The sequence below is a fragment of the Sphingobium olei genome, assembly GCF_042678845.1.
Taxonomy (GTDB): domain Bacteria; phylum Pseudomonadota; class Alphaproteobacteria; order Sphingomonadales; family Sphingomonadaceae; genus Sphingobium; species Sphingobium olei.
Genome location: NZ_JBHTLS010000005.1, coordinates 112,523 through 168,653 on the forward strand (window position 1 = coordinate 112,523; position 56,131 = coordinate 168,653).

General features: G+C 65.7%; 54 protein-coding genes (2 of these 54 cut by a window edge). 10 read left to right on the forward strand and 44 right to left on the reverse strand.

Annotated elements, in window-relative coordinates; all coding sequences use genetic code 11:
* On the reverse strand, positions 1-855 hold the 5' portion of the coding sequence (locus ACFQ24_RS00600; protein ID WP_380908319.1) for a polyhydroxyalkanoate depolymerase. It extends 369 nt beyond the left edge of the window; only the first 855 of its 1,224 coding nucleotides appear in the window; it begins with the start codon at positions 853-855; its stop codon lies beyond the left edge, outside the window.
* Between the two features lie 127 nt (positions 856-982).
* Between ACFQ24_RS00600 and ACFQ24_RS00605 the strand changes: the two genes are divergently transcribed.
* Complete coding sequence (locus ACFQ24_RS00605) at positions 983-1,639, forward strand: glutathione S-transferase (RefSeq protein WP_380908321.1); 657 nt, start codon at positions 983-985, stop codon at positions 1,637-1,639.
* A gap of 43 nt (positions 1,640-1,682) precedes the next feature.
* Positions 1,683-3,347, forward strand: coding sequence for a M28 family metallopeptidase (locus ACFQ24_RS00610; RefSeq protein ID WP_380908323.1), 1,665 nt, complete (start codon positions 1,683-1,685; stop codon positions 3,345-3,347).
* 7 nt (positions 3,348-3,354) lie between these two features.
* Here the strand turns inward: ACFQ24_RS00610 and ACFQ24_RS00615 are convergent, their stop codons facing one another.
* The 3 genes from ACFQ24_RS00615 to acnA form a co-directional block, all read right to left on the reverse strand.
* Positions 3,355-4,707 (reverse strand): glycoside hydrolase family 27 protein, encoded by a 1,353-nt coding sequence (locus tag ACFQ24_RS00615; RefSeq protein WP_380908325.1) that lies wholly within the window; start codon positions 4,705-4,707, stop codon positions 3,355-3,357.
* Positions 4,708-4,745: 38 nt separating this feature from the next.
* Entirely contained in the window at positions 4,746-5,453 is a 708-nt protein-coding gene (locus tag ACFQ24_RS00620; protein ID WP_380908327.1) for a glutamine amidotransferase, read from the reverse strand.
* Positions 5,454-5,624: 171 nt separating this feature from the next.
* Complete coding sequence (gene acnA, locus ACFQ24_RS00625) at positions 5,625-8,294, reverse strand: aconitate hydratase AcnA (RefSeq protein WP_380908329.1); 2,670 nt, start codon at positions 8,292-8,294, stop codon at positions 5,625-5,627.
* 268 nt (positions 8,295-8,562) lie between these two features.
* On the opposite strand from acnA, the gene ACFQ24_RS00630 reads away from it, so the two are divergent.
* Entirely contained in the window at positions 8,563-8,802 is a 240-nt protein-coding gene (locus ACFQ24_RS00630) for a hypothetical protein (RefSeq protein WP_380908331.1), read from the forward strand.
* On the opposite strand, the gene ACFQ24_RS00635 is transcribed toward ACFQ24_RS00630, so the two are convergent.
* The 4 genes from ACFQ24_RS00635 to ACFQ24_RS00650 form a co-directional block, all read right to left on the reverse strand.
* Complete coding sequence (locus tag ACFQ24_RS00635) at positions 8,803-10,557, reverse strand: DUF885 domain-containing protein (RefSeq protein ID WP_380908333.1); 1,755 nt, start codon at positions 10,555-10,557, stop codon at positions 8,803-8,805.
* Positions 10,558-10,599: 42 nt separating this feature from the next.
* Positions 10,600-10,800: a DUF5818 domain-containing protein gene (locus ACFQ24_RS00640; protein ID WP_380908335.1), complete on the reverse strand. Its 201-nt coding sequence runs from the start codon at positions 10,798-10,800 to the stop codon at positions 10,600-10,602.
* Between the two features lie 5 nt (positions 10,801-10,805).
* Entirely contained in the window at positions 10,806-10,991 is a 186-nt protein-coding gene (locus tag ACFQ24_RS00645; protein WP_373934121.1) for a DUF1328 domain-containing protein, read from the reverse strand.
* A 72-nt stretch (positions 10,992-11,063) separates the two neighbouring features.
* Positions 11,064-12,062 (reverse strand): 2-hydroxyacid dehydrogenase, encoded by a 999-nt coding sequence (locus ACFQ24_RS00650; protein ID WP_380908337.1) that lies wholly within the window; start codon positions 12,060-12,062, stop codon positions 11,064-11,066.
* Positions 12,063-12,164: 102 nt separating this feature from the next.
* Here ACFQ24_RS00650 and ACFQ24_RS00655 point away from each other — a divergent pair, with 102 nt between their 5' ends.
* A complete protein-coding gene (locus tag ACFQ24_RS00655; RefSeq protein ID WP_380908339.1) occupies positions 12,165-12,662 on the forward strand; it encodes an SH3 domain-containing protein in 498 nt (165 codons plus the stop codon).
* Positions 12,663-12,847: 185 nt separating this feature from the next.
* On the opposite strand, the gene ACFQ24_RS00660 is transcribed toward ACFQ24_RS00655, so the two are convergent.
* From ACFQ24_RS00660 to ACFQ24_RS00670, 3 genes are read right to left on the reverse strand one after another with little or no spacing between them, the layout of a single operon-like run.
* Positions 12,848-14,158 (reverse strand): amidohydrolase family protein, encoded by a 1,311-nt coding sequence (locus tag ACFQ24_RS00660; RefSeq protein WP_380908341.1) that lies wholly within the window; start codon positions 14,156-14,158, stop codon positions 12,848-12,850.
* Entirely contained in the window at positions 14,155-15,555 is a 1,401-nt protein-coding gene (locus ACFQ24_RS00665) for an amidohydrolase (RefSeq protein ID WP_380908343.1), read from the reverse strand. The genes ACFQ24_RS00660 and ACFQ24_RS00665 overlap by 4 nt, the downstream gene beginning before the upstream one ends.
* Entirely contained in the window at positions 15,552-17,075 is a 1,524-nt protein-coding gene (locus ACFQ24_RS00670; protein ID WP_380908345.1) for a peptide MFS transporter, read from the reverse strand. Before ACFQ24_RS00670 ends, ACFQ24_RS00665 begins: the two co-directional genes overlap by 4 nt.
* A 144-nt stretch (positions 17,076-17,219) precedes the next feature.
* Between ACFQ24_RS00670 and ACFQ24_RS00675 the strand changes: the two genes are divergently transcribed.
* Entirely contained in the window at positions 17,220-17,798 is a 579-nt protein-coding gene (locus tag ACFQ24_RS00675; RefSeq protein ID WP_380908346.1) for a nitroreductase family protein, read from the forward strand.
* Positions 17,799-17,869: 71 nt separating this feature from the next.
* Positions 17,870-18,214 carry a GntR family transcriptional regulator gene (locus ACFQ24_RS00680; protein WP_380908348.1) on the forward strand — a complete coding sequence of 115 codons (345 nt, stop codon included), beginning with the start codon at positions 17,870-17,872 and terminating at the stop codon, positions 18,212-18,214.
* 10 nt (positions 18,215-18,224) lie between these two features.
* Here ACFQ24_RS00680 and ACFQ24_RS00685 read toward each other — a convergent pair whose 3' ends face one another.
* The 9 genes from ACFQ24_RS00685 to ACFQ24_RS00725 form a co-directional block, all read right to left on the reverse strand.
* Positions 18,225-20,261 carry a tetratricopeptide repeat protein gene (locus tag ACFQ24_RS00685; protein ID WP_380908350.1) on the reverse strand — a complete coding sequence of 679 codons (2,037 nt, stop codon included), beginning with the start codon at positions 20,259-20,261 and terminating at the stop codon, positions 18,225-18,227.
* A 3-nt stretch (positions 20,262-20,264) separates the two neighbouring features.
* Positions 20,265-21,629, reverse strand: coding sequence for a PEP-CTERM-box response regulator transcription factor (prsR, locus tag ACFQ24_RS00690; RefSeq protein WP_380908352.1), 1,365 nt, complete (start codon positions 21,627-21,629; stop codon positions 20,265-20,267).
* Positions 21,629-23,701 (reverse strand): XrtA/PEP-CTERM system histidine kinase PrsK, encoded by a 2,073-nt coding sequence (gene prsK / locus ACFQ24_RS00695; protein WP_380908354.1) that lies wholly within the window; start codon positions 23,699-23,701, stop codon positions 21,629-21,631. Before prsK ends, prsR begins: the two co-directional genes overlap by 1 nt.
* Positions 23,702-23,715: 14 nt before the next feature.
* A complete protein-coding gene (locus tag ACFQ24_RS00700) occupies positions 23,716-25,104 on the reverse strand; it encodes a TIGR03013 family XrtA/PEP-CTERM system glycosyltransferase (RefSeq protein ID WP_380908356.1) in 1,389 nt (462 codons plus the stop codon).
* A 182-nt stretch (positions 25,105-25,286) separates the two neighbouring features.
* The gene (locus ACFQ24_RS00705) at positions 25,287-25,469 is read right to left on the reverse strand and encodes a hypothetical protein (protein ID WP_380908358.1); all 183 of its coding nucleotides are present in this window, start codon (positions 25,467-25,469) and stop codon (positions 25,287-25,289) included.
* Positions 25,470-25,608: 139 nt separating this feature from the next.
* Positions 25,609-26,259, reverse strand: coding sequence for a sigma-70 family RNA polymerase sigma factor (locus ACFQ24_RS00710; protein WP_380908570.1), 651 nt, complete (start codon positions 26,257-26,259; stop codon positions 25,609-25,611).
* Between the two features lie 117 nt (positions 26,260-26,376).
* On the reverse strand, positions 26,377-26,508 hold the full coding sequence (locus ACFQ24_RS00715) for a hypothetical protein (protein ID WP_380908360.1): 132 nt from the start codon (positions 26,506-26,508) through the stop codon (positions 26,377-26,379).
* Positions 26,509-26,601: 93 nt separating this feature from the next.
* Positions 26,602-27,393, reverse strand: coding sequence for a response regulator (locus tag ACFQ24_RS00720; protein WP_380908572.1), 792 nt, complete (start codon positions 27,391-27,393; stop codon positions 26,602-26,604).
* Between the two features lie 267 nt (positions 27,394-27,660).
* Positions 27,661-27,855: a hypothetical protein gene (locus ACFQ24_RS00725; protein ID WP_380908362.1), complete on the reverse strand. Its 195-nt coding sequence runs from the start codon at positions 27,853-27,855 to the stop codon at positions 27,661-27,663.
* Positions 27,856-27,868: 13 nt separating this feature from the next.
* Between ACFQ24_RS00725 and ACFQ24_RS00730 the strand changes: the two genes are divergently transcribed.
* Positions 27,869-27,958 carry a NepR family anti-sigma factor gene (locus ACFQ24_RS00730; RefSeq protein WP_380908364.1) on the forward strand — a complete coding sequence of 30 codons (90 nt, stop codon included), beginning with the start codon at positions 27,869-27,871 and terminating at the stop codon, positions 27,956-27,958.
* Positions 27,959-28,043: 85 nt separating this feature from the next.
* Positions 28,044-29,552, forward strand: coding sequence for a sensor histidine kinase (locus ACFQ24_RS00735; RefSeq protein ID WP_380908574.1), 1,509 nt, complete (start codon positions 28,044-28,046; stop codon positions 29,550-29,552).
* A 4-nt stretch (positions 29,553-29,556) separates the two neighbouring features.
* Here the strand turns inward: ACFQ24_RS00735 and tgt are convergent, their stop codons facing one another.
* The gene (gene tgt / locus ACFQ24_RS00740; protein WP_380908366.1) at positions 29,557-30,687 is read right to left on the reverse strand and encodes a tRNA guanosine(34) transglycosylase Tgt; all 1,131 of its coding nucleotides are present in this window, start codon (positions 30,685-30,687) and stop codon (positions 29,557-29,559) included.
* Between the two features lie 463 nt (positions 30,688-31,150).
* Between tgt and ACFQ24_RS00745 the strand changes: the two genes are divergently transcribed.
* A complete protein-coding gene (locus tag ACFQ24_RS00745) occupies positions 31,151-32,095 on the forward strand; it encodes a crotonase/enoyl-CoA hydratase family protein (RefSeq protein ID WP_380908368.1) in 945 nt (314 codons plus the stop codon).
* Between the two features lie 9 nt (positions 32,096-32,104).
* Here the strand turns inward: ACFQ24_RS00745 and ACFQ24_RS00750 are convergent, their stop codons facing one another.
* The 5 genes from ACFQ24_RS00750 to groES form a co-directional block, all read right to left on the reverse strand.
* Positions 32,105-34,144 (reverse strand): putative bifunctional diguanylate cyclase/phosphodiesterase, encoded by a 2,040-nt coding sequence (locus ACFQ24_RS00750; RefSeq protein ID WP_380908370.1) that lies wholly within the window; start codon positions 34,142-34,144, stop codon positions 32,105-32,107.
* A gap of 66 nt (positions 34,145-34,210) precedes the next feature.
* Complete coding sequence (locus tag ACFQ24_RS00755) at positions 34,211-34,603, reverse strand: PilZ domain-containing protein (RefSeq protein WP_380908372.1); 393 nt, start codon at positions 34,601-34,603, stop codon at positions 34,211-34,213.
* Positions 34,600-35,049 (reverse strand): DoxX family protein, encoded by a 450-nt coding sequence (locus ACFQ24_RS00760; protein WP_380908374.1) that lies wholly within the window; start codon positions 35,047-35,049, stop codon positions 34,600-34,602. The genes ACFQ24_RS00755 and ACFQ24_RS00760 overlap by 4 nt, the downstream gene beginning before the upstream one ends.
* Positions 35,050-35,153: 104 nt before the next feature.
* The gene (gene groL / locus ACFQ24_RS00765) at positions 35,154-36,797 is read right to left on the reverse strand and encodes a chaperonin GroEL (protein WP_380908376.1); all 1,644 of its coding nucleotides are present in this window, start codon (positions 36,795-36,797) and stop codon (positions 35,154-35,156) included.
* Between the two features lie 100 nt (positions 36,798-36,897).
* Positions 36,898-37,185 (reverse strand): co-chaperone GroES, encoded by a 288-nt coding sequence (groES, locus tag ACFQ24_RS00770; protein WP_066767639.1) that lies wholly within the window; start codon positions 37,183-37,185, stop codon positions 36,898-36,900.
* 298 nt (positions 37,186-37,483) lie between these two features.
* On the opposite strand from groES, the gene yghU reads away from it, so the two are divergent.
* Entirely contained in the window at positions 37,484-38,359 is an 876-nt protein-coding gene (yghU, locus tag ACFQ24_RS00775) for a glutathione-dependent disulfide-bond oxidoreductase (protein ID WP_380908378.1), read from the forward strand.
* Positions 38,360-38,381: 22 nt separating this feature from the next.
* On the opposite strand, the gene ligA is transcribed toward yghU, so the two are convergent.
* From ligA to nusA, 18 genes are all read right to left on the reverse strand, one after another.
* On the reverse strand, positions 38,382-40,493 hold the full coding sequence (ligA, locus tag ACFQ24_RS00780) for an NAD-dependent DNA ligase LigA (protein WP_380908380.1): 2,112 nt from the start codon (positions 40,491-40,493) through the stop codon (positions 38,382-38,384).
* Positions 40,490-40,681 (reverse strand): hypothetical protein, encoded by a 192-nt coding sequence (locus ACFQ24_RS00785; RefSeq protein ID WP_380908382.1) that lies wholly within the window; start codon positions 40,679-40,681, stop codon positions 40,490-40,492. The genes ligA and ACFQ24_RS00785 overlap by 4 nt, the downstream gene beginning before the upstream one ends.
* 48 nt (positions 40,682-40,729) lie before the next feature.
* On the reverse strand, positions 40,730-41,104 hold the full coding sequence (locus ACFQ24_RS00790) for a putative quinol monooxygenase (RefSeq protein WP_380908384.1): 375 nt from the start codon (positions 41,102-41,104) through the stop codon (positions 40,730-40,732).
* Between the two features lie 28 nt (positions 41,105-41,132).
* Entirely contained in the window at positions 41,133-42,797 is a 1,665-nt protein-coding gene (gene recN / locus ACFQ24_RS00795) for a DNA repair protein RecN (RefSeq protein ID WP_380908386.1), read from the reverse strand.
* Positions 42,798-42,940: 143 nt separating this feature from the next.
* Complete coding sequence (locus ACFQ24_RS00800; protein ID WP_380908388.1) at positions 42,941-43,741, reverse strand: outer membrane protein assembly factor BamD; 801 nt, start codon at positions 43,739-43,741, stop codon at positions 42,941-42,943.
* A gap of 65 nt (positions 43,742-43,806) precedes the next feature.
* Complete coding sequence (locus ACFQ24_RS00805; protein ID WP_380908390.1) at positions 43,807-44,829, reverse strand: sensor histidine kinase; 1,023 nt, start codon at positions 44,827-44,829, stop codon at positions 43,807-43,809.
* Between the two features lie 145 nt (positions 44,830-44,974).
* On the reverse strand, positions 44,975-47,311 hold the full coding sequence (gene pnp, locus ACFQ24_RS00810; protein ID WP_380908392.1) for a polyribonucleotide nucleotidyltransferase: 2,337 nt from the start codon (positions 47,309-47,311) through the stop codon (positions 44,975-44,977).
* 176 nt (positions 47,312-47,487) lie between these two features.
* Positions 47,488-47,757 (reverse strand): 30S ribosomal protein S15, encoded by a 270-nt coding sequence (gene rpsO, locus ACFQ24_RS00815; protein ID WP_380908393.1) that lies wholly within the window; start codon positions 47,755-47,757, stop codon positions 47,488-47,490.
* 17 nt (positions 47,758-47,774) lie between these two features.
* The gene (truB, locus tag ACFQ24_RS00820) at positions 47,775-48,809 is read right to left on the reverse strand and encodes a tRNA pseudouridine(55) synthase TruB (RefSeq protein ID WP_380908395.1); all 1,035 of its coding nucleotides are present in this window, start codon (positions 48,807-48,809) and stop codon (positions 47,775-47,777) included.
* A 33-nt stretch (positions 48,810-48,842) separates the two neighbouring features.
* Entirely contained in the window at positions 48,843-49,421 is a 579-nt protein-coding gene (locus ACFQ24_RS00825; protein WP_380908397.1) for a thymidine kinase, read from the reverse strand.
* 10 nt (positions 49,422-49,431) lie between these two features.
* Entirely contained in the window at positions 49,432-50,328 is an 897-nt protein-coding gene (locus tag ACFQ24_RS00830) for an alpha/beta hydrolase (RefSeq protein WP_380908399.1), read from the reverse strand.
* A gap of 64 nt (positions 50,329-50,392) precedes the next feature.
* On the reverse strand, positions 50,393-50,794 hold the full coding sequence (gene rbfA / locus ACFQ24_RS00835; RefSeq protein ID WP_380908401.1) for a 30S ribosome-binding factor RbfA: 402 nt from the start codon (positions 50,792-50,794) through the stop codon (positions 50,393-50,395).
* 2 nt (positions 50,795-50,796) lie between these two features.
* Complete coding sequence (locus ACFQ24_RS00840) at positions 50,797-51,174, reverse strand: helix-turn-helix transcriptional regulator (RefSeq protein ID WP_380908403.1); 378 nt, start codon at positions 51,172-51,174, stop codon at positions 50,797-50,799.
* Positions 51,171-51,422: a type II toxin-antitoxin system RelE family toxin gene (locus ACFQ24_RS00845; RefSeq protein WP_380908405.1), complete on the reverse strand. Its 252-nt coding sequence runs from the start codon at positions 51,420-51,422 to the stop codon at positions 51,171-51,173. Before ACFQ24_RS00845 ends, ACFQ24_RS00840 begins: the two co-directional genes overlap by 4 nt.
* Before the next feature lie 78 nt (positions 51,423-51,500).
* Positions 51,501-54,056, reverse strand: coding sequence for a translation initiation factor IF-2 (gene infB / locus ACFQ24_RS00850; RefSeq protein WP_380908407.1), 2,556 nt, complete (start codon positions 54,054-54,056; stop codon positions 51,501-51,503).
* Between the two features lie 66 nt (positions 54,057-54,122).
* The gene (locus ACFQ24_RS00855; RefSeq protein WP_380908409.1) at positions 54,123-54,785 is read right to left on the reverse strand and encodes a DUF448 domain-containing protein; all 663 of its coding nucleotides are present in this window, start codon (positions 54,783-54,785) and stop codon (positions 54,123-54,125) included.
* A 63-nt stretch (positions 54,786-54,848) separates the two neighbouring features.
* The gene (locus tag ACFQ24_RS00860; RefSeq protein WP_380908411.1) at positions 54,849-55,085 is read right to left on the reverse strand and encodes a tautomerase family protein; all 237 of its coding nucleotides are present in this window, start codon (positions 55,083-55,085) and stop codon (positions 54,849-54,851) included.
* Between the two features lie 7 nt (positions 55,086-55,092).
* Positions 55,093-56,131, reverse strand: the 3' portion of a protein-coding gene (gene nusA / locus ACFQ24_RS00865; RefSeq protein ID WP_380908413.1) for a transcription termination factor NusA. It continues 533 nt past the right edge of the window; the window shows 1,039 of its 1,572 coding nt (coding positions 534-1,572); its start codon lies beyond the right edge, outside the window; the stop codon is at positions 55,093-55,095.

A 56,131-nucleotide genomic window follows, 5' to 3' on the forward strand; every position in this document is an offset into this window, starting at 1 on the left:
GGCTTCGGCGGTCCGGCCGTCGGCCAGCAGCTGGTAGAGTTCGCGGTGCTGGGCGCTGTGCCGGTCCATGTTCATCGACATGAAGGCGGAGAGTTGCAGGAAACCCGGATAGACTTCGCGGCCGCGCCCGGCGAAGCGGAACGGCACGACCGAAATCAGATTCTCTTCGAACCACTCGATCGATTTTTCATTAGCCAGATCGTTGACGGCGGTGGGCGCTGCATTGGGATCGATCGGCCCGCCCATCAGCGTCATCGAGCGGGGCGTCGCTTCGTCCTTGTCCTCCGACATCAGGGCGACCGCGGCGAGCGCGGGGACGCAGGGCTGGCACACGGACACCAGGTGGGAGCCCGGCCCCAGGTCGCGCAGGAAGGTCATGACATAATCGACATATTCGTCGAAGCCGAACCGTCCCGCCTCCAGCGGGACGTCACGCGCATTCTTCCAGTCGGTGATGTACACATCATGATCGCGCAGCAATGTTGCGACCGTGCTGCGCAGCAAGGTTGCGAAATGGCCGGACATGGGCGCGACGACCAGCACCTTGGGCTGCGCCGCCTCGACATCGTCCTTCGCGAAATGGAGAAGGTTGCCGAACGGCATGTCGAGCACGACCTCTTCCCGCACGGCCACCTGCGCGTTGCCGCTCTGCACCATGTCGATGGCGTAGCCGGGACGCGTATGCGTCAGCTTCGCGCCCTGGAACACGTCCATCAGCGCAAACATGCGGCGCGGCATCGCCCAATCGGCCATCGGACCCATGCGATCGCGCAGGCCCAGCGCCCATTCCGCGCCCAGGCGCGCCGGGGCCAGCATGTCGTTAAACGCCTGATAGCCGCTGTAGAGCATCCGCATCGTCGCAAAATTGCCTTATATTGAACCCATGAATCGAATCGATCTTCGACCAAAACGCTATACAGGCATTTTGTGTTGCACTGCATCATCATAAATGTGAGTTAATCGGATCAGCGGGAGGACGGCCATGGCTATCGCGGAACTCACCCTGTCGAGTAAAAATTATTCGTCCTGGTCCTTGCGGGGATGGCTGCTTTGCCGGCTCGCCGGATTGGACGTGCGCGAGAAGATGGTCGCACTCGACAATCCGGATAACCGGGCGGAATTGCTGCTTCTGTCCCCGTCCGTCCTGGTGCCGCGACTGACGCATGAGGGCGCGAGCGTGTGGGACACGCTGGCGATCGCCGAATATCTGCACGAGCTTTACCCCGATGCCGGCATGTACCCGGCGGACCGGATCGGCCGCGCCCATTGCCGGTCGGTGTCGGGCGAAATCCATTCCGGCTTCACCAACCTGCGATCCGCCCTGCCGATGAACCTGAAGGTGCGCCATGCGCGCTTCCCGATCTTTTCAGGGGCGAAACCCGACATCGAGCGGGTCGAGACCATTTGGGAAGAATGTCTGGAACGCTATGGCGGCCCCTGGCTGTTCGGGGACAGGCCCACGGTTGCCGACGCGATGTTCGCGCCGGTGGCGCAGCGTTTCCTGACCTATGCCGTGCCGCTGTCGCAGCGGGCAGCGCAATATTGCCAGACGATCAACGCCTGGCCGCTGATGCGCGAGTGGATCGAGGCCGCGCGCGCCGAGCCGGACGAACTGATCGAGCTGGAGACGGAGTTCTAAAGCCCCCTTCCCCCCTTAGACTACGGGGCGTAAGGGCTGGGGCATGACGATACGCACGCTTGGCCTGATCGCCGCCCTGACCGCCGCCCTGCCCTTCCATTCGGCTGTCCACGCCCAGACCATCGAGCCGCAGCGGCTGGAACGATCGGTCCGTACGCTCGCATCCGACCTGTTCGAGGGCCGTGCGCCCGGCACGGTGGGCGAGGAGCGCACGATCGGCTACCTCGTCGCGCGGTTCGAGGCGCTGGGGCTGGAGCCGGGCGGGCCGGACGGCCAATGGGTGCAGACCGTGCCGCTGCTCCACACGAAGCTGGGGGCGGCGCAAGGGCTGGGCGTGGCGCAGGGCGGGTCCGCGACCCCTTGGACCTTCGGCAAGCAGGTCTATCTTTCGACGCTTCAGCCCAAGGACAGCGTCGCGGTCGACAAGGCGCCGCTGGTGTTCGTGGGCCATGGCGTGTCCGCGCCGGAACGCGGCTGGGACGATTTCAAGGGCGTGGACCTGAAGGGTAAGGTCGCCGTCTTCCTGATCAACGACCCGGATTTCGAGGCAGCCAAGGGCGAGGACGCCGCCGGCAAGTTCGGCGGGCGCACCATGACCTATTATGGGCGTTGGACATACAAGTTCGAGGAAGCGGCCCGGCGGGGCGCTGTCGGCGCGCTGATCGTGCATGACACGCCCGGCGCGGGCTATGGCTGGAATGTCGTGGTCAGCCCCGGCGGCGAGAATTACGACCTGGTGCGCGCGGCGGACAAGATCACCAGCCTTCAGGTGCAGGGCTGGATCGAGGGTGCGGCAGCCGATGCGCTGTTTTCCGGCGCGGGGCTGAACCTGACGGCCTTGCGGAAGCAGGCGCGGTCGAAGTCTTTCCGGCCGTTGGAATTGAAGGGGGCGACCTTCTCCGCCGCTTTCCCGGTAGCGCAGGAAGTGGTGAAGAGCGCCAATGTCCTGGCCCGCATTCCGGGCGCCAAGCGGCCGGACGAGACGGTGATGTATGGCGCGCACTGGGATGCCTATGGCAAGGGTGCGCCGGACGCCAAGGGACGCGTGTATCGCGCGGGCGCGAATGACGATGCGCTGGGCATCGCATCCCTGTTCGAGATCGCGCGCGCCTTCAAGGCCGGCCCTGCCCCCGACCGGTCGATCCTGTTCGCCGCCTGGACGGCGGAGGAGCGCGGACTGCTGGGGTCGGAACATTATGCGGCAAACCCGGTCTGGCCGCTCGACAAGACAGTCGCCAACCTGACGATCGACATCCTCCAGACCGCAGGCAAGGCGAAGGACGTCATCCTGGTCGGCAAGGGGCAGGACACGCTGGAGGACGATCTGGCCCGCTTCGCCGCGCAGCAGGGCCGGGTCGTGACGCAGGAAAGCCTGCCGGAACGCGGCCTTTTCTATCGCGCCGACCATTTTTCGATGGCGAAGCGCGGCGTGCCGGTCCTTCTACTGATGGGAATCGCTGGCGCGTCCGACCTGGTCGAAGGCGGCAGGACGGCGGGACAGGCCTGGGTCGATGTCTATACCGGCCAATGCTATCATCAGGCCTGTGACGCGGTGGACGAGACGTGGAAGCTCGACGGCGCGGCGCAGGATGTCGGGCTGATGCTGGACATCGGGCGCGATCTGGCGGGATCGACGCGCTGGCCCCAGTGGAAAGCCGGGTCGGAGTTCAAGGCGATTCGCGACCAGAGCGCGGTCGCGCGGCAGTAAAGGGCGCTCAGCTCAGGCGATACAGCGCGCTGCCGTGCGGCGGCAGGGTGACAGCGACACGCCCGGTCTGGCGGCCGAGCGGCCTGCCAGCCCACAGGTCGCGGACGGACACCGGCCCGGCAATGCCAAGATCGCGCAGGGACAGGCCGACCTCGCGCGGCTTGTCGCCGGTGTTGAACAAGGCGAGATAATGATCGGCGCTGTCCTCCGGCCGAGCCGACCAGATGCGCATGAAATCCTCGACGAAATGGGGGCGATTGTCCCGGCTCGCCTGATTGACGGCGAGAACCTCCTTGTTGGTGAGCAAGGCCAGCGTCGCGGCGTCGAGATGGCGCAGGTCGCCCCCCATGATGAGCGGCGAGCGGGCGATGGCCCAGAGCGTCATCAGCGTCCGCTGCTCGTCCGGGGTGAAGCGCGTGTCGCGTTCGCCCAGCGCGAGGCGGCCGAGCGGCAGCATGTCGGCATCGGGCCAGCTGCCGGGGCCGCGATAGGGCGTCCAGTTTTCAAGGCGCGTGAATTGCGCCTCCAGCATCGGCCATTCGTCCCAGAAATCATCTGAAATGCGCCACATCTGCGCGAAGCGACGGACATGGTCGCCGCGGATGACGGGCGTTTCTCCCGGCGACAGGCTGAGGATGATCGGGCGGCCCGTCGCCTGAATCGCCTTGTGCGCAGCCTCGATCTCCGGCGCGTGGGCGTCATAGGGGCGGCTCATATCGTCCATCTTCACGAAATCGACGCCCCAGTCGGCATAGAGGCGGAAGATGCTGTCATAATAGGCCTGACCGCCGGGATGGCGCATGTCGACACCATACATGTCCGGGTTCCAGGAACAGATGCTCTTCCTGTCGGCGATGTCGGCGGCGCGGTAGCGGGTGCCGAGGATGGGCAGGTTGCGCTCCACGGCGGCGCGGGGGACGCCGCGCATCACATGGATGCCGAATTTGAGGCCGAGATCGTGGACCGCCTTCGCCAGCGGGGCGAAGCCCTTGCCCCCGGCGCTGGAGGGGAAGCGGTTGGGAGCGGGGATCATCCGGCCGTACGCGTCCATGGCCGGCTTTGGCGCCGCATTATAGGTGTAGCTGGACGCCTCCGGCTCATACCATTGGATGTCGACGGTGAAGACGTCGTAACCGAACGGCAGCAGCTTGTCCGACATAATGGTAGCGATGTCGCGCGCCTGGGCTTCGGTGATGGTGGTGGCGAAGCTGTTCCAGCTGTTCCAGCCCATCGGCGGACGCGGCGCGAGCATGGCGCGCTTCGCCCCTGCCTGACCATGTGCAGTGGACGCAGCCGCCGCTGCCGTCAGTCCCGCCACGCCGCCGGCGATGAGATCGCGGCGGCTCGCTTTCCAGTTCATCCTCATTTGTCAGACTAGAAAGCAACTCGGGGTCGAGATCAAGCCTTTGTTTCGATGCCGGCCAGCCATTGCGCAATCATCGCCCTGCCCGCAGCGACCGCGGAAGGGCCGTGGCGGTCATGATCCTGCCGCAGCGCGTGGACGCACTGGCGGGCGGTGTCCAGGTCCGCCCAGAAATGCGTCAGCCAATCCTCGAAGCGCGGATCCTCCCCCATTTCCGCATGGAATTGGAGGGCGAGCAGGTTGGCGCCGCGCCGGAACGCCTGATGCGGATAATGATCGGTGGACGCGAGCAGTTCGACATCGGCGGGCAAGTCGAACGTGTCGCTATGCCAGTGGAGGACTGGCACCCCATCGATATGGCGCAGCGGCGAGCCGCGCCCGGCGGCATTGAGGCTGACGGGCGCGAAACCCAGTTCCATATGGCCGCCGGGATAGACGGACGCGCCCAGCGCCGCGGCGATCATCTGGCTGCCCAGGCACACGCCGAGAGTCGGCCGGTCGGCGGCAAGGCGCGCGGCGAGCTTTTCGATCTGGGTCGGGATCCAGGGGTGGATGTCCGTTTCGTAAACACCCATCGGCCCGCCCATCATGATGAGCAGGTCGGGATGACACAGATCGACGCCTGGGAAGTCGGGACTGGCGACGTCGATCCGGTCTATCCGGTAGCCGGCTGCTTCGATCGGCTGGAGATAGCCCGCAGCGCCTTCCCGCGGAACGTGACGGACGATAAGAGCGGTTTTCATTTCCGTATCTTGGTAGCGCGAGAGGCACGCGGTACAAGGCGAGCCTTTCTTGACTGTCTTCAACGGCGGCTATCGCGGGCTTGATGCGCAGCGCAACCGCCCCATGCTCAAAGGAAAAGGGCTCCTCCCATTGGGGAGAAGCCCTTTCCACTTACGCCTTTACCTGTTGGATCAGGCCGCGAGCTTGCGCAGCACGTACTGGAGGATGCCGCCGTTCAGGAAATAATCCAGTTCGTTGACGGTATCGATGCGGCAGAGCGCCGTGAAGCTGAAGGTCGAGCCGTCGGCGCGGGTCACGTTGACGGTCACGTCCTGGCGGGGCTTCAGGTCAGCCACGCCCTCGATGGTGAAGCTGTCGTCGCCCTTGAGGCCCAGCGTCTCGCGGGTTTCGCCATTCTTGAACTGGAGCGGGAGGACGCCCATGCCGACGAGGTTCGAGCGGTGGATGCGCTCGAAGCTTTCGACGATGACGGCGCGGACGCCGAGCAGGTTGGTGCCCTTCGCCGCCCAGTCGCGCGAGGAGCCGGTGCCATATTCCTTGCCGCCGATGACGACGAGCGGCGTGCCGTCCGCCTTGTGCGCCATCGCCGCGTCGTAGATCGGCATGATTTCGCCCTTGTAGAGCGTCAGGCCGCCTTCGACGCCGTCGAGCATCTGGTTCTTGATGCGGATGTTGGCGAAGGTGCCGCGCATCATGACTTCATGATGGCCGCGGCGCGCGCCGTAGCTGTTGAAGTCGGCCTTGCTGACCTGATGCTCCTGCAGCCACTTGCCCGCCGGGCTGTCCGCCTTGATCGAGCCGGCCGGCGAGATGTGGTCGGTGGTGATCGAATCGCCGAAGATGGCGAGCGGCTTGGCGTCCACGATGTCGGTGACGGGCGCCGGGGTCATGCTCAGCCCCTCGAAATAGGGCGGGTTGGCGACGTAGGTCGAACCGGCGCGCCAGGTGTAGGTGTCCGAACCGGTCACCTCGATCGCCTGCCAGTGGGCGTCGCCCTTGTAGACATTGGCGTAGCGCGCCTGGAACATGCCGCGATCCATGCAGCCCGCCATGGTGGTCGCGACTTCGTCATTGGTCGGCCAGATGTCGCGGAGATAGACGGCTTCGCCGTCCTTGCTGGTGCCGATAGGGGTGGTGATGAAATCCTCGATCACCGTGCCCTTGAGCGCATAGGCGACGACCAGCGGCGGCGAGGCGAGGAAATTGGCGCGCACGTCAGGCGACACGCGGCCTTCGAAGTTGCGGTTGCCCGAGATCACGGCGGCGGCGACGAGGCCATTGTCGTTGATTGCCTTGCTGATCGGTTCAGCGAGCGGGCCGGAGTTGCCGATGCAGGTGGTGCAGCCATAACCGACGAGGTTGAAGCCGATGGCGTCGAGATGGCTCTGGAGCCCCGCCTTTTCCAGATAGTCGGTGACGACCTGACTGCCCGGCGCGAGGCTGGTCTTGACCCAGGGCTTGGGCTTGAGGCCCAGCTCGTTCGCCTTCTTGGCGACGAGGCCGGCGGCGACGAGGACGCCGGGGTTCGACGTGTTGGTGCAGCTGGTGATCGCGGCGATGGTGACGTCGCCGTCGCCGATGTCGAAATCCTTGCCTTCGACCGGGACGCGCTGCTGCGCCTTCTTATAGGTCTTTTCCATGTCGGCGTTGAACACGTCATCGACTTCCGGGAGCGCGACGCGATCCTGCGGGCGCTTGGGGCCGGCGAGGCTGGGGACGACGGTTGCGAGGTCGAGTTCGAGCGTGTCGGTGAAGACGGGTTCGACCGCCGGGTCGATCCAGAAGCCCTGCTCCTTCGCATAGGCCTCGACCAGCGCGATATTCTCCTCGGTGCGGCCGGTGAGGCGCATATAGTCGAGCGTCTTGTCGTCGATGCCGAAGAAGCCGCAGGTCGCGCCATATTCGGGCGCCATGTTGGCGAGGGTGGCGCGATCGGCCAGCGACAGGCTGGCGAGGCCGGGGCCGAAATATTCGACGAAACGGCCCACAACGCCGCGAGCGCGCAGCATCTGGGTGCAGGTGAGGACGAGGTCGGTCGCGGTCACGCCTTCCTTGAGTTCACCAGTGAAGCGGAAGCCGACGACTTCGGGGATGAGCATGGAGACGGGCTGGCCGAGCATGGCCGCTTCCGCCTCGATCCCGCCGACGCCCCAGCCAAGGACGCCCAGGCCGTTGATCATCGTGGTGTGGCTGTCGGTGCCGACGCAGGTGTCGGGATAGGCGACCAGCGCACCGCTGGCGTCTCCGCTCGACCAGACGGCCTGCGCGATATTTTCGAGGTTCACCTGATGGCAGATGCCGGTGCCGGGGGGCACGGCGTAGAAATTGGCGAGGCTCTTGCTGCCCCATTTCAGGAAGTCGTAGCGCTCCATGTTGCGCTGATATTCGATCTCCACATTCTGCTCGAACGCCTTGGGCGTGCCGAATTCATCGACCATGACCGAGTGGTCGATGACGAGGTGGACGGGAACCTGCGGGTTGATCTTGCCGGCGTCGGCGCCCAGCGCGTTCATCGCGTCGCGCATGGCGGCAAGGTCGACGACGCAGGGAACGCCGGTAAAGTCCTGCAGCAGCACGCGCGCGGGGCGATACTGGATTTCACGCTCGGACTTGCCCCGGTCGTTCGCCCAATCGACGATCGCCTGGATGTCGTCGGTGGTGACGGTGACGCCATCCTCGAACCGGAGCAGGTTTTCGAGCAGCACCTTCATCGAGAAAGGCAGGCGGGATACGTCGCCCAGCTTGGCGGCTGCCTTGTTCAGCGAATAATAGGCGATGTCCTTGCCGCCGACGTTCAGCGTGTCGCGCGTGCCCAGAGTGTCCTGTCCGATGGCGGTCATAAGATGTGCGTCTCCTCGCATGGCCCGGCCAGCGGATGACGCGATTCCACCAGAAGCTCGCCGGTTGAGGCAAGGTGGCGGGCAAAGCGCCCCAACCGCTGGTCGAAGCAGGTATGTCCCGATGCTGCGGTGCCATACAGATTGAGAGGGCCAAGTCAAATGGACAAAAGGGCCTGTTTCCGCCGCCGTGAGGGATTTCCGCCCGGTAGCGCTACCAAGACGGAAACATTTTCGTGTCGGGACGTTTGGCGCATGTAACGAGGGGGACATGCCCATGACGCTGACCATATCGGCTTCTTCGGCGGAGGCGTACGCGCCGATGCTGTCCTACCGGCCCGGCCGGGCCATCCCCTGCCCCACCTGCGGCGAGCGACAATGGCTGGTGGGGCGCATCATGGCGGAATGCGCCTGCTGCGAAACCGCGCTGCCGATCGACCTGGGTTATCGGGGATGGAGCGTGACCGGCCCCACGCGGGCCCAGTTGCGGGATCGCTTGCCGATCGCCTGATTACCGCGCCCGCTCCGCCACGATCCAGCCGTCGATCTGGCTTTCCAGCACCGTCAGCGGAACTGCACCCTGCGCCAGCACGGCGTCGTGGAAACGGCGCAGGTCGAATTTTGGCCCCAATGCGGCTTCGGCCTTTGTCCGCAGCTCGCGAATCTTGATCTCTCCCAGCTTGTAGCCGAGCGCCTGGCCCGGCCAGCTGATGTAGCGGTTTACCTCCGCATCGATGTTCGCGTCCGACAGGGCGCTCTTCTCCCGCATGACGGCGACGGCCCTCGCCTTGTCCCAGCCCTTCGCGTGAATGCCGGTGTCGACCACCAGGCGGCAGGCGCGCCACATCTCGTAGGACAGGCGACCCATCATCTTTTCGGGCGTGTCATAGAGGCCCATCTCCTCGCCCAGATATTCGGTGTAGAGCGCCCAGCCTTCGACATAGGCGGTGAAGCCGGCAAGATATTTGCGGAAGGGCGGCAGGGGCAGTTCCTGCTGGAGCGCGATCTGGTTGTGGTGGCCCGGCACGGCCTCGTGCGCGGTGAGCGCGGGCAGTTCCCAGAAGGGCCGCTGGTCGAGTTTCGACGTGTTGACGAAATAGGTGCCGGATATGCCGCGTTCGGGCGCACCGGGCATATAATAGGCGGTGGTCGTCCCTTCCGCTTCCGCCGCCGGAATGGCTTTCAGCCCATAGGGCAGGCGCGGAAGCGTGCCAAAATAGCGGGGCAGCAGGCCATCGATCGACTTGGCCTGCCGCGCTGCGACGCGCAGCAGTTCCTCCGGCGTTTTGGCATAGAAGGACGGATCGGTGCGCAGATGCTGGATGTAGGCGGCACGGCTGGGATAGCCGGCTTTCGCCGCGATCTCGTCCATGCGCTTGGCGATGCGGGCGACTTCATCGAGACCGATCTGGTGGATCTGGTCCGGCGTCAGGTCCGTGGTGGTGTGCGCCTTCACCCGCGCCGCATACCAGGCCGCGCCGCCGGGCAGAGCGGAGGCGCTGTCACTCTTGCGGCAATGGGGCAGATAGTCGGTGACGAAAAGGTCGTGCCACTTGCGATATTCGGGCGTCAGGACGTCGCGGATCAGCGTGACGGCGCGCGCCTGCATCGCGAACCAGTCGGCGTCGCTGATGTCGCGAGGCCTGGCGCGCTTGAAGGGGTCGTAGAAGCGCGTGTCCTCCGGCTTGCCATCGACGATGCCGCTGATCGTCGATGCATAGTTTTTCAGCACGGAGCAGGGCTGGACATAGCCGCCGTCGATCGCCTGCCGCGTGATGGCGAGCGCGTCGCCGTTCATCTTGGGATAAAGGGCGAGGCGCTTCAAATAGCTGTCATAATCGGCGCGATTGTAGAAGGGCAGCCCGTCCGCCATGCCGGAAAAGCCCTGATGCCAGCCATAATAGGTGGTGAAGAGCATGAGCCGCTCGGCCTGGTGCCGGTCGCCGTCGATATCCTCGCGCAGCATCCAGAGCAGCACGTCGCGGTTCACACGGTCGGCAGGCGTGAGGCCATCGGTCGCGACCGCCTCCAGCCGGGCGGCGAAACCCTGCTCCGCCTTGATCTGCGCGTCGCGGGCGGCAAGCGACATGTCGCCGATGCGATCGTCATAGGTGCGCACCCCCCTGGCCGTGGCCTCGACGGGATGGGTGGAGAGATACCAGGCCCAATGGTCGTCGATGATTTTAGCGAGGTCGCCCTGCGGGCTTTGGGCCTGCGCCAGTGCGGGGATGGCGACGGCGACGAGGAGAGACAGAATCTTACGCATGGACGCAATGGTTCGCGCGTTGCGGCTCGTTTGGCAAGAGGATCAGGCGGGCGCCACGCCGTCCGCCTCCACGATGCCGTCCCCGGCGTAGAAGCCCCTCACCCGCACCCGCTTTTCGACATGATCGACCGGCACGCGCAGCAGCACCAACCGGTAGCTGCCGCCGGAATCGCGCTGGAGCAGGAAGCCGGCCTCATCACGCAGCAGCCTGCCGGTCTCGTCCACTCCAGCACCGATTTCCATGGGCGTCAGTCGATCGCGTCCTTGACGCCCTTGCCCGCCAGGATGCCCAGCACCAGGAACAGGACGAAGACCGCCAGGGCGATGAAGAAGAGAATCTTGGCGATGCCGACGAAGGTGCCGGCCGCGCCGCCGAAGCCGAGCAATGCCAGCACGGCCGCGATGACGAGCGAGATGATCGCGAGCTTGATCATGGGAAAGTCCTTCCGTGGAGCAGATGTGTCGCCAACGGACGGGCCGGAGCGATGTTCCAGCCGCGCAACGGATCAGACCCAGCCTTCGAGCACCTGGTTGGGCGGGCGGTGGCCATCGACCCAGGTACGGATATTGGCGATGACGCGCGCGCCGGTCGCGTCTCGCCCCTCGAACGTCGCGGAGCCCATATGCGGCAGCAGCACGACATTGGGCAGCGCCAGCAGGCGCGGATCGACCGCCGGTTCGTGGGTATAGACGTCCAGCCCCGCACCGGCGAGCCGCCCTTCCTCCAGCGCGGCGACGAGGGCGCGCTCATCGGTGATTTCCGCGCGGGACGTGTTGATGAGATAGGCGTCGGGGCGCATCAGCCCGATGCGCCGTTCGTCGATCAGCGCACGGCTGTCGGCGTTGAGCGGGCAATGGATGGACAGGATGTCGCTCTCGCCCAGCAGGCCATCGACGTCGCCATGCCATTGGGCTTCCAGTTCCTGCTCCACCTCGAAAGGCAACCGATTGCGATTGTGGTAGGCGATGGACAGGCCGAAGGCGCGGGCGCGACGGGCGACGGCGCGGCCAATGCGGCCCATGCCGATGATTCCCAGCCGCTTGCCGCCAATGCGGTGGCCGAGCATGACCGAGGGGCTCCAGCCGCGCCACTCGCCGGCACGAACGAGCTTCTCACCCTCCGCCAGACGGCGCGGCACCGACAGGATCAGCGCCATCGTCATGTCGGCCGTGTCCTCCGTCAGAACGCCGGGCGTGTTGGTGACGATGATCCCCTTCCGCCGGGCGGCGGCAAGATCGACATGGTCGACGCCGCTGCCGAAGCTGGCGATGAGTTGCAGGCGGTCGGACGCGCCGTCGATCAGCGCGGCGTCGATCTGGTCGGTGATGGTGGGCACCAGCACGTCGCACCGGCTCATGGCGCGGGCCAGTTCCGCCCGGCTCATCGGCGCATCGCCCACGTTGAAGCTGGCGTCGAACAGTTGCGCCATGCGCGCTTCCACATTGGGAGGCAGGCGGCGCGTGACGATGACGCGCGGCTTGGCGGGGCGCGATTGAGGGGCCATGCCCCGCCGCTATTCCCCGGCGTGGCACGGGTCAAGCGGATATGGCGCGGCGGCGCATGGAAAGACTGTCGCGGCCCGGCGGGAGGCGCTATGGACGGCGGTATGACGGACAGCGGCGACAAGGTGCGCATGAAGCGGATATGGGCAGGCGTGGCCGCACTGGGACTGATGGCTGCGGCCGGCGCGGCGGTGGCGGCTCCGGCGAAGCCGACCCCTTATTGGGCGTCGATATCGCAGGACGAGGCGCGGATGCGCGTGGGGCCGAGCCTGGATTACCCGTCCAACTGGGTCTATCGCCGCCGCGACCTGCCGGTGAAGGTGGTGCAGGTGCTGGGCCAGTGGCGCAAGGTCGAAGATCCCGACGGGGTGCAGGGATGGATGCATGTCCGCCTGCTGAGCGACACGGCGACCGCGATCGTCCGGGTGGGCGAAGCGCCGATGCGCGAATCCGCCAGCGACGGGGCGCGGACGCTGTTCCGGGCGGAGCGCGGCGTGGTGGGCCGGCTGTCCGATTGCGGCGGCGGCTGGTGCGCGATCGACGTGCACGGACAGCGCGGCTATGCGAAGGCGAGCGACCTGTGGGGCGCGACCGACAAATAGGATTTCCGCCGCTTAACTTCGCATATGTCCCGCAGAACGCGACATTGAATGTCCTATGTTGGACATTTCCGGGATGTCCGTCGTGACCCTTGAGCCTATGTCGGCCATAGCGCCGGGAGGCCGGATAGGACAGGCATCGGACGGATCAGCGGCTGCGGATGGGGGCGGCTTGGCCCCCTCTCCTCTCACCAGTCATAAGCCTTTGGCAGCGCGCCTTCGGCCGGGTTGGCGTAGCGGTCGCGCAGGCGGGTCTGGCGGTTGTCGAGCGGCTGTTGCACCCCGTCGATCCAGACACCGACCGGGGCCGAGGTCATTTCCAGCGGATCGCCGTCCCACAGGACGACATCGCCGGCCCGCCCGGCCTTCAGCGAACCGAACCGGTCGCCAAGACCCATCGCCTCGGCAGGCGCAGAGGTGATGGTGCGCAGCGCCTGTCCCCAGCTGAGGCCCGTCGCGCCCGGCACCTTCGTCAGTGCGACCATGTTACCCGCCTGCTGCGTCGCGGCGCGCAGTTGCAGCGCGTCGTCGCCGGTCAGCATTCCCATGGAGACGGTGACGCCCGCCTTCACCATCCGGCCGACATTGCTCTGCGTGGCGGCGAGCTTTTCGAAGCTGGAGGGCAGATCCTCAAGCCCGGCGGTGATGACCGGCACTTTCGCAGCGGCAATCTGGCTCGCCACCATCCAGCCCTCGGTCGCGCCGGCGAGGATGAGTTTGAGTGCAGGAAACTCCTGTCGCACGGCGAGCGCGGCGAGGATGTCGCGCGCGCTTTCGGCATGGATCATCAGCGGGGTGGCGCCAGTGACAACGGGCACCAGCGCTTCGGCGTCGACGCGGTTGAGCAGCGCGTCCCGGCTGTTGCCATCATAGGCAGCCGGAGCCTTCGCATAATCCTGCGCCTGTTTCAGCATCATGCGGAAGGTCAGGATCATCGCCGCGCGGCTGCCGCCCGCCTCAGCCGATCCTTCCTCCCCCATTTCGACATATTGGAAGGCGCGCGCCTTCGTGACCGGGTTCATGTCCGCGCCCAGGTCTATGACCGCGCCCTGCCCCGCGAAGATCGAGGCGGCGGCGGCGGGCGCGACCACGGCGCGGGTGATGCCGGCGGTGCGGCTGATGGCGATGGGATTGGCGAGCGGGTTGATCGCGGGTGCGACGTCGATCGCCGCCGAGAAGGGCGAGCGCGCGGCGCGGGTGTCGTTCGTCTCCCGCACGGCCGGCACTTCGGCTAGGCCCACGCGCGAGAAGCCGGAAACGAGGCCGGGCGTCACCCATTTGCCCCCGGCGTCGAGCGTCTTCGCGCCGGCCGGGACAGCGACCCCCGCGCCGGCGGCGACGACCTTGCCTGCGGTTATGACGACCGTGCCGCCCTTGATCGGCTCCGACCCGTCGCCGATGGCGAGCGTGGCGTTGATGATGGCGATGGACTGGGCGAAAGCCGGGGCGGACACGCTCGCCAGCGATGCGGCGAGGATGAGGGAGAGAGTTTTCTTCATTTCACGTCTCCCGATCCGATCTGGCCCAGTTCGAAATCGACCACCGGCCGCATCTTCGGATTGGCGCTATCGAACATCAGCGCGCCGTCGATCCAGACCTTTTCAGGCCGCGTGTAGGTGCTGAACGGGTCGCCGTTCCACAGCACGACGTCAGCCATCTTGCCGACCTTCAGGCTGCCGGTGCGCTCCGCGATGCCCATGGCCTTTGCCGGATTGATGGCGAGCCAGGTCCATGCCGTTTCGTCCGATATGTCGATGCCCATGCGGCGACCCGCGCCCAGCGCCTTGGCCGCTTCCTGGTTGAGGCGCTGGATGCCGTCCTGATCGTCGCTATGAACGATGGCGCAGGCGCCGGCGCGGTGGACCAGCGGGATATTTTCCTTGATGCCGTCATAGGCTTCCATCTTGAAGCCGTACCAGTCGCCCCACAGGGCCGAGCAGATGCCGTTTTCCCGCAGCAGGTCCGCGATCTTGTAGCTTTCCACGGCATGGTGGAAGGCGGCGACCTTATAGCCGAACTCCTTGCTCATATCGATGACGTTCGCCATCTCGTCCGCGCGATAGCAGTGGTTGTGGACGAGGATCTTGCCCTCCAGGGTGTCGGCCAGCGTCTCCATGGCAAGGTCGCGGGTCTGATCCTTCCCCGCAGCGCGCTTCTTCTGATATTCGCGCGCCTTGATCCAGGTCTGGCGGTTGACCGCCATGTTGCCCATGCGGGTGGAAGGCTCGCGGCCCTTCGCTCCATAGACGCGCTTGGGGTTTTCGCCGCACGCCATCTTGAGGCCCTGCGGCGCGCCGGGGAACTTCATGCCCTGCATGGTGCGGGCGGGGACGTTCTTGAGCGTCACGCTGCGCCCGCCGAAAAGGTTGGCGGAACCCGGCAGGATCTGGAGCGTGGTGACGCCGCCATTGGCGAGCGCGCGGGTGAAGCCGGCGTCCTGCGGCCAGATGCTGTGCTCGGCCCAGACGTGCGGTGTGACAGGCGAGGTCGCTTCGTTGCCGTCCGACAGCGCCTCCACGCCCGGCGAAGGATAGTCGCCCAGATGGCTGTGGATGTCGATGACGCCGGGGGTAACATATTTGCCCTGCGCGTCGATTACCAGCACATCGGCGGGGATCGGCGTGTCGGGGCCGCCGATCGCCGTCACCTTGCCGTCCGAGAGGAAGACAGTGCCATTGTCGATGCGGCCGCCTTCGCCGTCGAAGATGGTCGCGCCGCGCAGCACGGTGGGGCGGCCCGGATAGGGCTTGTAGGTGGAGGGATAGGGATTTTCCGGCTCGGCGGACGAGCCTTGCGAAGGCGGCGTTTCCTTTTCCTTCTTAGCCGCCAGCGGGGTCGCGGCGCTCGCCAGCAACGCCGCCATCAGCAGCATCAAGCCCCTGTTGCCCCCTGTCATGCCTTTTCCTCCAATCCGATGCTGTCCAGATGCATCATGCGCGTGACGAAGGGTGACAGCAGCAGCACCACGCCCCCGACTATGACCGAGAACCATCCTATTTGCGTATAGACGTCAAGGACTTGAGTGACATTTCCCGCCTCCCCGCTGCCGGTGGCGCGCGCGATGAGGCCGGCGATGAAGTTGCCCGCCGCCATGGCGAGGAACCAGGTGCCCATGACGAGGCCGACCATCGACGACACCGACAGCCGCGTCATGGCGGACAGGCCCACCGGCGAGAAGCAGAGTTCGGCCATGGTGTGGAACAGGTAGATGAGGAAGACGAAGATGACGGGCGTGAGGCTTTGCCCCGCCATGGCCGCACCCGCGACGAGGATCAGGAAGCCCGCGCCGCACAGGATGAGGCCGATGCCGAACTTGGCCGGCGAGGACGGTTCCAGCCGTCGCTTGTCGAGAATCGTCCAGAGCACGGCGAAGAGCGGCGCGAGCAGGATGATGAAGATGGAATTGACCGACTGGAACAGCGAAGCTGGGACTTCCCAGCCTAAGATGGATCGGTCCACATTGCGGTCGGTGAAGATGTTGAGCGACGAGCCCGTCTGCTCGAACAGGCCCCAGAAGAGCGGATTGAGCGCGATCAGGAACAGCGCGGCGAACATGCGGTCGCGATCGACGCGGGGCAGCGTCATCACGCTGCGCCAGACGATGTAGAGGATCGTGAGGGCCGAGAAGATGAGCAGCGCATAGCCCAGCAGTTCGGCATAGCGGATCACGCCCCAGATTGCGACGACGCCGAGCGCCGCGCCGAGATAGATGGTCCATTCGCGATTGAGGCCGGCTGCGGTGCGCTGGCGCAGTTGCTGCGGTGCCGGCGGCTCGCCCTTGCCCAGCAGCCAGGGTTTGAGCCACACGAAGCCGGCAAGGCCAAGCAGCATGCCGACGCCGGCCGCGCCGAAGCCCCAGCTCCAGCCCCACAGTTCGCCCAGCAGGCCGCAGACGATCGGGCCCAGCATCCCGCCCATGTTGATGCCCATATAGAAGATCGAATAGGCCGGGTCGCGGCGATGATCGTCACGGGGGTAGAGCTCGCCCACCAGCACGGAGACGTTGGCCTTCAGGAAGCCGGTGCCCACGATGATGCTGGCGAGCGCGAGGTAGAAGCCGTTGAGGAAGAAGGGCTGCTGCCCCCCTGGCCCCTCGGTGATCGCGATCAGGAAATGGCCGATGGCGATGAACACGCCGCCCGCCGTCACCGCCTTGCGCGGGCCGAGGAAACGATCGGCCAGATAACCGCCGATCACCGGCGTGATGTACACCAGCGAAGTGTAGGCCCCGTAGAGGAGGTAGGCCTTGTCCTCGCCGAACAGGAAATGCTTGGTCAGGTAGAAGATCAGGATCGCGCGCATCCCGTAATAGGAGAAACGCTCCCACATTTCCGCGAAGAAGAGCAGATACAGCCCGCGCGGGTGGCCGAGCCAGGTCTTGCCCTGCCCGGCCGCCATCATGTCCGAAGATGCCATTAGGCGCCCTTTTTATAATGCCTGTCCGGCCTGCCATGCCCGGCGGCCGTGCGATGGGGCGCAGCGTAGAGCCGATAGGTTCATCCTGTCAAAAGGGCAGCCTGCCCTTGCGTCTAAGCGACGTGAACGCCATGTGTCGCGACCATGTTCAACGACCGCACCACCCCCCTCTCCCTCCTCCAAACGCGCCGGTCGGGCAAGCCCCGCGACCTGATCGCGCCCGGCCCCGACGACGCCCAGTTGCGGCAGATATTGGAAGTGGCGCTGCGCACGCCCGATCATGGGAAGCTGGCGCCATGGCGGTTCGTGATCGTGCCGCAGGACAGGCGCGCCGCTTTGGCCGACCTGCTCGAGGCGGCCTATCGCCGGGAGAAGCCGGACGCCGGGCGGCTGGAGATCGAAGCGATGCACCAGTTCGCGCATCAGGCCCCGACGCTGGTCGTGGCGCTTTCCGCGCCCGTTTCCGGCAGCAAGATCCCGCTGTGGGAACAGCAATTGTCCGTGGGCGCGGCGATCATGAACCTGCTGAACGCGACCCACGCGCTGGGGTTCGCGGGCGGATGGCTGACCGGCTGGCCCAGCTATAATGAGGATGTTCGCGCTGCATTCGGCAAGGACGGCGAGACGATTGCGGGGTTCGTCTTCATCGGCACGCCCGGCCGGCCGCAGGAAGAGCGACCCCGGCCAGATTATGATGCTATAGTATCGACTTGGGACAGATAATTACTCGGACAAAAGTCAAAGCGCAATTTTACAACTTGACCTGACTCGCTGTGTTATGGCACTGCTGCACTATGGCCGAAGACTCCAAACCTGTCTATCTCCGCCTGCGGGAGATCATTGCCGCATCCATCCTTGACGGAGAATTTGCCGATGGCGAGTTGCTGCCGTCGGTGCGGGCGTTCGCGGCGGCGCAAGGCGCAAATCCGCTGACCGTCGCCAAGGCCTATCAGAGTTTTCAGGACGATGGGCTTGTCGTGGTGAAGCGCGGCGTCGGCATGTTCGTGGCGGACGGCGCGACGCGGCGGCTGCGCGAGGCGGAACGGGAACGGTTCCTGGAGGCGGTATGGCCTCCGGTGGCGGCGCAGATGCGCCGGCTGGGCCTGCGGATCGCCGATCTGGACATGGCAAAGGCCTGATTGAATTTTTTTAGAGGTGGGCGAGCGCGTCCTGCGCCTCTTGCCGACCCTCAAACCCGGCGACCGCCATTGCGCGGCCAAGCGCAAGCCGTGCCTGAGCCTTGTCGCCGGCTGCGGCATAGGCCTGCCCCAGATGCAGTTGGAAGGCGGGCGCTTGCGGGGCGAGCGCGACCGCCTTTTCAAGCAGATCAAGCGTTGCCGGCCCTTTCTCTCCACGCCGCAGCATCACCCATCCCAGCATGTCCGCCGTCACCGGATTGCCGGGCATCAGGCGATAGGCATGGGCGGCATAGGCGCGCGCGGCGGTGCCGTCGCCGCTTTCCATCGCCGCGCGGGCGAGGTCCGCCATTAGTAACGCGTCGTTGTCCCCGATCCGGGCGCGCGCCGCCAGCAGCAGGCGGAGGGCCGAGCGCCAGTCGGCGCGCGATGCGGCTTCCGAAGCGGCCAGGCGCAGCGCATCGGGATCGCTCGGGTTCTGGCCGAGATAGAGCCGCACGACCTGCGCGGCTCGGGCGGCATCGCCGGCACGGCTCCAGGCTGCGGCTAGCCGGAGGGCGGCGGCGCGGTCGAAGCGGAGATTGGCGGCGGCTTCATAAGCGCGCGCTGCTTCAACCGGACGGCCGGCGGCGTCGAGCACGTCGCCCAGCACCAGCCAGGCATCGGGTGCGCCGGGATTGGCCTGTTGCAGCAGTTGCGCGCGGGTCAGCGCTTCCCCAAGGCGGTCGGTGCCGAGCAAAGCGCGGATATAGGGGATATTGTCGGCGGCGGTCGCCGCGCCCGCTGGCGGGGTTTGCGCCAGCGCGGCGTCGCGGGGACTGGCGATTGCGTCGGTGGCAGCGCGCAGGGGGAAGCTGGCGCGAGCGAGCATGTCTGCAGCCATGAGCGGATCGTCCAGCGCTTCCTGCGTGCGGGCGGCAAGCGTCAGCACATAAGGATCGGCGTCCCTCTGCGCGACCAGCGGCGCGAGCGTGGTGGCTGCGCTGGCGGCGTCCCCGGCCAGAAGATAGGCGCGGCCGAGCAGGATACGGGCGCGGGCGTTGTCCGGCTGGGTATCGACAAGCGGCGCCAGAACCTCGACCGCGAGCAGCGCGTTGCCGCCCTCCATCTGGAGGATGCCGCGCAGCAGGCGCGTGGCCGGCTCGCCGTCCAGCCGTCCCCCGGTGCGATCGAGCAGGCGGCGGGCAAGATCGTCATTTCCGGCGCGCGCGGCGATCACCGCCTGAAGCATCCAGGCGCGTGGATTGGAGGGATCGAGCGCCAGGATGCGGCGGCTGAGGGCCAGCGCCCTGCTCGCCTGCCCGGCATCGGCCAAAGTGGCGGCGTACTGTTCCAGCGTCGGGACCGAGTCCGTGTCGGCGGAAAGCGCCCGGTCGAACCAGGGCAACGCGGCGGTCAGGCCATATTGGGCGCGAGTTAGTTCGCCGCGCAACGACAGCGATTTGGCGTCGTCTGGCGCGAGTGCGACGGCGCGATCCGCCGCCTGGATGGCTCCGGCCTGATCCCCCGTCGCCCTATACAGACGGCCGAGATCGACCCAGTTTTCCGCGTCCCGAGGGGCGGCGGCCAGCGCCTGGCGCAGCGCCGCCTGCGCGCCGTCCATGTCGCCCAGCGCCAGCAGAGCGCGGGCGGCGACGCGGTTGGCGTGGACCCTGGAGGCCGGCGCGACATCGTCGGCGCGGGCTTCGTTCAATGCGCCTTTCGCATCGCCCTGAAGCAGGAGCGCCTGCGCCATGACGGCGCGGGTGAGGCCAGCGGGCTGGCCGAGCGCGCGGGCGCGCTCCGCTTCCGCCTGCGCACCGGGACCGTCGCCCAGTTCGACAAGGGCGCGGGCCTGTGCGGCGCGCGCCTCCGCGTTGCGGGAGGCACCCTTGATGGCGTTCATCAATTCCACGCGCGCGGTGCGGGCGTCGCCCTTGTCCAGCGCGGCGAGGCCACGGGAAAGCGCGGCGCTGCCGTCCCGCTCGTGCGCGCGCCATTGCCACAGACCCGCGAGCGCGAGGAGCAATACCGCGACACCGGCGATCAGGAAGAGGCGGGAGCGGCGCATGGATCAGCCCTGCATCTGATACTGTTTGAGCAGGTCGTAGAGCGTAGGCCGGCTGATCCCCAGCATCTTCGCCGCGCCCGAGATGTTGCCGTCCGTGCGGGCGATGGCGCGGCGGATGGCCCGGCGGTCGGCCATTTCGCGCGCGGCCTTGAGGTTCACCGCCTCCCCGCCGTCGATCCGGTCCTCGTCCAGATCGAGATCGGCGGCCGTGACCAGCTTTCCGTCCGCCATGATGACCGCGCGCTTCATGCGGTTTTCCAGCTCGCGGACATTGCCGGGCCAGGCCCAGGCGTCGAGCGCGGCGAGCGCGTCGGGCGCGAAACCCTTAACCTGCGGATTCATGTCGCGCGCGAAGCGAGTCAGGAAATGGCGGGCCAGCAGCGCGGGGTCGCCCGGACGGTCTTTCAGCGCGGGGACGCGCACCACGATTTCAGCCAGGCGATAATAGAGATCCTCGCGGAAGCTGCCTCCCACGATCATCGCGTCGAGATCCTGGTGGGTGGCGCAGACCATGCGGGTGTCCACCGCGACGGGCTCGCTTCCGCCGACGCGCTCGATCGTCCGGTCTTGCAGGAACCGCAGCAGCTTGACCTGAAGCGCGAGCGGGATTTCGCCCACCTCGTCCAGAAAGAGCGTGCCGCCCTGCGCCTGCTCGATCTTGCCGGGCGTCGTCCTGGCCGCGCCGGCGACGGCCCCCTCCTCATAGCCGAACAGTTCGGATTCCAGCAGGTTTTCGGGGATGGCGGCGCAATTGATCGCGACGAAGGGGCCGTCGCGTCGCGGGCTGGCGTCGTGCAGGCCCTGCGCCAGCAATGCCTTGCCGGTGCCGCTCGCGCCCAGCAGCAGGACGGAGACGTTGGCGCTTGCCACCCGCTCTACGGTGCGGGCGACCTTCATCATCTCGGGCGCGCTGGTGATGAGCCGGCCGAGCACACGCCCGTCCTCCGGCGCGGTTTCGGCAAGGCGGGCATTTTCCCGCTCCAGCGCATGGACGTGGAAGGCGCGGCGCACGATGAGGCCGAGTTCGTCGATGTCGACGGGCTTCTGATAGAAGTCATAGGCGCCGCCCGCGATGGCATCGAGCGCGCTTTCGCGCGCGCCATGGCCCGACGCGACGATCACCTTCGTATCGGGCTTGATCCGCAATATCTCCGCCAGCGTGGCGAAGCCTTCGCTGGTGCCGTCGCGATCGGGCGGCAGGCCGAGGTCCAGCGTGACGACATCGGGCGCCTCCGCACGCAGCATCTCGATCGCTTCCTCGCGGTCGCCGGCGATGAAGAGCCGATAATCCTCATAGGCCCAGCGCAATTGCCGCTGGAGGCCCGGATCATCCTCGACGATCAGCAATTTTGGGCGGGTATCGCTCATCAGGCGGCCTTTTCCTGTCGGGTCTGCTGGGGCGCGAGGGGCAGGCGCAGGGTGAAGCGGCTGCCCGCACCCGGCTGGCTTTCGACCGTCAGGCTGCCGCCCAGGGCTTGCGCCAGGCTGCGCGCCTCGAACGCGCCGAGACCGAACCCTCCGGCCTTGCTGGAGGAGAAGGGCTTGAACAACTCGCGGCGGACATAGTCGGCGCTCATGCCGCAGCCATGATCGACGATGTCGAGCAGGACGTGGGTCGCATCGGTCGACAGGCGCAGTTCGACCATGCTGTCGGGCTTGCTGGCTTCGATGGCGTTCTGAAGGAGGTGCGTCACGATCTGCTCGACGCGCGCGGGGTCGGCCATGGCGGGGGGCGCGTCGCCAGAGACGCGCAGAGGGTGCTGGCGGGCGCGGATATGGACGAGCCGGTCGAGCAGCGGGCGCAGGCCGAGCGGGCGCGGTTCTTCCGGCCGGGCCTTGTTATGCTGCGACAGGCGGGCGAGCATGTCGTTCATCCTGTCCACCGACTCCCGTAGCGTCAGCACCATGTCGGCGCGGAAATCGGGATTGTCGGCGTGCCGCTCGGCATTGCGGGACAGGAGCGACAGCTGGCTCACCAGATTCTTGATGTCATGGGCGATGAAGGCAAAGCGGCGGTTGAATTCGTCGAAGCGCTGCGCGTCGCCCAGCGCCTGCTGGCCGAGCGATTCGCTGATATAGGTCGCCGCCTGCCTGCCGGCCGCGCGCAGCATGTCGAAATCCTCCCAGTCGAGCCTGCGATCCACCGCCGGGGTGGCGAGCAGGACCGCGCCGATCAGCCGGTCATAATGGATGAGCGGCACCAGCGCCCAGGCGCGCGGCTCCGCGCGCATCCAGGCCGGCAGGTCGCGCGCATCGGACTCGTGCCGCGCGAGGGCGATGTCGATGATCCCGGCATGGCGTTCGATCCGCCCGGCAGCGTCGGCGGAGACAGGCTCCACCCCCGAAGACGCGTCAGTCCAGTTCCAGTGGGTTTCAAGCGAGAGCGCGCCGCTATCGTCGCGCAGCAGCAGCAAGGCGGCCGGGCTGTCGGTGATGTCGGCCACCGCCCTTGCCACGCGCTCGCCAAGCGGCGCTGCGTCCTGACCCGGCCGGCCGATCGTGTCGATGAAGCGCATCCATTCGGTCCGGTAGTCGTAGCGATGCTGGAAGAAATGTTTCGCCACCTGCACCTTCCAGAAGGCGCGCAGGGCGGGCGTCGGCAGCAGCACCAGGGCGGTGACGGCGGTGAAGAAGACGGCGCCGATCTCGATCGTCCGGGCATAGGGTCCGGCGACCAGTTCTATGAGGACCGCGAGCGCCAACAGCACCAGAATATAAAGCCCGGCCGCGGCGGCGGACAGCGACTGGAAGGCGATGGAGTGCGACAGCTGCAACCGGCCGCTCATGCCCCGGCGCAGACCGATCGCGATCACCGGCACCATCAGCGCCGCCATCAGCCCGCGCAGCGCATAAAGCGCGCCCACCCGCTCGGGGGCCAGATGGACGAATGCGTAAAGGATGAGGTCGTAGGTCCACATCGCCGCCAGCGCGCCAAGCAGCAGCGACGCGCCACCCCGCTCGCGCGAAGGCCAGGCGGCGTAGAGATGATGGACCAGCAGGAGACCGCCGATCGCGGTCATCATGTGCAGGATCACCGAACAGGTGACGAGCGCGGCTTGCAATTCCAAATGGGGGGGGAGTTGAAGCCAGCAGAGGTCGATAATGGTCTGCACCAGCAACAGTCCCGCGACCGCAGCATAGACGGCGGCAATCCCGCCCATCGACCCCGCCCGCCCCGCCGGTCCGCGGCGCAGCATGACGAACAGCGCCAGCAGCCACGCGGCGTTCCGGACATTTTCCACGATGCCCGACAGCGATTTGGAAACGCCGCCGAAGGAAATGTAGAGCGCCCAGCAGGAGGTCATCAACAAGGCAGCGGCGATGAGGCGCGGTTCGGGCGTTTCGTCCCTGCGGCGCAAAAGGAAGATGCCGAGCGCGGCGAACAGCACCGCTGCGAGCGCATGGCCCCAGTCACCGACAAATTGGAGAAGCGCGCCCATCGGCTAACCGCTCCTTACCGCGCGCCGTCGGACCAGAGGATGACCCGCAACGTCTGAATGAGGATCAGCAGGTCGAGGAAGGGCGTGTGGTTCTTCGCGTAATAGAGGTCATATTCCAGCTTGTGCCGGGCATCCTCTATCGACGCGCCATAGGGATAGTTGATCTGCGCCCAGCCGGTGATGCCGGGTTTCACCATGTGCCGTTCGGCATAGTAACGCAGATGCTGTTCCAGATCCTCGACGAACTGACGGCGTTCGGGACGCGGGCCGACGAAGCTCATCTCGCCCTTCAGCACGGTCCATGTCTGCGGCAGTTCATCGACGCGCAGCTTGCGCAGCCAATAGCCGAGGCGGGTGATGCGCGGGTCGTCCTTTTCGGCCCAGACCGCCTGGCCGGACACTTCCGCATCCTGCCGCATGGTGCGCAGCTTCACGATCCAGAATTCCTGACCATAGAGGCCGACGCGCTGCTGGCGGTAGAAGGCCGGCCCCTTGCTGTCGAGCTTCACCAGGAGCGCCGCGATGAGGATGACCGGGCCAGTCAGCAGCAGCAGGATCGAGCTGGCGACGATGTCGAACAACCGTTTGGCCATGCTGGACAGGCGGCGGCCGGCGGAGAAACCGTCCGAGAAGATGAGCCAGCTGGGATTGACGCTGGCCAGGTCCACGCGCCCTGTTTCGCGCTCCAGGAACGTGGAGAGGTCGTTCACATGGACGCCGGTGGTCTTGATGCGCAGCAGGTCCGCCATCGGGATGGCGTTGCGCCGTTCCTCGAGAGCGAGCACGACTTCGCTGGCGTTCAGGCGGACGACGAAATCCGAAAGGTTGAAGATGGCATTGCGGTTGATCGCCTCCGGGATCACCTGCGCGCCGTCATTCATGGCGATGAAGCCGACGACGAGGAAGCCCGCGCCGCGTTTCTGTTCCAGTTCCTTGATGCGATTGGCGCGGTTGCCCGCGCCCAGCACGACCAGCCGCCGCTTGAACGCCTCGCCGCCCAGCATGGAACCGAGCAGCAGCCGGATCGCGACGAGCAGGACGAGCGACAGGCCCATGGCGTAGAGCGAATTGGACCGCCACAATGTCATGCCGGGAAGCAGGAAATACAGCACCGACAGGAAGATGACGCCAAGCGACACCGCCACCAGCAGCCGGGCGAAGGCGAAGCGAATCGACTGGAGCGATTGGGGGCTGTAGACGCCGACGGCGATCATGGCTGTCTGCACCGCGGCAGCGAAGCTGAACAGAGGACCAAGCCGCGTCACGATATGATCGACGTCCATGCCGATCTGATGCGCGCGCAGCAGCCAGCCGCCCTCCGCCGCGCCAAGCAGGATGACGAGATCGAGCAGCCCCAGCAGCAGCACCGCGTGCGGCACATAATGTTTGAACAACCTGATCATCGTCACGCACCCTGCCGGCAGCCGGAACGGCGCCCTTCAACGATGCCGGATACGCCTTACAACGGGTGTAAGATAATCCGACACAGGATGCACCGTGCCGGAAAATAACGAAGAAATGTTAAATGCCCCGCCGACGCTGGCGGAATCATGTCGATTTGAGGGCGCCCCCCCCCAGCGCTGTTTCAATCCGTGCGCCGCAAATTTTTTGCCGCGTTTCCGGAAGCGTCTCCCATGGCGCTGGCGGCCCGATCCACCGACGCCGCGGCATGGGTCATCACGTCCGCGCCGCGATCGCGCCGATCCTTGGTGAGGTAGAAAAAGGCGACCGCGACCAGCAGCGCCAAGGCGATGAGGGCGAACACCACGCCGTTTTCCCCGGCTGGTCCCGAAGTCGCCCGCACCGGTCGCTCTGGTCAGCGGCCTGCCGGTCATGCCTGTCGGCATCATGCCGCATCACCTGTCTCCCAATCATCGGAAACGGGTGAGAAGGCAGGAACGTTCCGGTCAGTCGTCCGCCGGAAGGCTGCGGCCCCGGCTCAGCCGGTCGACATCGTCCATGATTTCGTCCAGCACCGCGGTTTCGGTGGTTTCCTGGCTGCGGCGGCTCGGCAGATCGCCATTTTCCAGTATCTGTTCCAGCGCCGAGCGGCCACGGGCGACCCGGCTCTTGATCGTGCCCACGGCCACGCCGCAAATCTCGGCCGCCTCTTCATAGGCAAAACCGCCGGCGCCGACGAGGATCAGCGCCTCCCGCTGCGGTTGCGGCAGTTGGAGCAGGGCGCGCTGCATGTCCGACAGTTCGACATGCTTGTCCTGGCCCGCAGGCGCGGCGAGGATGCGATCTGCGGTCAGATCGTCCCAGTCGCCACGGAAGCGCGAGCGGCGCATCTGCGACAGATAATGGTTGCGCAGGATGATGAATGTCCAGGCGCGCATATTGGTGCCTGCCTGGAAACGGCTACGCGCCGCCCACGCCTTCAACAGCGTTTCCTGTACCAGATCGTCGGCGAGGTCGCGATTGCCCGACAGCGAGCGGCCGAAGGCGCGAAGATGCGGGATGACCGCCGCCAACTCCCGCTTGAAATCGGCATCGGACAGCTGCGCGCGTTCCTCCACGACTTCAACGATTTCGGAGCCGCCCGCCTCTTCATCCATCGCAACGTCCCCCGTGCCGGCAACCGTCCTGTCCACATGAACCGACATCGTCAAAGTCATATGCGCGTCCGTCCCCTAAACCCATCATTAATGCCGATACCGATTCCGCAAGGCGACCTATCGCCAGATCACCAGCAGCATCGCAATGACGGCGAGCGCCAGCGAAATGCCGAGCACATAGCGGACGACATGCGGCGTCGAGCCGGACCTCGCCTGGTCGGTGGCGATATGCTTTTCCTGATCCGCCATGGCGCATCTCCCGATCGTTACGCATCATTAACGCGGCGCACGAAGGGCGGTTCCCCATAAACTCGTGCCTGCCCGAACTCAGCCTAACTGAACTCAGGCGGGCGCGGTGGCCTCGTCAAAGAAGAGCGCCTGAGAGATGGCAGCCTTGACCGTCGACCGCTGGAACGGCTTGGTGATGAGGAAGGTGGGTTCGGGACGCTCGCCGGTCAGCAGCCTTTCCGGGAAGGCAGTAATGAAAATGACCGGCACCGAAAATTCGGACAGGATGTCCTTGACCGCGTCGATCCCGCTGCTGTCGTCCGCCAGCTGGATATCGGCAAGCACCAGGCCCGGCCGATCGGCCATGGCTTCGCGCACGGCGTCCTCGCGCGTTACGGCGATGGCGGTGACATCATGGCCGAGGTCGCGGACGATGGTTTCGATGTCCATCGCGATGATCGGTTCGTCCTCGATGATCAGCACCTTGGCGCGGGTCTGGGCCTCAATCTCGCCCAGAGCCTCTTCGACCAGGGCGTCGACCTCAGTCGTTTCCATGTCGATGAGATAGGACACGTCGTCCACCGTGAAGCCTTCGAGCGCGGTGAGCAGCAGCGCCTGGCGCGGCAGCGGCGTCAGGCGGGCAAGGCGGGCCTGCGCGATCGCTTCCCGGCTGCCGCCGGGCGAGACCGGCACGTCCTCCAGATGCGACGACGACCAGATGGCGTGAAAGGTCTTGTAGAGGCCGAGCCGCGGATCGACATCGGTCGGAAATTCCTCCGGCGCCGCGACGATGGCTTCCAAAGCCGCGCGGACATAGGCGTCGCCATGCGCCTGGCTTCCCGTAAGGGCGCGCGCATAGCGGCGCAGGAACGGAAGATGGGGGTGCAGTTGCTGTCCAAGCGACATCGTCAAATCGTCTCCTTGCCCAGTCGGGCGTTCACATCCCGAAGCATCGGCGTCAGCAGGAAGGATGGAATGTCCATGCCGCAATGGCAAGCCCCCGTCCCCCCTTTCGCCGGCCCCCGTCACGCCGGGGATCGGGCAGCGTAAAAAATGCTTCGATGGCCGGAACCAACAAAGTCCGGATTTGTTTCGCTTCCACATGGTTTTTTTGCCGGGACGGCGACTTTGTGGGCCATGCGTCCGCAGATATCGCCGGCTTCGGAATTGACGTCATGATAGAAAGCCGCAAATACAGGGCTTGCTTGCATGACACAGGCTTGCAGAGGGGCTGATTTTGGTTTCTTCAATGACGGAGCGGGGCACGTCCGACAGCGGCGAGGATGGCGCATCGACGCCTTCCGAAACCTTGACGAAGACGCGCGCCAGGACCGCTTCCGCCTCGGCCAAAAAGCGCAGTCGGGGCAAGGAGGAAGGCCATGTGTCGCAAGCCCTGCGCACCGTCTATCAGCGCGCGATAGACGAGGATATTCCGTCTGAAATGCTGGACCTGCTGAAGAAGCTGGACTGAGACGCTCATGAGCGGAGGCAGTTCACCTCCGGCGTCGGGGGCCGTCCGGCGCCTTCCCGACTATTTCCGCTCCACCGGCGTCAAGATGTTCCTCATCCTGACCCTGGCCCTCCTGCCCCTGGGCCTCATCGCCCTGATCGCGTCGCTTCAGGCGATCCGCAGCGCCGACCTTGAGAAGGAGGCGCTGCTGCGCGTCGCGGTGACACAGAGCGCGCGCAAGCTGACCGCCGATCTCCAGTCCGACAGGACCGCCCTGCAGCTGACGGTCAACGCCTTCGCGCACAATGAAGTTGATCCGGGCATGTGCCGGCGGCTGGGGTTTTTCCTGACCGCGAACGAAGACAGCGACGGACGCTTCTACATCTATGATCGCAACGGCCGCAGGCTGTGCGGTTCTGCAGCACCGGAGCCTGCCGGGCTGGCCGCCGGCCAGCGGTTCGACAGGGAACAGGTGCTGCTGCTGCCGCAATCGCAGCATCTGGTCAGTCGTGTTCGGAGCGATGACGGACGGATGGTGGCGCTCAGCTATTATTCGCGCGCGCATCTGGAAAGCGCGGCCGATCCGGCGACGGCGATCCAGAACAGGCAACTTGTGCTGCATCAGGGTGAGAGGCAGCTGGTCGTCAGCCGCCCGGGCTCCGTGTTCCCCGGCCAAAGCAGCAGCCTGTCGGCGCGGCTGGACCCTGCCGACATCATCCTGACAATGACGGTGCGCGAGCCGCCCGCGACCGTGGCTCGGCTGCTGTCCCTGTTCCTGCCGCTGCTCATGTGGTTCGCCGCCGCCGCCATCGGCTGGTTCGTCGTCAACCGGCTGCTGATTCGCCCGCTCGTCATCCTGCGGCGCGTGGTCGCGGCCTACGAGCCAGGGGAAGTGCTGGAGCCGATGCAGCGGGTCCGCACGCCCGCGCAGGAGATCATCGCGCTTGGCGACACGTTCCGCGAGATCAGCGAGGATGTCGCCACCCATGAGGCGGAGATGGCCGAGGGGCTGGAGACGCAGCGCAAATTGACGCGCGAGGTGCATCACCGGGTCAAGAACAACCTTCAGATCATCTCCAGCCTGATCAGCCTGCACGCCCGGTCGGCGCATGAGCCCGAAGCGGTGGAGGCCTATGCGTCGATCCAGCGCCGGGTCGATGCGCTGTCCGTCGTCCACCGCAATCATTTCGCCGAGCTTGAGGAAAATCGCGGCGTTGGGGTGCGGGCGCTGATCAGCGAACTGTCCGCCAGCCTGCGTGGCACCGCGCCGGCCGCCGCGCGCCGCTTCGCCATCCAGATCGAAAGCGACAATCTGAACATCAGCCAGGATGTCGCTGTGCCGATCGCCTTCCTCATCACCGAACTGGTCGAGCTGGCGATGATGCTGGCGCCGCTGGGATCGATGCACATCGCCGTGCAGGAAGAAGCGGAAGGGACCAACCGCGCGCAACTGATCATGCGGTCGCGCGGGCTGGTGGAATCGGAGGCGATGAGCGCGCACCTGAACGACCGATATGGCCGGGTGCTGACGGGATTGTCGCGGCAACTGCGCGCCCCGCTCGTCCATGACGGCGAAGCGGGCAGCTACGCCATCGCCATCAGCGTGCTGCCCTGAGCCGTCAGACCCGCTGATAGTCGCGGCGGAAATCGGCGGCGAAGATCGCCAGCCTGCCCGCCGCGATGCTGTCGCGCAGGCCCTGCATCAGTTCCTGGTAGAAGTGGATATTGTGCTGCGTCATCAGCATGGCGCCCAGCATTTCCCCTGCCTTCACCAGATGATGCAGATAGGCGCGGCTCCATGTGGCGCAGACCGGGCAGCCACAGCGCGGGTCGAGCGGCCCCTGATCCTCGTTGAACTTAGCGTTGCGGATGTTGAGCGGCCCCGCCCAGGTGAAGGCCTGGCCATTGCGGCCGGAACGGGTGGGCAGGACGCAGTCGAACATGTCGATGCCGCGCTCGACCGCGCCGACGATATCGTCGGGCTTGCCGACGCCCATCAGGTAGCGGGGCCTGTCCCCAGGCAGCATATCAGGGGCGAAGTCCAGCGTGGCGAACATCGCCTCCTGCCCCTCTCCCACCGCAAGCCCGCCCACGGCATAGCCGTCGAAACCGATGTCGATCAGTTGCTCGGCCGAAGCGCGACGCAGCCCTTCGTCAAGCGATCCCTGCTGGATCCCGAACAGGGCGGCGCGCTCCGCATGATCGCCGCCGGCATCGAAGCCGTCGCGCGAACGCCGCGCCCAGCGCATCGACCGTTCCATCGACTTGGCGGCTTCGTCATGGGTGCAGCCATTCTTCGTGCATTCGTCGAAGGCCATGACGATGTCGCTGTCCAGTAGACGCTGGATTTCCATCGACCGTTCGGGCGTCAGCATATGTTTCGAGCCGTCGATATGGCTGGAAAAGGCGACGCCTTGCTCGCTCATCTTCGTAAGGGCGCTGAGGCTCATCACCTGATAGCCGCCGCTGTCGGTGAGGATCGGCCGGTCCCATCCCATGAAGCCATGGAGGCCGCCCAGACGTGCCATCCGCTCCGCGCCGGGACGGAGCATCAGATGATAGGTGTTGCCAAGGATGATGTCGGCGCCCGTGGCGCGCACTTCGGCCGGACGCATCGCCTTCACGGTGGCGGCGGTGCCAACAGGCATGAAGGCGGGCGTGCGGATGTCGCCGCGCCGCATCCGGATGACACCGGCGCGCGCCTTGCCGTCCGTCGCATCGATGGAAAAGGAAAAACGGGGTGCAATCATCCCGCGCCTCTAGGGGCGAACGGGCCTGGACACAAGGATCGGGCCCGTCAGCCCGCCCGTCTCACGCCGTCGAACAGGGCCATGGCATCGATGTTGAAGCCCTCTACCCGGCGGTAGGGGCCAACGAAGCGGAGGCAGTCGGCAGACAGCCGCAGGGGCCAGGGGGCACCAGTGGCATCGTGCAGGGCCAGGGTCACGGACGGCGAGGAGGAACGGATGTGGCGCATCACCCCATCGTAAATGGCGAAGGTTAACAAAGGCCTAGAGGCCGGGACGGGGAACCGCGCCGAAAGATTTTTGTGGCTTTGCGGTTACATCGGGGTCCATTTCCGCGCCATTCGACGAGTCTTCTATGCAACAGTTGCAATGAAAAATGGTTAATGCCCTGTCAATATATGGACGTTCGATTGCATCATGCCTGCAAGCCTGTTCACTTCATGATCAATAAAAAACGGGGACGCAGATGATTGATTCAGGCCGGTTTAGCCCGACCAGACACGATGCGGAGGACGCATCGGACGACCATTTTGCCGCGGCGGAGAACCTGCCGCCGCTAGCACGAGCGAAGGGCGACATAGGCCAGTCGGCCTTGTTCGACCTGGGCCAGATCGATGTCCGGTGGGATGCCGATGCGGCGACATTGTGGGCCTATATGGCCCCTACGCATCGTCCCAATTTCAGCATGACGATGCTGCGCGACGTCCAATATTGGTATGCGGAATCGAAGCGGCTGTTCGACGCGGGCGTGCTGCCGATCAAATATATGGTCGCGGGATCGCGTTTCCCCGGCGTCTTCAATCTGGGCGGCGACCTGGAACTGTTCGCCGGCTGCATCGAGCGCGGCGACCTGCCGGGACTGGTGCGCTATGGCCATGCCTGCATCGATGTGGTGCATCGCACCTGGCGCAACGCCGACATGCCTGTGATATCGGTCGCGCTGGCACAGGGCGACGCGCTGGGCGGCGGGTTCGAGGCGCTGCTCTGCTTCGACGTGGTGATCGCCGAACGCAGCGCGCGGTTCGGCCTGCCCGAAATGCTGTTCGGCCTGTTCCCGGGAATGGGTGCCTATTCCATCCTCAGCCGCAAGCTCGGCCGCCTGGCTGCCGAACGCATGATCCTGTCGGGCAAGGTCTACAGCGCCGAGGAGATGTACGACATGGGCATCGTCCACCGGCTGGTGGAGGATGGCGAGGGCGAGCAGGCGGTGCGGGACTATGTGACGGAGAACCGCCCGCATCATGCCGGCCATGTCGGCGTGTTCGAGGCGGGACGGCGGGTCGATCCGCTTCATTATGACGAGTTGAAGGACATTGTGGAGAATTGGGCGGCGTCCGCCCTGAAGACGGATCTACGCGACATCCGCATGATGCGGCGCCTGGCGTCGGCCCAGACACGGCTTGGCCGTTAAAAAGCGGCGTCAGCCGAAGCGGCGCGCCTGGATGAGCGTCGCCGCTTCGGCCTGGACATTGTGCCGTTCCTCCATCAGCGCGAGCAGCCGGTCCTGCGGTATGGGGCGGCTGAGGATGAAGCCCTGCAGGTTGGTGAAGCCGGCCTCTTGCGCATAGCGCAGCTGTTCCTCGGTCTCGATGCCTTCGGCCACGGTTTCGACGTACAGGGCGCGCGCCAGTTGGGAGACGGACTGAGCGATCACCCGATGGCGTGGATTGTCCGCGACGTCGCGCATGAAGCTCTGGTCGACCTTGATCGTGTCGAACTCGTGCGTGCGCAGCGAGCCGAGCGACGAATAGCCGGTGCCGAAATCGTCGAGCGCTAAACGCAAGCCGATCCGGCGCAATTCGTTGAGGATGAGGTGCGTGCGTCGGTCGTCCTCAAGGAAGATCGATTCGGTAACTTCCAGTTCAAGCCGCCGCGCCGCCAGGCCCGACGCCAGCAATGCGGAAATGACCGAGCGGGGTAACCCGTCGGCCTTGAGCAAAGCAGGGGAGATGTTGACGGCGAGCCGCACCGAGTCGGGCCATTGCATCGCGTCATGACAGGCCTTTCGCACCGCCCAATGCGTGATCGGTTCGATGAGCGCGGTGCTTTCCGCAATGGGGATGAATTCGCCCGGGGAAATCGGGCCGTGGACCGGATGGTTCCAGCGCATCAGCGCTTCGCACATCGCGATGCGTCCTGTCGCGCTGTCGAAGATCGGCTGATAATGCAGCTGGAGCTCGTCGTTCGCCAGAGCGGCACGCAGGCCGGTTTCCAGCTCGTAGGTGCGGTCTTGCTCCGCCCGCATACTCCAGTCGAAGGTGGTGAAGCGGTTGCGGCCGGCATGTTTGGACCGATAGAGCGCGAGGTCCGCATGCTGGAGCAGCTCGTCCCCGCCCTGCCCGTCTTCCGGCGCGACCGCGATGCCCATGGAGGCGGTGACGGTCAGCTGGTGGCTGCCGATCTCCATCGCGCCTTCGACCGCGCGCATGATGTCGGACGCGATCAGGCGCGCCTCGTCGCGATCCGCGTTCGGGCAGATGAGGACGAATTCGTCGCCGCCAAAGCGGGCGACATGGCCGCGCGGCCCCAGCACCACCTTCAGCCGCTCGGCCACGGCGCAAAGCAGCTGGTCGCCGATGATATGGCCCAGCGTGTCGTTGATTTCCTTGAACCGGTCGAGATCCATCCACAACACGGCCATCGGCGCGTCGTCGACGGTCCGGCGGTCGAAGAGGTCGCGCAGCCGCCGCTGCATCGCCATGCGGTTTTCGACGCCGGTCAGGCTGTCATAATGAGCGAGCCGTTCGAACTTGAGAGCGAGCTGCGACTTCTCATATTTGCCTTGATGGGCGTCGAGCACGATGCGGTGCGTGGTCCGCGTGATTTCCGCCATGGCGAAGATCATGAGGAAGCAAAGGATGCCAAGGATCACATAGCCAAGACCGCCGGCTACAATGAGGCCAAGCGCGGTCGGAAGGAGGGAGAAGCAGGTCTGCCCCACTGCGACCGGCACGCGGCCCGCATTCCGGCCCGAAATGCCGCCCGCATAGGAAGCAACCATGCCCACGGCCAGGACATGCAGCGTCGCGTCCTGCGTGAGCACAAGCGTCGCGAGCGATTGCAATCCGAGGAGCGCGGCGTAGATCCACGCGCCCAGTTCATAGGCGAGGCCCCAGATCGGACGGGCGGGCTTGTCCTGATGCGCGAGCGCGCGCTGGAAATAATAAGAGGATATAGACCGGCTGACGCCGACCAGCAGCACCAGGCAGGCGATGATGGTCATGGGAAGCGTCGCCGCCTGCCACGCGAGCACCGCGCTCAACGAACCGCCCGAGATCGCGCCGGCCAGCAGCGAGGCCGGCGAGGCGTAGAGCGCCTTCACAAGACCGTCGCGCACCTCCTCGCTTTGCTCGGAGAGCGGCGCGGCGCGCCGACGCAGAAGTCCTGCGGGCAGGAGGCGGAATGGTGGTGACACGTCTGCGGCATAATGCCGCCATAGCCTTTCCATTTGGTAAACCATTCCGAGCGCCCTGCAACGCGCCGGATGAAGCCCCCGCCGGTGCCGCCGGATGCAGGCGAAACAGGGTCAGCCCGGCTTCTTGCCCGGCCCGGTGGCCGCATCGACGCGGCCGAGATTCTTCATGCGCGACCAGAGATCGTCCGCCACCGGGACATTATTGGCGATGACTTCGGCGGGATCGACCGCTTCGGGAAAGCGGATGCCGCACACGCCGTCCAGCAGCCACATGATGCGCGCCTCCGCCTCGAACCGGCGAGCCTTGAGCATGATCCAGTCGCCGACCGCAAGCCCGCGATTGTCGTTGAGCATCGCGCCCCCGGCGGAAATGTCGCCGACGACGATGGGCCAGCTTTGTTCGCCCCGGATCAGTTCGGCCGAAAATTCGGTGGCGAACCGGGGATGACGACGCCGTTCGGGAAGGCCGGAACGATCTTGGCCGGAACGATCTTGGGCCGTCATCTGCGCACACTCCTCGATGCTTTCTGTCCGGTCCTGCGCACTGGCGAACTGTCGATGCCACGGAGCCGCACGCCGCCGGCAGCCAGCGCCCACCAGCAGATCAGCGGCTGGGCGAACAGGCGGGGAAAATGATAGAACCAGCCAAGACCCGTCCCCGTCGACAGATCCCTGACCGCATGGTTGATGTTCACCGGATAGACGCAAACGGCGTAGAGCGCCAGCATTACCCCGGCGAGCGCCCGCACGCGCGGAACGAACAGGCCGATGGCGCCCGCCAATTCCGCCATGCCCGTCAAGGCGATCACCAGAAAGGGCATCGGCACGCCGTGCGGCATCAGAGGCGCGAAAATGTCCGGCCGCCACAGGTGGAAGCCGCCCGCGACCAGAAAGACGGGCGCGATCGTGATCCGGGCGATGTCCGCGCCGTGAAGCCGCTGCACAAGCATCGCTTCTTATCCTCCCGGCACTGCCCATAGGCAAGCGGACGCGAAAAAAGGGCCGACGCATCGCTGCGCCGGCCCCGTTCTTATTCTGACGATAGTCGGCGGACTTAGAAGTCCATGCCGCCCATGCCGCCCATGCCGCCCGGCATCGCGGGAGCAGCCGACTTGTCTTCCGGCAGCTCGGCGATGGTGGCTTCGGTCGTGATCAGCAGACCGGCGACCGACGCGGCGTTCTGGAGCGCGGTGCGCACGACCTTGGTCGGGTCGATAACGCCGGCGGCGACCAGATTTTCGTAGGTGTCGGTCGACGCGTTGAAGCCGAACGAAGTGTCGGTCTGGTCGAGCAGCTTGCCCGAGACGACCGCGCCGTCATGGCCAGCGTTCGCCGCGATCTGACGCACCAGGGCGGTCAGCGACTTGCGGACGATGTCGATGCCGCGGGTCTGATCGTCGTTGACGCCGGTGACGCCTTCGAGAACCTTGGTCGCGTAGAGAAGGGCCGTGCCGCCACCGGGGACGATGCCTTCTTCAACAGCCGCGCGGGTTGCGTGCAGCGCGTCGTCGACGCGGTCCTTGCGCTCCTTCACCTCGACTTCGGTCGCACCGCCAACCTTGATGACGGCGACGCCGCCAGCCAGCTTGGCGAGACGCTCCTGGAGCTTCTCACGATCATAGTCGGACGTAGTAACTTCGATCTGCGCACGGATCTGCTCGGTGCGGCCCTTGATCGATTCGGCGTCGCCCGCGCCATCGACGATGGTGGTGTTGTCCTTGTCGATGGTGACGCGCTTGGCGGTGCCGAGCATGCCGAGCGTGACGTTTTCGAGCTTGATGCCGAGGTCTTCGCTGACGACTTCGCCCTTGGTGAGGACGGCGATGTCTTCCAGCATGGCCTTGCGACGGTCACCGAAGCCGGGCGCCTTGACGGCCGCGACCTTGAGGCCGCCGCGCAGCTTGTTGACGACCAGGGTCGCCAGCGCTTCGCCTTCGATGTCTTCCGCGATGATGAGCAGCGGACGGCCCGACTGCACGACCGCTTCCAGGATCGGCAGGATCGACTGAAGGTTGCTGAGCTTCTTCTCGTGGATCAGGATGTAGGGGTCAGCGAGTTCGACCTGCATCTTTTCCGGGTTGGTGATGAAGTAGGGCGACAGGTAGCCGCGGTCGAACTGCATGCCTTCCACGACGTCCAGCTCGAATTCGAGGCCCTTGGCTTCCTCGACGGTGATGACGCCTTCCTTGCCGACCTTTTCCATCGCTTCGGCGATCTTCTGACCGACTTCGACGTCGCCGTTGGCGGAGATGATGCCGACCTGGGCGACTTCGTTCGAGCCCGAAACAGGCTTCGAGCGCGACTTGATGTCTTCCACGACCTTGCCGACGGCGAGGTCGATGCCGCGCTTCAGGTCCATCGGGTTCATGCCGGCCGCGACCGACTTCATGCCTTCGCGCACGATCGCCTGGGCAAGAACAGTCGCGGTGGTGGTGCCGTCACCGGCGATGTCGTTGGTCTTCGAAGCGACTTCGCGGACCATCTGCGCGCCCATATTCTCGAACTTGTCCTTCAGTTCGATTTCCTTGGCGACGGAAACGCCGTCCTTGGTGATGCGGGGCGCGCCGAAGCTCTTGTCGATGACGACGTTGCGGCCCTTCGGCCCCAGGGTCACCTTGACCGCGTCGGCCAGGATGTCGACGCCGCGCAGGATGCGCTCACGAGCGTCACGCGAAAACTTTACGTCCTTCGCTGCCATGATCTTTACCTCTCTTGAGAATTGCGAAACTTGCGAAGTTCACACCGTTGCAGATGTTCGAAAATCGCGGAAAATAGGAAGTGACGTCCGGTTCGCAGCTTTACGCGACGATGCCCAAGATGTCCGATTCCTTCATGATGAGCAGGTCTTCGCCATCGACCTTCACCTCGGTGCCCGACCATTTGCCGAACAGGATGCGGTCGCCGGCCTTGACATCCAGCGGGGTCACCTTGCCATCTTCGGCCTTGCTGCCGGTGCCAACGGCGACGATTTCGCCTTCCTGCGGCTTTTCCTTGGCGGTGTCGGGGATGATGATGCCGCCAGCGGTCTTCTCTTCCGCTTCCACGCGGCGGACGAGAACACGGTCGTGCAACGGACGAAATGCCATGTTGAGTGCCTTTCCCTAGCTGTTTCGGGAGTGAATGAGCGGCCGGATCATCCCGCGCCGCCTGTCCTGCTCCCGATGAACTTTCCCTTGTTAGCACTCATTGAAGGAGAGTGCTAGCGGCGCGAATATGGCTGCGCAGGCGTGAGCGTCAAGATGGTTCTGTCACTTTTTTACGCCGCGCATCGCATCTGGCGAGCGCGGTGCGACGAAGCGGGCGAAGGGCCGGTCGCAACCCTTGTGCCGCCCTATCCCGCTTCCTACGTGCGCGCCATCGTTTCCCTGCTGAAAGGATCGTGCGTTGAGCGACACCCCCTATATTCCCCCTGCGGTCTGGACCTGGGACAAGGGCAGCGGCGGCGCGTTCGCAAACATCAACCGGCCGATCGCGGGGCCGACGCACGACAAGGCGCTTCCCGTGGGCAAGCATCCGCTCCAGCTTTATTCGCTCGCCACGCCCAACGGGCAGAAGGTCGGCATCCTGCTGGAGGAATTGCTGGCGGCGGGCGTGAGCCAAGCGGAATACGACGCCTGGCTGATCAAGATCGGCGATGGCGAGCAGTTTTCGAGCGGCTTCGTTGACATCAACCCCAACAGCAAGATCCCGGCGCTGGTCGACCATAGCGTGTCTCCCCCGCGTCGCGTGTTCGAATCGGGATCGATCCTGGTCTATCTGGCCGAGAAGTTCGGCAAGTTCCTGCCCGAGGATGGCCCGGCGCGCACGGAGACGCTGAATTGGCTGTTCTGGCAGATGGGGGCCGCGCCGATCCTGGGCGGCGGCTTCGGCCATTTCTTCGCCTACGCGCCCGAGAAATACGAATATCCGATCAACCGCTACGCGATGGAAGCGAAGCGGCAACTGGATGTGCTGGACCGGCATCTGGCGGATCACGAGTATATGGCGGGCGACGAGTATACGATCGCCGATATTGCGATCTGGCCCTGGTATGGTGGGGTCGTTCTGGGGCGGAGCTATCCGGGAGCCGATGTGTTTCTCGACGGGCCAAGTTACAAGAATCTCACGCGCTGGGCGCAGCAGATCGACGCACGGCCGGCGGTGAAACGCGGGCGGATCGTCAACAAGGCGAATGGACCGTTGGAAGAGCAGCTGCACGAGCGGCATGACGCCAGCGATTTCGACACGAAGACGCAGGACAAGCTGCAGGGGGCGGTCTAGCCCCTCTCCTCCGTGTGGGTTGTTACCCCGCCGCCTTGACGATCTCGGCCCAGGCGGCTTCGTCGATCACTTCGATGCCGAGCGCAGCGGCCTGCTTGAGCTTGCTGCCCGCGCCCGGCCCGGCGACGACCAGATCGGTCTTGGCGCTCACCGATCCAGCTGCCTTCGCGCCAAGGCGCTCCGCCTGCGCCTTCGCCTCGTCGCGGCTCATGGTTTCGAGCTTGCCGGTGAAGACGACCGTCTTCCCGGTGACGGCGCTGGCGGTGGTTTCGACGACATAGGGCGGCGGTGACACTTCCGAGAGGAGGTCGTCCCAGGCGGCTGCATTGTGCGGTTCGTGGAAGAAGTCGGCGAGCGCATGCCCGACCGCCGCGCCGACATTCTCGACGCCGATATGGTCGGCAATGGCCTTGTCGCGCTTGGGGATGCTGTCGAAAGGCTGGTTGCGCAGGGAGATGATCTCCTCCGCCAGCGTGCGGATCGCCAGGAGCGTGGCGTAGCGCTTGAGCAGGTCGCGCGCCGTCACCGCGCCGGTGTGCCGAATGCCGAGGCCGAAGAGCAGGCGGGCGGCGTCGGGCTGGCGCTTGGCCTCGATCGCAGCGAGGAGGTTGTCGACCGACTTCTCCTTCCACCCCTCGCGGCCGAGCAGGTCGGCGCGGTGCGCCTTGAGGCGGAAGATGTCGGCCGGTTCCGCGATCCAGCCGAGATCGAGAAATTCCTGGATGGTCTTTTCCCCCAGCCCTCCGATGTCGAGCGCGGCGCGGCTGACGAAATGACGCAGCCGCTCGAAGCGCTGGGCGGGGCAGATGAGGCCGCCGGTGCAGCGTATGTCCACCTCCCCTTCCTCGCGCACGGCTTCGGAGTGGCAGACCGGGCAATGGTCGGGAAAGAGGAAGGGATTGCGCGGTTCATCCCGCGTCAGGTTCTCGACGACCTGCGGGATGACGTCGCCGGCGCGCTGGACGACGATGCGGTCGCCGGGGCGGACGCCAAGGCGCGCGATCTCGTCGGCATTGTGGAGCGTGACGTTGGAGACGACGACCCCGCCCACCGTGACCGGGGTGAGCCGGCCTACGGGGGTGAGCTTGCCGGTGCGGCCGACCTGAATGTCGATGGCCTCCAGCGTTGTCTGCGCGCGTTCGGCGGGGAATTTGTGCGCGATGGCCCAGCGCGGGGCCTTGGCGACGAAGCCCAGGCGCTGCTGCCAGTCGAGCCGATCAACCTTGTAGACCACGCCGTCGATGTCAAAGGGCAGGTCGGCGCGGGCGGCTTCGATCGCGCGATAATGCGCGATGAGCGCTTCGAGGCTCTCCACGCGGGTGAGCATCTCGGAGACGGGGAGGCCCCAGCGTGCGATCGCCTGCATGACGCCCAGTTGCGTGTCGGCGGGCACGGCGCTGTGCGCGCCCCAGCCATGGGCAAGGAAGCGCAGCGGGCGGCTGGCGGTGACGGCGGCGTCCTTCTGCCGCAGCGATCCGGCGGCGGCGTTGCGCGGATTGGCGAACTGGCGTGCCTTTTCCGGGTCTTCGGCTTCGGCAAGGAGGCGGGCGTTCAAGGCGACGAAATCGGCCTTCGCCATATAGACCTCACCCCGTATTTCGAACAGGTCGGGCGCATTCGGACCAGCGAGCATGTCCGGGATGTCGGCGATGGTGCGGACGTTGGCAGTTACGTCCTCCCCCGTCGCGCCGTCCCCGCGCGTGGCGGCGAGGACGAGTTCGCCTTTTTCATAACGCAACGAACATGAAAGCCCGTCGATCTTCGGTTCGGCGGTGAGCGCAGCCGGCTCGGCGTCGGGGAGCGCGAGGAAGCGGCGGACGCGGGCGAGGAATTCGGCGATGTCCTCGTCCGAAAAGCCGTTGTCGAGGCTCATCATGCGGACGGCGTGGGGGACTTTTTTCAGCGTCGTGGTGGGGACCGCGCCGACCTGCGCGTTGGGCGAATCGGCGCGGATGAGGTGCGGGAAGGCGGCTTCGAGCGCGTTGTTCTCGCGGATCAGCGCGTCATAGTCCGCGTCGCTGATCTCCGGCGCGTCCTGATCGTGATAGAGGCGATTATGCCGCGCGACCTCCTTGGCCAGGCGCATCAGGCGGTTGGCGGCTTCGGCTTCGGTGAGGGTGGCGGGGTCGGTCATTTATTCAGGTGCTCAAACAAGGCGAGGAGGAAGAAGAATGTTACCAGTAATGCGCTGACGATCAGGTAGGCTATTAAAAGTGGTTTGAGAGGGCGGCGTTTCAGCATCCCTGCAAGGAAAAAGGGCAGGAACAGCACGCCCACCGTAACAGGGATCGAGAACAGGAACTGTGTCAACGTAAGTGGCATGAGTTACCTCCCTGATCCAAAAGCGTCGCTACCACCGCGCAAGGTGGATTATACCCCGGCTACCGGCCTCGTCTCGAAGCTGTGCGGGAAGCCGGCTATGATCGGGCGAGCCTTGGCTATAGCCGCGCGGACGGCGGGGAGTTTGAGGGACGCGGCGTGGCTGTCCTTGCTGTCCCACACTTCGGTGATCCAGATCGCGTCCGGATTGGACGTGTCGAGCGCGACCACATAGGAGAGGCAGCCGGGCATCGCACCGGTGGCTGCGGTCAGGATGGCGACGAGGTCGTCGCGTTTGCCCGGCGCGGCGAGCATCTGGCCGATGAGTCCGTAGCGGGGCTTCGCCTCCTGCGCGGCGGCGGGGATGGCGCTGGCGGCGAGCGTGGCGGCGGAGAGGCCGATTATGTCTCTACGGTTATGGGTCACTAACTGCTTTCCCGAACGGAGGTAGGAGTCAAACCCTCTCCAGCAAGCGTTCCGCCTGCGCCCTCGCCTCCGCCGTGATTTCCGCGCCGGAGAGCATCCGGGCGATTTCCTCGCGGCGTTCGGCGGCGTCAAGCGCGTGGACGCCGGTGCGCGTGACGGTGCCGTCGCTCGACTTGGCGATGAGGAGATGCCCCGCGCCGCGCGCCGCGACCTGCGGGCTGTGGGTGACGACCAGGATCTGGTTGCTTTCGGCGAGGCGGGAGAGGCGTTCGCCGATCGCGTCCGCGACCGCGCCGCCGACGCCCCGGTCGATCTCGTCGAAGATCAAAGTGTCCGCCCCGCCCCGCTCGGCCAGCGCGACCTTGAGCGCCAGGATGAAGCGGGACAGTTCGCCGCCGGATGCGATCTTCGCCAGCGGGGCGAAGGGCGCGCCGGGGTTGGTCGAGATTTCGAACTCGACCCGGTCCGTGCCCTGCGCGCTCCACTGGCCTTCGTCCAATGCGGCGACCACGGTGCGGAATCGGGCAGCGTCCAGCTTCAGCGGTGCGAGTTCGCCCGCGACGGCGGCGTCGAGGCGACCGGCGGCGAGTTGGCGCTCAGCGGACAGGGTCTGGGCAGCGGCTCGATAGGCGTCCGCCTTGACAGCGACATCCTTCTCCAGTGCGGCAAGATGCTCCTCCCCGCCTTCGATAGCGGCGAGCTTCGCCGCCATCTCGTCGCGCAGGGCGGCGAGGTCGTCGGGTGCGACCTGATGCTTGCGCGCGAGGCCGCGCAGGTCGAACAGCCGGGTTTCGATGGCGTCGAGCCGGGCGGGATCGAAGGACAGCGCCTCGGCCGCTTCGGCCAGGCGATCCTCCGCCTCGCCCGCTTCCACCACCGCCCTGTCGAGCGCTTCGAGCACGGCGGCGAGCGCCGCATCCTCCCCGGCGATGCGGTCGAGGCGGCGGGCAGCCTGCCGCAACTGGGCGAGGCCGCCGTCCGATCCGGTGAGGCAGTCGCTGACGGCGGCGAGATCGTCGGACAGGCGCGCGCCCTTCTGCATCGTGGCGCGTTCGGCGGCGAGTATCTCTTCCTCGCCGGGTTCGGGCGCGAATTTCGATAGTTCCTCGACCGCATGGGTCAGATAGTCGCGGTCGCGCGCGGCATTGTCCACGGTCGCGCGCGCATCGGCAAGGGTCGCCGCAGCGGCGCGCCAGGCCGCGTGGGCGGACGCCACCGCCGCCGCATCGCAGCGGCCATAGGCGTCCAGCAGCGCGCGGTGGCCGCGTGGGTTCAGCAGGCCGCGGTCGTCATGCTGGCCGTGGATTTCGACGAGCATCCCGCCAAGATCGCGCAGCAGCGCGGCGGAACAGGGCTGGTCGTTCACGAAGGCGCGGCTGCCGCCGTCTGCCTTCAATGTGCGGCGGATGAGCAGCGGCTCGCCCGGCTCCATCTCTATGCCATTGTCCGCGAGCAGGGCGGCGGCGCGGGTATTGCCGGCCGGCGGCTCGAAGGCGGCGACCACGCTCGCCTGCGTCTCTCCCGCGCGCACCAAGCCGCTGTCGGCGCGCGCGCCGAGCGCAAGGCCGAGGGAGTCGAGCAGGATCGACTTGCCAGCGCCAGTTTCGCCGGTGAGGACGGAGAGGCCAGCGCCGAACTCCAGGTCCAGCGCCTCGATCAGCACGACGTTGCGGATGGCGAGACTGGTCAGCAAACAAGCTACTCCCCCCTCCCTTCCAGGGAGGGGCCGGGGGTGGGTGCGCCGCCTTGGCAGCGCCTGCAATGGTGAGGCCGGACGCTCGCTTCGCTCGCGACCCACCCCTAGCCCCTCCCTAAGAGGGAGGGGAATAGTTTACGCTACGCCTTGCCGCCATGCCGCTCCATCAGCTTGTAGCTGCGCTCATACCATTCGGAACCCGGATAGTTGCGGCCCAGGACGGCGGCGGCCTTCTGTGCTTCGGCGGGGATGCCGAGCGAGAGATAGGATTCGACCAGACGCTCCAGCGCTTCCGGCGTGTGGGTGGTCGTCTGGTACTTGTCGACCACGGTGCGGAAGCGCAGCGTGGCGGCAAGCCATTGGCCGCGGCGCTGATAGAAGCGGCCGATCTCCATTTCCTTGCCGGCAAGGTGATCGTTGACGAGATCGACCTTCAGCCGGGCGTCGGCGGCGTAGCGGGTGTCGGGGTAGCGGCGGATCAGTTCGCCGAGCGCGTCCAGGGCTTGGCTTGTGATCTTCTGGTCCCGGGTGACGTCCGCGATCTGCTCATAATAGCAGAGCGCGATCAGATAATAGGCGTAGGGCGCGTCCTTGTTGCCGGTGTGGATCGACAGGAAGCGCTGCGCCGCCGAAATGGATTCGGCATAATCCTGGTTCATATAGTAGCTGAATGCCGACATGAGCTGCGCGCGGCGAGCCCAGGGCGAATAGGGATGCTGGCGCTCCACTTCGTCGAACAGCGCGGCGGCGAGCTTGTACTGGCCGCGATCCAGACGGTCCTTGCCGCTATTGTAAAGGGTCGACACGTCGCGGGCGACATATTGGGTGTCGGCCTTGTTCTTCGACGTCGCGCATCCCGAAAGGAGGGCTGCGAGCAGGATCGGTGCGGCAATAGCGGTGATGGGGGCCGCGCCGATGCGCGTCAGGGATTTCGTCAGCATGGGCGGGTCATAGCGGAGGGACGCGCGCCCGCCAAGCGGCAGAATGGCATGGCGCGGCGGAAGGTTCAGCGCGCCACGCGCGCCGGCAGGGTGAGCGTCGCCACCGCCCCCCGATCCGGCGCGGGCGTCAGGGTGAAACGGCCGCCAAGCTGGCTGGCGAGCGCCTGCGCGATGCGGAGTCCGAGAGAGGAATGCTCCCGGCCGATCTGGAAATCCGGGGCGACCCCCTCCCCGTCGTCGGCGATGCGCAGCGTCAATGCGTCTGCATCCTGATCGATCAGGATGCGGATCGTCCCGGCACGATGCGGCAGGCCATGCTCGATGGCGTTGCTGACCGATTCCGCGACGATCAACGCCAATGGCACGGTGACGTGCGAGTCCAGTTTGAGTCCGTCCGGCGCTTCGACGGCTACGGCGACGTCCTGCCGCCCGCTGGCGTCCAATATGTCCGCCGAGAGCGTCGAGAGGAAGGCGCGCATGTCCTGCCCCGCGCCAGACGGATCATAGAGCGCCCTGCTGATGCGACCGACGAGCGCGACGCGGGCGGACGCATCCTCCAGCGCGCGCCGGGCGATGTCATGGTCCAGATGGCGCTGTTGCAGGCTCAGCATCGCGGCGACGACCTGAAGATTGTTCGATACGCGATGCTGAAGCTCGTGAAACAGCAATTCGCGGTTTTCGGCCAGGACGCGATTGCGTTCGCGTTCCACCGCGAGGTTGTAATTGGCGCGCTGCATGAAGTGGATGAGGGTGATGTCGATGGTTACCACGCCGGTGTAGAAGAGCATCGCCACCGCCACCGCCGGGTTCAGGACCAGTTGGCCATGTGGCGGGATGAAGAAATACCACGACAGGAAGCCGCACAATAGCGCCGCGCATATTCCGGGCCTCACCCCGAACAGGAAGGAAGCGAGGATAACGGCGGGAAAGAAGGTGACGAAGGGATAGCCACTGGGCAGCAGCGGGCCGGCCGCCATCCGGAGGGCGAGCGCAATGACGCAAAAGGCGAAGGTGACGAGATAAGCGTAGGCTGGCCTATCCGGCACAAGCGGCAGACGCTCGACGAAACGCTCATTCACCCGCTGCATGCTGATCCCCGACCCTGGCACGCCAACGTAACAGAAAGTTTCGGATGCACATTGATCGAGATTAGATGGATGATCGCAGGCATGAAAAAGGGACGCAGGGTTGACCCATGCGCCCCAATTCCATCATCCATCGGGATGCCGCGTGTCAGTCCTGCGTCAGAAAATCGGGCAGGCCGGCGCTGGAGCCGTCGTCATCGCCGCCCCCATTGCCACGGCCGCCGCCGTCGCCGCGCGGGCCACGGTCACGACGCGGGCCGCGATCGCCACCACGACCGCCACGATCACCGCCGTCCCGGCGCGGGCCACGACCGCGATCGCCACGGCCTTCACCCCGGTCGCCGCGCGGCTCGCGCGGTTCGCGGGCGGGACGGGTGTCCTCCAGCTCCTCGCCGGTTTCCTGATCGACGACGCGCATCGACAGGCGCACCTTGCCGCGCGGGTCGATTTCGAGAACCTTGACCTTCACTTCCTGGCCTTCCGACACGACGTCGGTCGGCTTTTCGACGCGCTCGTTGCGCATCTCGGAAACGTGGACGAGCCCGTCCTTGCCACCCATGAAGTTCACGAAGGCGCCGAAATCGACGATGTTGACGACCTTGCCGGTGTAAATCTTGCCGACTTCCGCTTCCTCGACGATGCCGAGGATCCACTTCTTGGCGGCTTCGATCTGGGCGATGTCGGACGACGAAATCTTGATGATGCCCTCGTCGTCGATGTCGACCTTCGCGCCGGTTTCCGCGACGATTTCGCGGATGACCTTGCCACCGGTGCCGATGACGTCGCGGATCTTCGACTTGTCGATCTGGATCGTCTCGATGCGGGGAGCATGGGCTGACAGTTCGGTGCGGGTCGAGGACAGCGCCTTGCTCATTTCACCCAGGATATGGGCACGGCCTTCCTTTGCCTGACGCAGCGCGACCTCGAAGATTTCCTGCGTGATGCCGGCGACCTTGATGTCCATCTGCATGGTGGTGATGCCCGCTTCCGTGCCCGCCACCTTGAAGTCCATGTCGCCAAGATGATCCTCGTCGCCGAGGATGTCGCTGATGACTGCGAAATCCTTGCCTTCCAGGATCAGGCCCATGGCGATTCCCGACACCGGACGCTTCAAGGGAACGCCCGCGTCCATCATCGAGAGCGAGCCGCCGCAGACGGTCGCCATCGAGGAGGAGCCGTTGGACTCGGTGATGTCGGAGAGGACGCGGATCGTGTAGGGGAACTCGTCCTTGCTCGGCAGCACGGGGTGCAGCGCGCGCCACGCCAGCTTGCCATGCCCCACTTCGCGGCGGCCTGGCGCGCCGAAGCGGCCCACTTCACCGACCGAATAGGGCGGGAAGTTGTAGTGCAGCATGAAGTTTTCATAGTGCAGGCCGGTGAGGCCGTCGATCATCTGCTCGGCGTCCTTGGTGCCCAGCGTGGTCGTGCAGATCGCCTGCGTTTCACCGCGGGTGAACAGCGCCGAACCATGGGTGCGCGGCAGGAAGCCGACCATCGCCTCGATCGGGCGGATCTGCGTGGTGGTGCGGCCGTCGATGCGCTTGCCTTCCTTGAGGATGGCGGTGCGCACGATTTCGGCTTCCAGCTTCTTGGTGAGCTTGATGCCGGCCATCACCGTCTGGGCGTCGAGGCCCTCTTCCGCGAAATAGGCCTTCGCCTTGGCACGGGCTTCATTGAGGGCATTGGAACGTGCGGACTTGTCGGTCAGCTTGTAGGCCGAAGCGATGTCCTTGCCGATCAGCTTGGTGAGCTTCTTCTTGAGATCGCCCAGATCGTCGCCCTTGGCGATGTCCCAGGGATCCTTGGCAGCCTGCTCGGCGAGGTCGATGATCGCGTTGACGATCTTCTTCGACGCTTCGTGCGCGAAGAGGACGGCGCCCAGCATCACGTCTTCCGACAGTTCCTTGGCTTCGGATTCGACCATCATGACGGCATTGCCGGTCGCGGCGACGACGAGGTCGAGTTCGCCTTCCTTCACTTCGTCGAGCGAGGGATTGAGCTGATATTCGCCGTCCTTGTAGCCAACGCGCGCCGCGCCGATGGGGCCAAGGAAGGGCACGCCCGACAGTGTCAGCGCGGCCGAGGCGGCGATCATCGCGACGATGTCAGGCTCGCTTTCGCCGTCAAAGCTCAGAACCTGGGCGATGACGTTGATTTCGTTGTAGAAACCTTCGGGGAAGAGCGGGCGGACCGGGCGGTCGATCAGGCGGGAAACCAGCGTTTCTTTTTCCGTCGCACCGCGCTCGCGCTTGAAAAAGCCGCCGGGGATGCGGCCGGCAGCCGAATATTTTTCCTGATAGTGGACGGTCAGCGGGAAGAAGTCCTGGCCTTCCTTCACCGACTTGGCGGCGGTCACGGCGCACAGCACCACCGTCTCGCCATAGGTCGCCAGCACGGCGGCGTCGGCCTGACGCGCAATGCGACCGGTCTCGAGAGTCAGGGTCTTGCCTGCCAGCTCGATCGAAACTTTCTTTACATCAAACATGCTTTTTCCTTCGCCCGCCATGGCCCTATTGCCCGGCGGGGCCTCATCTGCGGACTAAACCGGCCCGCTGCGGTTTTGGAGCATCGTATGGCCCCTTGGACGGAACGGGTCGCCGGATTGCGCCCGTCCCGGAATCGGAAACGGCCCCGTCGGGGGCCGTTCCTTCTGTAGCAGACTTACTTGCGCAGGCCCAGCTTGGAGATGAGGTCGCTGTAGCGGCCCTCGTCCTTCTTCTTGAGATAGTCCAGCAGCGAACGGCGCTTGTTGACCAGCATCAGCAGGCCGCGACGGCTGTGGTTATCCTTGTGATGACCTTTGAAATGCTCGGTCAGGTTGGAGATGCGTTCCGACAGGATCGCAACCTGGACTTCCGGCGAACCGGTGTCGCCTTCGGCGCGGGCATGTTCCTTGATCAGCGCTTCCTTGCGCTCTGCAGTGATCGACATCGGGCTTCCTTTCATGTCTAGAGATTGAAGCCGCGCACCACCCGGATTTCCGGGCCACTGGACTCCACCAGCGCGACGGGCGTTTCGCCCAACATCGCCAGCAGGAGACCGGTGTGCGGTTTCCCGATCAGCACCTTCCCCTGGCGGAGAGCGAGCGCTTCATCGGGATTGACGGGCAGAGCCGGGATGTCGTCCAGCCCCGCCGTCAACGGCAGCATCACGCCACCGAGGTCGCCGCCCCTAGCAGCTTCGTCCAATTTGTCCAGCGAAATCGCCGATTGCAGGGTGAACGGCCCGGCCTTCAGGCGGCGCAGCATCGTGACATGCCCGACCGTGCCGAGCGCCAGAGCGATGTCGCGGGCGAGAGAGCGGATATAGGTGCCCTTCGAGACATGGGCGGTGAGGGTGATGCTGCCCACCTGCCCTCCCCCTTGGGGGGGAGGATATGGAGGCTTGGCAGCTTGCAGCCTAGCCGAAATTGGAGAGGGGGATCGCACATCTTCCCCCTCTCCAGGCTGTGCTAGCGCGCTTCGCGAGCAAGCTTCGCCATCCTCCCCCCCAAGGGGGAGGGAAAGAGACAGAGAATGCACCGTCACCGCCCTCGTCTTCATCTCCATTTCCTCCCCCTTGCGGGCGAGGTCGTAGGCGCGCTGGCCGTCGATCAGGATCGCGCTGTAGGCCGGCGGGGCTTGTTCGATGAGGCCAGTGAAGCGCGGCAGGATCGCCTCGACCTCCGCCAGCGTCGGGCGACGCTCGCTCTGCGCGATCACCCTGCCTTCCAAGTCGAGCGTGTCGGTCTGTTCACCGAAGCGGATCGTGAAGTCGTAGATTTTGTCGCCGTCGAGCATCCGCCCAGCGAGCTTGGTCGCTTCGCCCACCGCGATCGGCAGCACGCCCGTCGCCAGCGGATCAAGCGTGCCGCCGTGTCCCACCTTCCATTTTTCCATGCCGCCGGTCACGTCCCTCTGGATGCGCAGCGCGCGCTTGACCGCGTTCACCGCCTGGGTGGAGCCAAGGCCCAAGGGTTTGTCGAGAATGATCCAGCCATGCATGGCGGCGGGGCTTAGACGGACGGGCGGCGGCTGTCAGCCCTGCATCTGTTCGACGAAGTGGCGGCGGCAGAGCGCGACATAGCGATCGTTGCCGCCGATTTCCGTCTGCGCGCCCTGGCGGATCGCCCTGCCCTGCCCGTCCACGCGCAGGTTCATCGTCGCCTTGCGCCCGCAGTCGCACACGGTCTTGATCTCGCTCAGCACGTCGGCCAGCCCGAGCAAATGGGCGCTGCCGGGAAAGAGTTCGCCTTGGAAATCGGTGCGCAGGCCATAGCAAAGGACGGGAATGCCGAGGCGGTCGGCGACGGCGGCCAGTTGCCATACCTGATCGCGGGTGAGGAACTGTGCTTCGTCCAGCAGCACGCAGGACAGCGGCGTGTCGCCATGGCGGGCCGCGATGGCGGCAAAGATGTCGACTGCCGGATCGAACAGATGCGCCTGCGCCTCCAGCCCGATGCGGGAAACGATGCGCCCGCGCCCGAACCGGTCGTCCACCGCCGCGGTCCACAGCATCGTCTCCATGCCGCGCTCCCGATAGTTGAAGTCGGATTGCAGCAGCGTCGTGGATTTGCCCGCATTCATCGAGTTGTAGTAGAAATAGAGCTTGGCCATCGCGCGGCCCTTAGCGAATTGTGGGCGCGACGCTAGCGAGGAAACGGACGAGCGCGTCGGCCAGCGCGATCCGCTTGTCGGAGAAGCTGTGATCGGTCGGCCAGATGCTGAGCCGCGCATTGGGGTTTGCGCCCTGCGCATCGGCGGCGGCCCGGCGCGCCTGATCGCCGATGCCGCGTTCCGCGCCGACGATGGTGAGCGGACGGCGGCCATATCCGGCGAGACGGCGGCCGAGGTCGAACTTCGCGCTGTCTTCCTTGATCTCGGCAGTCAGGCTGTCATAGGTCGCGCCGGCGAGCGGCGGCAGGTCGCCCTCTACTTCCGCTTTCCAAGCCGCCTCCCCCTGGGGCGTGGCAAGCGCGGCGGCCGTCTGCGACGGATCCCAGGGGTCGATCAGGAACAGGCCGGCGACGCGCGGCTCGGCCGCAGCGGCGTCGGCCGCCATGAAACCGCCCATGCTGTGCCCGGCGACGACGATTGCGCTGGTGTCGATGCGGAATTTCGCGATGGTGGCGGGCTGCTGGAGAAACTGGAGCGCGGCGAAGGCGTCTTCGGACGCATTGCCGAAGGAGAAGCGGCCGGGGCTGCCCCAGCTGCCGCGATAATGAAGGGTGAGCACGTTCCACCCGGCGCGGCGGGCGGCCTGCGCCAGATCGAGATTCTGCTCATTGCCCGGAAAGCCGTGCAGCAACAGCAGCGTGGGATGCGTGCCGCTGCCGGAAGCGGTATACATGACGGCGTTCATTGCCCCGTCCTGCGCGGGAATCACGAAGGCGCTCATGCCGGCGGGATAGGCCGCATCGGGCGGCGGGTCGGCAATGACGGCGGACAGCGCCGCAGGCTCTTTGGCATAAGCGGCGGAGGGCGCCAGCAACAGGGCGGCCGCGATCCATCCGATAGTCTTCATGTGCGCCGCACCTCCCGTTTCGATCAGTGGGGACTCGTAGCGCGGCTGCGCGCCGGGGCGAAGATTATTCTTCCCCGTCCTCCTCAGACGATAAATCGCGCGCGACCTTGGGATCGCGGAGCAGCTGGTCGATATGGCTGCCTTCGTCGAAGCTCTCGTCGGCAAGGAATTTGAGCTTGGCCGCATATTTGAGGCGGATGCGGGTCGCGACCTCGCGTTGGAGATAGGCGGTGTTGGTGCGCAGCGCTTTCAGCACCGCTTCCTCATCCTGCCCCAGCAGCGACTTTATGAACACGGTCGCGTGACGCAAGTCGGGCGACATGCGCACTTCCGTGACGCTCACGACATGGCTGGCAAGCACATCGTCATGCACGTCGCCGCGCTGAAGAATGTCGGACAGGACATGGCGCACCTGCTCGCCCACGCGGAGCAGGCGGACGGAGGGGCCTTCGGGTTGGTTGGACATTGTCAGTTTTCCAAAGGCATGATGTCATCGAGATCGACTGAAAGAGCAGCGGCGAGCCTGCGCCATAATTGTGCGCTTGCCTGTCGACGTCCGGTCTCGACCATGCTCAAATGTTCGGAGGTACAGCCGACCTGACCTCCCAGAACGCCTTGGGTCAACCCACGATAGTTGCGCCAGACGCGAAGCGCATTTTCGCCAGCCAAGATGCGATCCAAAATCTCGGAGGGAATATACTCCTCTCCTTCTCGCGCACGCCGTTCCGCTTCAATCGAAGCGTGAACATCCGCCTTGTCCTCGGCAATATCCACAAGCCGTTGATAATCATCCATCGGCAGCATGGCGATCTTCTGCCCGGCGATTTCAACTATCTGAACGGTCATGGGTTCACCTCATAGGCCGATCCGCGCGGCGCTATATCATCTATCCAGAGGATATCCTGATCGATGCGGAAGATGACGCGCCAGTCCTGCACCCGCAATCGATATTCGGGACGCCCTTGCAAGCGCTTCACATTGACATCCAGCGAAGCCGGGTCATTCGCCAGCTCGTCAATCTTCTGACGGATGAGCGTCCGCTTGTTCGATCGTAGCAGCGCCTTCATCGCTGTCTTCGAGAAGCGGATATCCACCGTGGCAAGCTATACTCACTACAAAATTCGGTCAAGGAATTTAGCCTTTAGCTAAATTCCTTGACCGAATTTTGTAACTTACAGTGTGCGCTGGCGTTCCTCGACTTCGAACAGCTCGAGCGTGTCGCCGACCTTGATGTCGTTCGTGTCCTGCAGCACCGCGCCGCACTCCATGCCCGCACGGACTTCGGAGACGTCGTCCTTGAAGCGACGGAGCGAAGCGATGTTGGTGCGCGACACGATGACATCGTCGCGGGTGAGGCGCGCGGCCAGGCCCTTGCGGATGATGCCGTCCATGACGAGCAGACCGGCTGCCTTGTCCTTCTTGCCGGCCGGGAACACCTGAAGCACTTCGGCGCGGCCGACGACCGTTTCGATGCGCTCTGGCGCCAGCTGGCCCGCCATTTCGCCGCGCACTTCCTCAAGGAGGTCGTAGATCACGTCATAGTAACGCAGCGACACCTTCTCGCGCTCGGCAAGCTGGCGCGCCTTGGCATTGGGGCGCACGTTGAAGCCGATCAGCGGCGCGCGGCTGGCAGCGGCCAGCGTGACGTCGCTTTCGGTGATCGCGCCGACGCCGGAATGGAGGATGCGCACCTTGATCTCGTCCGTCGAGATGCGGTTCAAGGACGACACGATCGCTTCGACCGAACCCTGCACGTCGCCCTTCACCACCACCGGATATTCGATGACCGTGGTGTTGAGCGCCGAGAACATATGTTCGAAGCTGGTGGGTGCAGCGGTCGTGCGCTTCTTGGTCGCCTGTTCCTGACGGTAGGCGGCGACTTCGCGGGCGCGTGCTTCGTTCTCGACGACGGTGAGCTGGTCGCCCGCCATCGGCACGCCGGAAAGACCCAGCACCTCGACCGGAGTCGAGGGGCCGGCGACCTTCACCTGCTGGCCCTTGTCGTTGATCATCGCGCGCACCTTGCCGCTTTCCGATCCGATGACGAAGGTGTCGCCGATCTTGAGCGTGCCCTTGCGCACCAGCACGGTCGCGACCGCGCCACGGCCCTTGTCGAGTTGCGCCTCGACCACATTGCCTTCGGCGGGGCGGTCGGGATTGGCGGTGAGTTCGAGCAGTTCGGCCTGGAGCAGGATCTTCTCCAGCAGCTCGTCGAGCCCAGTGCGCTTGAGGGCAGAGACTTCCACGTCCTGCACGTCGCCGCCCATGTCCTCGACCACGATTTCCTCGCTCAGCAGGCGCTCGCGCACCTTCTGCGGATTGGCTTCGGGCTTGTCGACCTTGTTGATCGCCACGATCATCGGCACGCCGGCCGCCTTGGTATGGTTGATCGCCTCGATCGTCTGCGGCATCAGCCCGTCGTCGGCCGCCACCACCAGGATGACGATGTCGGTGACGTTCGCGCCGCGTGCGCGCATCTCCGAGAAAGCCTCGTGGCCCGGCGTGTCGAGGAAGGTGACGAGATCGCCGCCCTTCGTCTTGATCTGATAAGCGCCGATATGCTGGGTGATGCCGCCGCTTTCGCCCGACACCACATTGGTGCCGCGCAGCGCGTCGAGCAGCGAGGTTTTGCCATGATCGACGTGGCCCATGATCGTCACCACCGGGGGACGCGGCTGCAGCGTTTCGGGCGCATCGACCTCGCCTTCCATGCCGATTTCGACGTCGGCGTCGGACACGCGCTGGATGCGGTGGCCGAATTCCTCGACCAGCAGTTCCGCCGTATCCTGATCGATCGGCTGGTTCAGCGTGACGGCGGTGCCCATCTTGAACAGGGCCTTGACCAGATCCGCGCCCTTTTCGGCCATGCGGTTGGCAAGTTCCTGCACCGTGATGCTTTCAGGCACTACGACATCGCGAACCTGCTTTTCGCGCTGTTGCGCGCCGCCCGAATAATGAGCGCGCTTTTCCTTTTCGCGGGCACGCTTCAGCGCGGCGAGGCTGCGGGCGCGGGCGCTGTCGTCATCCGCGAGCGCGCGGGTGACGGTGAGCTTGCCGGCCTGGCGGCGATTATCGTCTCCGCGCTTGGCCCGCTCGGGCTTGGCGGGTTCGGGGCGCTTGACCGGCGTGACCGGGGTGAAGCGGCGCGGCGGCGGCGCGGCGGCCGCAACCGGAGCGGCGGGCGCTTCTTCGCGGGTTTCGTCGGCGGCAGGCGCAGCCGGTTCCTCGACCGCAGCCGGCGCGGGGGCCGCTTCGGGCGCGGCCGGTGCAGGCGCCGCGTCGGCAGCGAGGCGGTTTTCCTCAGCGCGACGCTTTTCCTCTTCGCTCGCGGCCTGGCGCGCGGCGTCCTCACGGCGGCGCGCATCCTCCAGCGCGGCCATGCGGGCTTCCTCTGCCTCGCGCAGCAGCTTGGCCTGCAATTCCTGACGCGACATCAGGCTTTGCGGCGCGGCCGGACGGGCGGGCGCGGCCGGCTGCGGCGCGCGCTGCTGCGGCGCGGGCGCGGCAGGACGCGACGCGGGCGTCGGATCGGGCTGGGGCGCAGTCGCAGGAGCAGCACCGGCCGTCTCGCCAGGCTTGCCCAGAACGCGGCGCCGCTTCACCTCAACCACGACCGTATTCTTGCGGCCATGGCTGAACTGCTGCTGCACCTGGCCGGATTCCACGGTCCGCTTGATGCCCAGCGGCTTGCGGCCCAGAACCGGCTTGTCTTCCTTGCTGTCACTCATACGACTGAACTATACCCTTCAAACATGCATCCGACCGGAAAGGCCCGTCGGCGCCCAATATGATGCCTAGCCGCTGACGCCCGGCGCATCGGCGGAGTCATGCCCCACACGCGCAGGCGCCCCGTTAGCGCAACCCAGATAGCTTTCCAAGCGGCCTATGGCCGCGCGCAGGCGCGAGGCCGCGCGCGAGTCGATCACCGCGATGTGGACGACATTATCCCGCCCCATTGCCATAGATAGGGCGTTTCGGTCCACAGGCAAGGTTATCCCCGCCAAATCCGTGCCCTCCGCCTCCTGTCCGACGCGCAATGCCTGGTCGAGCTTGCGGTTGCCATCGGCCGCGGCGTCGCTGGCGTGGAGCAGCAGGTGGACCTGCCCCTTGCGGCAGGCGACGTCGATCTTTTCCGACCCCGTCAGGGCCATGGAGGCGCGCGCCTCCAGCCCCAGCCGGTCAAGCAGCGCGCGACGCAGCCCATCCTCGATCATTGCCGGCAGATCGTCGGGAATGGAAAGCTCGTTGGCCTTGAACGCGCGGGCGAGCGCGCCCTTGAGCTTGCCCTTCGCCAATGCGGCTTCCAGTTCGGCGCGCGTGACGCCGATCCATGCACCCCGTCCCGGCGCCTTGGCGCGGATGTCGGGCAGCACCTGACCTTCCGGCCCGACTGCGAGGCGGATCAGCGTGTCGGGATCGGCGCGGTCACCGGTCAATATGCATTTGCGTTCGGTCATGCGCGCGCCTCCGCCAGAGCGGATGGAAAGGCAAGTCCAACGCTGCGAGGAGCGGCTATTCTCTCATCGGGGAGTGTCCGCAGCATGGGCGTCCTCCCTTGGTTGAGACGTCGGGGCGCGGTCGGCGAGCAATTGCCCGCCGGCCGCGTAATTTTCGGTGGAGATTTCGGAGATGACGATCTGAACGGCAGCCGCCGGCTTGCCCAGCCGCTCCACGAGCGACCCGGTCACGTCAGCAACGATCGCGGCCTTCTGCTCGCGAGTGGCGCTGCCCGCCAGGCGGATGTCGACGAAAGGCATGTGTCTCTTACGCTTCCTCTTCGAACCAGTGGGCGCGGGCAGCCATGATGATCTCGTTGCCCTGCTCGTCGCTGAGGCCGTAGGACGCCAGGATGCCGCCCTTGTCCTCGTTGCCGCTGTCATTCTTGCGGCGGCGCTGATCGACGCGCTTCTTCTGCACCAGTTCGTCGGTGGCGAGGTCGGCGAGGTCGTCCAGCGTCTTGATGCCCGCCTTGCCCAGCGTCACCAGCATCGCTTCGGTGAGGTGCGGCATGTCGGCCAGAGCGTCCTCGACGCCCAGCGCCTGACGCTCTTCGCGGGCAGCGGCCTCGCGGCGCTCCAGCGCTTCCTGCGCGCGGCTCTGCAGCTCGGCGGCCAGTTCCTCGTCGAAGCCCTCGATCGACGCGAGTTCGTCTACCTCGACATAGGCGACCTCTTCCAGTTCGCCGAAGCCTTCGGCCACCAGAAGCTGGGACAGCGTCTCGTCCACATCCAGTTCGTTCTGGAACATTTCGGAGCGGGCGACGAATTCCTTCTGCCGCTTCTCCGACGCATCCGCCTCGGTCATGATGTCGATGGCCTTGCCGGTCAGCTGGCTGGCGAGGCGGACATTCTGGCCCCTGCGGCCGATGGCGAGCGATAGCTGGTCGTCGGGAACCACGACTTCGATCCGCTCTTCTTCCTCGTCGATGACGACGCGGGCAACCTGCGCGGGCTGGAGCGCGTTGACGACGAAGGTCGCGGTATCCTCGCTCCAAGGGATGATGTCGATCTTCTCGCCCTGCATTTCCTGCACGACGGCCTGGACACGGCTGCCCTTCATGCCGACGCAGGCGCCGACCGGATCGATGCTGCTGTCGCGGCTGATGACGCCGATCTTGGCGCGGCTGCCCGGATCGCGCGCAGCCGCCATGATGGTGATGACGCCATCGTAGATTTCGGGGACTTCCTGCGCGAACAGCTTCTTCATGAATTCGGGATGCGCGCGGCTGAGGAAAATCTGCGGACCGCGATTTTCGCGGCGGACGTTCAGCACGACCGAGCGGATGCGGTCGCCGACGCGAACG

Bases quoted from the DNA above. Each gene is read 5' to 3' on its own strand.
- acnA (WP_380908329.1), bottom strand. From the start codon at position 8,294: ATGACCGCCATCGGACAGGACACTCTGGGCACGCGCGACACGCTGAAC.
- ACFQ24_RS00660 (WP_380908341.1), bottom strand. From the start codon at position 14,158: ATGAAGAAAACTCTCTCCCTCATCCTCGCCGCATCGCTGGCGAGCGTG.
- ACFQ24_RS00685 (WP_380908350.1), bottom strand. From the start codon at position 20,261: ATGCGCCGCTCCCGCCTCTTCCTGATCGCCGGTGTCGCGGTATTGCTC.
- rpsO (WP_380908393.1), bottom strand. From the start codon at position 47,757: ATGTCGATCACTGCAGAGCGCAAGGAAGCGCTGATCAAGGAACATGCC.
- groES (WP_066767639.1), bottom strand. From the start codon at position 37,185: ATGGCATTTCGTCCGTTGCACGACCGTGTTCTCGTCCGCCGCGTGGAA.
- ACFQ24_RS00675 (WP_380908346.1), top strand. From the start codon at position 17,220: ATGTTCAACGACCGCACCACCCCCCTCTCCCTCCTCCAAACGCGCCGG.
- ACFQ24_RS00840 (WP_380908403.1), bottom strand. From the start codon at position 51,174: ATGACCGTTCAGATAGTTGAAATCGCCGGGCAGAAGATCGCCATGCTG.
- ACFQ24_RS00710 (WP_380908570.1), bottom strand. From the start codon at position 26,259: ATGGATGAAGAGGCGGGCGGCTCCGAAATCGTTGAAGTCGTGGAGGAA.
- ACFQ24_RS00635 (WP_380908333.1), bottom strand. From the start codon at position 10,557: ATGCGTAAGATTCTGTCTCTCCTCGTCGCCGTCGCCATCCCCGCACTG.
- ACFQ24_RS00825 (WP_380908397.1), bottom strand. From the start codon at position 49,421: ATGGCCAAGCTCTATTTCTACTACAACTCGATGAATGCGGGCAAATCC.
- ACFQ24_RS00665 (WP_380908343.1), bottom strand. From the start codon at position 15,555: ATGACAGGGGGCAACAGGGGCTTGATGCTGCTGATGGCGGCGTTGCTG.
- ACFQ24_RS00855 (WP_380908409.1), bottom strand. From the start codon at position 54,785: ATGACCGAACGCAAATGCATATTGACCGGTGACCGCGCCGATCCCGAC.
- ACFQ24_RS00615 (WP_380908325.1), bottom strand. From the start codon at position 4,707: ATGAACTGGAAAGCGAGCCGCCGCGATCTCATCGCCGGCGGCGTGGCG.
- prsK (WP_380908354.1), bottom strand. From the start codon at position 23,701: ATGGGCGCGCTTCTCCAATTTGTCGGTGACTGGGGCCATGCGCTCGCA.
- ACFQ24_RS00620 (WP_380908327.1), bottom strand. From the start codon at position 5,453: ATGAAAACCGCTCTTATCGTCCGTCACGTTCCGCGGGAAGGCGCTGCG.
- ACFQ24_RS00760 (WP_380908374.1), bottom strand. From the start codon at position 35,049: ATGCTTGTGCAGCGGCTTCACGGCGCGGACATCGCCCGGATCACGATC.
- ACFQ24_RS00805 (WP_380908390.1), bottom strand. From the start codon at position 44,829: ATGCAGCGGGTGAATGAGCGTTTCGTCGAGCGTCTGCCGCTTGTGCCG.
- ACFQ24_RS00670 (WP_380908345.1), bottom strand. From the start codon at position 17,075: ATGGCATCTTCGGACATGATGGCGGCCGGGCAGGGCAAGACCTGGCTC.
- ACFQ24_RS00655 (WP_380908339.1), top strand. From the start codon at position 12,165: ATGACGGACAGCGGCGACAAGGTGCGCATGAAGCGGATATGGGCAGGC.
- ACFQ24_RS00610 (WP_380908323.1), top strand. From the start codon at position 1,683: ATGACGATACGCACGCTTGGCCTGATCGCCGCCCTGACCGCCGCCCTG.
- ACFQ24_RS00750 (WP_380908370.1), bottom strand. From the start codon at position 34,144: ATGGTTTACCAAATGGAAAGGCTATGGCGGCATTATGCCGCAGACGTG.
- ACFQ24_RS00680 (WP_380908348.1), top strand. From the start codon at position 17,870: ATGGCCGAAGACTCCAAACCTGTCTATCTCCGCCTGCGGGAGATCATT.
- ACFQ24_RS00735 (WP_380908574.1), top strand. From the start codon at position 28,044: ATGTTCCTCATCCTGACCCTGGCCCTCCTGCCCCTGGGCCTCATCGCC.
- infB (WP_380908407.1), bottom strand. From the start codon at position 54,056: ATGAGTGACAGCAAGGAAGACAAGCCGGTTCTGGGCCGCAAGCCGCTG.
- ACFQ24_RS00630 (WP_380908331.1), top strand. From the start codon at position 8,563: ATGCCCATGACGCTGACCATATCGGCTTCTTCGGCGGAGGCGTACGCG.
- ACFQ24_RS00715 (WP_380908360.1), bottom strand. From the start codon at position 26,508: ATGGCGGATCAGGAAAAGCATATCGCCACCGACCAGGCGAGGTCCGGC.
- groL (WP_380908376.1), bottom strand. From the start codon at position 36,797: ATGGCAGCGAAGGACGTAAAGTTTTCGCGTGACGCTCGTGAGCGCATC.
- pnp (WP_380908392.1), bottom strand. From the start codon at position 47,311: ATGTTTGATGTAAAGAAAGTTTCGATCGAGCTGGCAGGCAAGACCCTG.
- tgt (WP_380908366.1), bottom strand. From the start codon at position 30,687: ATGATTGCACCCCGTTTTTCCTTTTCCATCGATGCGACGGACGGCAAG.
- ligA (WP_380908380.1), bottom strand. From the start codon at position 40,493: ATGACCGACCCCGCCACCCTCACCGAAGCCGAAGCCGCCAACCGCCTG.
- ACFQ24_RS00640 (WP_380908335.1), bottom strand. From the start codon at position 10,800: ATGGAAATCGGTGCTGGAGTGGACGAGACCGGCAGGCTGCTGCGTGAT.
- ACFQ24_RS00860 (WP_380908411.1), bottom strand. From the start codon at position 55,085: ATGCCTTTCGTCGACATCCGCCTGGCGGGCAGCGCCACTCGCGAGCAG.
- truB (WP_380908395.1), bottom strand. From the start codon at position 48,809: ATGCATGGCTGGATCATTCTCGACAAACCCTTGGGCCTTGGCTCCACC.
- ACFQ24_RS00650 (WP_380908337.1), bottom strand. From the start codon at position 12,062: ATGGCCCCTCAATCGCGCCCCGCCAAGCCGCGCGTCATCGTCACGCGC.
- ACFQ24_RS00605 (WP_380908321.1), top strand. From the start codon at position 983: ATGGCTATCGCGGAACTCACCCTGTCGAGTAAAAATTATTCGTCCTGG.
- ACFQ24_RS00800 (WP_380908388.1), bottom strand. From the start codon at position 43,741: ATGCTGACGAAATCCCTGACGCGCATCGGCGCGGCCCCCATCACCGCT.
- ACFQ24_RS00755 (WP_380908372.1), bottom strand. From the start codon at position 34,603: ATGACGGCCCAAGATCGTTCCGGCCAAGATCGTTCCGGCCTTCCCGAA.
- ACFQ24_RS00785 (WP_380908382.1), bottom strand. From the start codon at position 40,681: ATGCCACTTACGTTGACACAGTTCCTGTTCTCGATCCCTGTTACGGTG.
- rbfA (WP_380908401.1), bottom strand. From the start codon at position 50,794: ATGTCCAACCAACCCGAAGGCCCCTCCGTCCGCCTGCTCCGCGTGGGC.
- ACFQ24_RS00745 (WP_380908368.1), top strand. From the start codon at position 31,151: ATGATTGATTCAGGCCGGTTTAGCCCGACCAGACACGATGCGGAGGAC.
- ACFQ24_RS00720 (WP_380908572.1), bottom strand. From the start codon at position 27,393: ATGTCGCTTGGACAGCAACTGCACCCCCATCTTCCGTTCCTGCGCCGC.
- ACFQ24_RS00645 (WP_373934121.1), bottom strand. From the start codon at position 10,991: ATGATCAAGCTCGCGATCATCTCGCTCGTCATCGCGGCCGTGCTGGCA.
- prsR (WP_380908352.1), bottom strand. From the start codon at position 21,629: ATGAGCGATACCCGCCCAAAATTGCTGATCGTCGAGGATGATCCGGGC.
- ACFQ24_RS00700 (WP_380908356.1), bottom strand. From the start codon at position 25,104: ATGATCAGGTTGTTCAAACATTATGTGCCGCACGCGGTGCTGCTGCTG.
- ACFQ24_RS00830 (WP_380908399.1), bottom strand. From the start codon at position 50,328: ATGAAGACTATCGGATGGATCGCGGCCGCCCTGTTGCTGGCGCCCTCC.